The sequence below is a fragment of the Halomonas sp. B23F22_20 genome (genome assembly GCF_043496985.1).
In the GTDB taxonomy this organism is placed as follows: domain Bacteria; phylum Pseudomonadota; class Gammaproteobacteria; order Pseudomonadales; family Halomonadaceae; genus Halomonas.
Genome location: NZ_JBIEKH010000001.1, coordinates 1 through 56,391, shown reverse-complemented (window position 1 = coordinate 56,391; position 56,391 = coordinate 1). Strand labels below are relative to the sequence as shown.

Genomic DNA, 56,391 nt, shown 5'->3' with positions numbered 1-56,391 from the left:
AAAGGCGACGCCTTCCTCCCCGAGGCGCTGCACGTCCCGCTGCTGGCCGAAGTCGAAGCGATGGCCGCTCGCGACGCGCTGGCCGCCGCCGGCGTCGGACGCGGCAGCGAGCATCATCTGCGCCACGACATTCGCGGCGACGCCATCCGCTGGCTGGACCGCGAGAGCCTGGCCCAGCGCCGCTACCTGGAGGCCATGGGCGAGCTGCAACAGGCCCTCAACCAGGCCCTGTTCCTCGGCCTGTTCGAGTACGAGGCCCATTTCGCCCAGTACCCGCCGGGAGCCTTCTACCGCCGCCATCTCGACAGCTTCCGGGGCCGCGCCAACCGGGTGGTCTCTACCGTGGGCTACCTCAACGCCGACTGGCCCGCCGACGGTGGGGGCGAAATGGTGATCTTCGACGCCGACGTCCCCGAGCGCGAGCTGGTACGGGTACGGCCCGAGGCCGGCACCTTCGTGTGCTTCCTCTCCGACCGGGTGCCCCACGAGGTGCTGCCGACCCGTTACCCCCGCGCCAGCATCGCCGGCTGGTTCCGGCGCAACGCCTCGCTGGGCGGCCTGGTGGATCCGGCCCACTGATGGCGGATGAACGAACGACGCTCGAGGCCCGCGTGGCGGCGCTCGAGGCTGACAATGCCAAGCTCGAGGCACGCGCTGCGCGGCTTGCCGAGCAGCGCAATCACTATCGCTGGCTGACCGAGCACACCACCGATCTGATCTCACGGCACGCCCGGGACGGCACCTTCCTCTACGCCTCTCCGGCCGCCCGCGAGCTGATCGGATACGCCCCCGAATCGCTGATCGGCGTCTCGGCCTATGACCTCTTCCACCCCGACGACCTGGCCGATCTGCTCGCCAAGTCGCCTCGGGTCTACCATCGCGATGGCTTCTACAGGCTCTGCTACCGCTTCCGCGCCCGGGATGGCCACTACGTGTGGATAGAGACCACCAGCCGCACGCGTCGCGATCCCGTCAGCGGCGAGCTGCTGGACATCCTGTGCGTCTCCCGGGATGTGACCCTGCGTCGCCAGGCCGAGGCCCAGGCGCGCCGCCACCAGGAACAGATCGCCCACGCCAACCGCCTGGCGGCCACCGGCGAGCTGGCCTCCACCATCGCCCACGAGCTCAACCAGCCGCTGGCAACCATTGACACCTACGCCAGCGGCGCGCTGATGCGGCTCGAGGCCGCCCCGGACGCTCCCGCCCGCGACCTGGCACTGCCACTGACCCGGATTCACGAACAGGTCGGCGATCTCGCCGAACGGCTGCGCCTGATCCGCACCTTCGTGCGCCGCGGAGAGACCCGCTGCACCCCGTTGGCCTTCGCGACCGCCGTCGACGGCGCCGTCCGGCTGTGCGACTGGCAGTTCCGCCAGGCCGGCGTGCGCCTGACGCTCGACCTACCGGACGACCTGCCTCGGGTGCACGGCGATCCGCTGGCCCTGGAACAGGTGCTGGTCAACCTGCTGCGTAACGCCCTGGACGCCAGCCGAGAATGTCTCGGGGCCGAACGGGTGACGATCTCGGCTCGGCGGCAAGGCCAACGGGAGCTGATCTTCCGGGTGCACGACCAAGGCGCCGGGGTGAGCGTGGCGGCCCGCGAGCGATTGTTCACGCCCTTCCATACCACCCGTGAGGATGGCCTGGGCATGGGGCTCGCCATCGCCCGCTCGCTGATGGAAGCCATGGGCGGGGGGCTGGTTCTCGCGCGGACAGGCGACGATGGCACCCTGTTTCAGGGCACCCTGCGCCTCGCCGACCCCGACTGACTCGCCCGTCAGGACATCAGCACGAAGCCCCCTGGGGCATCCTCCAGCGGCGGGTGGCGTTCACTGCCTAGCGACGGCGGCGTCACGCGACCGGAAGAGTGCGCCACCAGCCAGGCTTGCCAGGCCGGCCACCAGGAGCCCTTCTCGGTTGGCGCCGTCCCGCGCCAGGTTTCCGGGTCGAGGTAGCGGTCGCTGCCGCGCCGGGTGCAGCACTGATAATAGCGTCCGGGATGGCCCGGCTCGCTGATGATGCCTGCGTTGTGGCCGCCGTTGGTCAGCACGAAGGTGATCTCGTCGGCATCGGCGAGCAGGTGAATCTTGTACACCGAGCGCCAGGGCGCCACGTGATCCTCATCGGTGGCCACGCTGAACAGCGGAACCCGGATATCGCTGATCGCCACCGGCCGCCCCTCCACGCTGTAACGGCCGTTGGCCAGATCGTTATCAAGGAACAGCCGGCGCAGATACTCGGAGTGCATCCGGTACGGCATACGCGTCAAATCGGCGTTCCAGGCCATCAGGGCATTCATCGGCTGGCGCTGGCCAAGCAGGTAACTGTTCACCACCCGCGACCAGATCAGATCGTTGGAGCGCAGGATCTGGAAGGCGCCGGCCATCTGGTAGCCGTCCAGATACCCGCGATCCCACATCATGCTCTCCAGGTAGGAGATCTGGCTCTCGCCAATGAACAGCATCAGCTCGCCGGCTTCGGTGAAGTCCACCTGGGTGGCAAGCGTGGTCAGGCTGGCCAGACGCGGGTCGGCATCGCGTGCCATGGCAGCCGCTACGATCAACATCAGGGTCCCGCCCAGACAATAGCCCACGCCGTGAACCCGGTCGCTGCCGGTGATCTCGACGATCGCGTCCAGCGCCGCCATCGGACCCAGCCGCCGATAGTCGTCCATGCCCAGCTCGCGGTCGTCGGAATCCGGGTTGCGCCAGGAGATCATGAACACCGTATGGCCCTGGCCAACCAGATACTCGACCAGCGAGGCATCGGCATGCAGGTCGAGGATGTAGTACTTCATGATCCAGGCCGGCACGATCAACACCGGCTCGGCGTAGACACGCTCGGTAGCCGGCGCGTACTGGATCAGCTCGATCAGCCGGTTGCGATAGACGACCTTGCCAGGCGTGGTGGCCAGCTCGTGGCCCACACGGTAGGCCTCGGCGCCCACCGGCGGGCGGCCGGCCATCGCCCGCTGTCCGTCCTCCAGCAGGTTACGCCACCCCTGAACCAGGTTCTGTCCGCCGGTAGCCAGGGTCAGCGAAGCGACTTCTGGATTGAGCCAGGGCAGGTTGGAGGGTGACCAGCGATCCAGCCACTGGCGCACCACAAAGTTCACGACTCGCTCACGCTCGATCGGCAAGCCGGTCACGTCGGTGGTGGCGATATGCCACCACTGCTGATTCAGGAGAAAAGCCTGGTAGTAGAGGCTGTACGGCCAAAGTCGCCAGGCAGGGGCACGAAAGCGTCGATCCTGCGGCATCGGCTCAATGCATGGCTCGACACTGGGGTCCAGCGCCAGCCGCTGCAGGTAATGCCCCAATCGCCAGGCCTTGCGCCCGGCCTTGTCGACGAGCTCGATCTGCTTGCCCGGCGACAGCGCCAGGTGCATCAGCCACTCTGCCTGGGTGCTGGCCAGCCCCGCCGGCGAGATACCGGCCGTCAGTTTCGCCAGGCTGGCGTGGAAGGCTCGATCCAGCTGCAAGGCAATCGAATCGAGGGCTTCCGTTCGCATCGCCTCATCCGATGGGGCGTCGTCCCGAGGCCCCATGCCCGTTCCCGACGTCATCGCGCACTTCCTCCCCATCGAGAGCCGCCGCCACGCCTTTCCAGACACGCCTTTCCAGATTAGCAGCTCCTTGGCCCGCGACATGACCGACGAGGCCGACGAGAGGTACACTGCTCCTGCGCCCGAGGCGCCCTTCATCGCCCGCCGCCGGAGCCCTGCGTGACCGAGTTCCCCTCATCTCCCTGCATCGCCGTCGTCGACGACAACGCGGCCCTGCGCGACTCCTTGACCTGGCTATTCGAGTCCGTGGGCCTGGCCCCCGTGGCCTACCCCGACGGCGAAAGCTTCCTCGCCGCCGCCCCCGAGCATCACGATGTCATCCTGCTCGATGTGCGCATGCCCGGGCTCTCGGGCCTTCAGGTGCAGCAGCGCCTGGTCGAGCGCGGTGACGTTACCTCATTGATCTTCATGACCGGCCACGGCGACGTCCCCATGGCCGTGAGCGCGCTGAAGGCCGGAGCCTTCGACTTCGTCGAGAAACCCTTCAACCAGCAGCAGCTCATCGACCTGGTGCAGCGTGCCGCGGCCACGTCCCGCCGGCGGCAGCGCGAGCGCGCATGCCTGTCGGCATTGCGCGAGCGCTTCGCGGGTCTGCGCCCCAAGGAGCAGGCGATCCTGATCCACGTCGCCGAGGGCCTGACCAGCCGCGAGATAGCCGCCCGGCTGGAGATCAGCGCCAAGACCGTGGAGATCTACCGGCTGCGGGCCATGAAGGCGCTGGGTGCCTCCAACCTGGCCGAGCTGGTGCGCCTGGTCACGGCGCTGGGGCTTGTGCCGCCACTGCCTGGGCCATGACCGCGAAGCATCAGGAGTCGGACAGATCCCTGAAAGGGATGGCTCCCATGGCGCGCCGCGAGACGCCGAGATCGATGGTGATCTCGACCCGCCGATTGCGCGCCCGCGCCTGGGCCGTCGGCTCCTCGACCAGCGGACGCGTGTCGGCGAACCCCCGCACCACCAGACGCTGCGGGTCCATGCGCGGGTTGTCCATCAGCACGTTGGCCACTGAGGCGGCGCGAGCCGCCGACAGGTCCCAGTTGCTGGCATAGCGACTGTCACCGATCGGCACGTCGTCGGTATGACCGTCCACCTCCAGCCGCCCGGGCACATCGACCAGCACCTCCGATATCTGTCCCAGCAGTTCGGCGAACGGGGCAAGCACACGGGCCTCCCCGGAGCGGAAGGTGCTCTGCTCCTGGATGCGCATCACGATGCGCTGCTCGTCGGCCTCAACGCGCACCTGGCCCTTCGCCACCGCGTCTTCCAACAGTACCGCGACTTCCCGCGAGACGGCCCTCATTCGCTGATCCTGCGTCGTCTCCAGGGTGCCCCGGAAGGTGTCATGCCGCGGGCGCTCCTCGCTGGTGCTCTGGCGCACCTGCTCCAGGGGCGTCGGCTGGGGACGCCCCGGCGCGAAACGATCGAAGGCCGGACTGGTCCCCATGGGTATCTGCTCCGCCGGCACCTCGCGCTGCACGCCGAAGGCCCTGGCCAGTTCCCCGGCCAGTCGCTCGAAGCGCTCGGCATCGATCTCGGCAAACGACAGCAGCAACACGAAGAAGCACATCAGCAGCGACATCAGGTCGGCGTAGGTCACCATCCAACTCGCCACCCCAGAGCGCTTCGGCTGCGTGATCTCATCCATGATCGGTCGCCTCCGCCGAAAGCTCGCCACCCTCCTCTCGGCCCCGCTGCTCCGGGGGCAGATAGAGGCTCAGCATCTGCTCGATGACGCGAGGATTCGTCTCCCGCTTGATAGCGATCAGCGCGTCGATCCACAGCGCCTGCATGCGCGCCTCCTGCGACGTGCGCAGCGAGAGCTTGGCGGCGATGGGATTGGCCACCATGGTGGCCAGCATGGCGCCATAGAGGGTCGTCAGCAGGGCGACCGCCATGGCCGGCCCGATCGAGCTCGGATCGCTCATGTTGGCGAGCATCTGCACCAGCCCCACCAGGGTACCGATCATGCCCATCGCCGGCGCCACTTCGGCCATCGCCGAGAAGAGATTGGCACCGAACTGGTTGCGCTCCAGGGTCAGCAGCCGCTCCTTCTGGAGCAGCTCGCGCAGCGTCTGGTCATCGAAGCCATCGGCCAGCATCTGTAACCCCTGCTGCAGGAAGGGGCTCGACGCCTGCTCCCCCTCCAACGCCAACAGCCCCTTCTGGCGCGCCGTCTTGGCGAGGGCGACCAGCTCGTCGATGCTGGCGGTCGTGTCCGGCAACTGAAACTTGAAGGCGCGGCTGGTGGCTCGGAGGGCCTGCTTGAGCTGTGCAAGGCTGAACTTGGCCATTACCACGCACAGGGTGCCGCCGAAGACGATCAGCAGGGATAACGGGTTGAAGAAGATCACCGGCGACGCGCCGAGGGCGACCGCCGTACCCACCAGAATGATGGCCCCGGCGAGGCCGATGAGAGTTGCCAAGTCCATGTCCGACTCCTTATCTCCTTGAAAGCGCCGAGTGGCTGGCAGGCAACATAGTCGGACGCATCGTTGGCTTCCACTCTCATCGTTATCCAACGAAACACACTGGACAGGGGGCATCCCCGGTGCCCTGCCCCCTCGACCTACCGGGCCGCGGCGACGACCCGGCCCGAGGCACGCGGCCGACTTGCCTCGCGGATATCCCCCAGCTCCTGCCACGGCGCCCGCCAGGGATTACACTCCTTGAGAGAGCCAGCGCAGCGAGGAGCGACGATCATGATCCAGGACGCGGACCGCAAGCATCTCGAGCATTGCCTGACCCTTGCCGAGGAGGCCCTAGTGGCCGGCGACGAGCCGTTCGGCTCGCTGCTGGTCTCAGCCGACGGCGAGGTGCTGTTCGAGGACCGTAACCGCATCGCCGGCGGCGATGCCACCCGCCACCCCGAATTCGCCATCGCCCGCTGGGCAGCGGAGCACCTGAGTCCGGCGCAACGAGCCGCGGCCACCGTCTACACCTCCGGGGAACACTGCCCGATGTGTGCCGCCGCCCACGGCTGGGTAGGGCTCGGTCGCATCGTCTACGCCAGCTCCAGTGCTCAACTGGGGGAATGGCTGAGCGAACTGGGCATTCCGCCACCGCCGGTAGCCACGCTACCGATTCAGCAGGTAGTCCCGGGCCTCACCGTGGAGGGCCCCGCATCGGGACTCGACGAGCGAGTGCACGCCCTGCACCGGCGCCTTCACCGCATCGGGCAACCATCGGTACCCGACTAGGGCCTCGTCGGCCCCCCGACCGCTCCGGCACCATGATGCCGATCCAGGGGGTTGCGCTCGGCCAGCCGAGCGAAACCCATCCGCCGCAGCACCTCCGCATGACTGCCGGTTCGGTGGGGCAGCGACTCGATGGAACGGGTGATCTCCTGCCGGAAGCCGTCGCGCGGGTGCCGTCGGTGAATCTCCGCGAGGGTCTTCGCGGGCAGCAAATGGCGATGGGCGCCGGCCACGTCCATGTGTGCCCCGTACTTGACCAGCAGGGCCTCCGGGGTATGACGACCGGCATCAAGCCACGGATTCAGGTGATAGCTGATCGCCTCGTAGAGACGGATCGCATCGGCATCGCGCCACTGCGCATCGAGCGCCAGCCGCCGTGCTTCCCGGGCCCCGGTGACCTGGAAGGCCGTGCTCGTGATGCAACCGGCGTGTCCATCCGTCAGGCCGACGTCGTGCATCAAGCAAGCCACATAGAGCGTCTCGGCATCCGCCTCGAGCCCCAGCATCTCCCCCACCAGCGCGCCCATCCACCAGGTGCGGTAGCAGTGCGCCAGCAGCGCAGGGCTATATTCCGCCGCCACTCGGTCCTCGACCCGTCGACAGAAGGCGCTGTGGGGCGGCCTCAGTCGCGCGAGTTCCACGCCTCGCCTGCGAATACGCGAGCGGTCGAGCCGCCAGGCCAGGCGACTCAATCGTTCATGCAGTTGGCTGCGCACCAGCTGGTAGACCAGATGCGCCTTGTCTCTGGCACTCAGTACGCCTTGCGTGGTCTCGCTCCACGAGAAGGATCCTGGGGTAGGGCCGAGCATGGGCACGCCGCTCCACTTGCTTGCAATTTGCAAGCAAGCTAGAGGAGTTACTTGCATATTGCAAGCCTCAGGCATGTGAGGATATGCTGGGTACCATGAGCGAATCTTCATCCACTCCGGCGGCCTGTCCCCTGGCCCGCACCCTGGAACTCGTCGGCGATCGCTGGAGCCTGGTGATCCTCCGCGAGATCATCAAGGGCAAGCATCGCTATGGCGACTTCAGCCACTGTGCCGAGCGAATCCCCACCAACATCCTGGCCAGCCGCCTGCGCCGGCTGGCGGAGCACGGCATCATCGTGCGCGTCCCCTCCCGAGCGGGATCGAAACGCCACGAGTATCACCTCACGCCCAGGGGTGCGGCGCTGCTGCCTGCCATGCAGGCCCTGGCGCGTTGGGGCGGCGCTCAGTTGGCTGAGTGCGATGCTCCACCGGCGCACTTCCTCGCGCTGACGGCAGAGGAGCTACCGACGCGCGATCCGGGCTAGACGCGCACGCGGTAGGTGAGATCCCTGGCCTCATCGCCGGTCATGCCGCGGAAGCCCCAGCAGTGCGGCGGCTGCTCCTTGAGGATGATCTCCACATCCACCGGCGCGATGCCGAGCCGGGCCTCGATGCGCGCGAACAGGGCCTTGATCAGGGCCCGCTGGGTCTCGGCCGCGCGCCCCGCCATCATGTTGATCTCGATCACGGTATAGGCGTCGCTGCGCCCGCCGGGGAAATAGAAGTCCTCGGCGTCCATGGGCATGAAGCGATGGGCCCGCTTGTCCTCGGGCATGCCGAGCACCGACATCATGCACTCGTGGATCACCGCCGAGAGGCGAGCCTTGATGGGGTCCAGTCGATGGCGAATGCCATAGATCACGATCATGTCATTTCCTTATGGGCAAGGGCCTTCTTCATTGGAGGCCCGGGTGGGTTCACCCGGCCGCGGCCAGGCGACATTCCATGCCGATCAGCGGCGGCGCGTACAACAGCGTGACGAAGCCGTGGCGGCGATAGAACCGCACGGCCGCGCTGTCGGCGAAGACCTTGAGCCGCAGTGCCTCGAGGCGACGCTCGCGGGCCCGGGCCTTGGCGGCCTCGAGCGCCCGGGCGCCGAGGCCGGCTCCACGCCGGCCGGCCACGACCTGCAGATCCTGGAGATAGCCGACGCCCTCGCCGAGATAAAGGCGCAGATAGCCCACGCAGGCGCCTTCACACCACAGCAAATGGTTCTCGCCGGCGGTCCAGTCAGCGTCGAAGGCATCCGGATTCCAGCCAAGGCCATGGCGTTCATAGTCCTCGCACATGTTGGCCCGCACCAGGGCGGCGGCCCAGTCACGGTCGGACTCCAGCGCCGGGCTCAGCGACAGCGCCACGCCTCAGCCCCGGACCGCCGCCGTCAGCGCTTGGCCGACGCGCAGCGTCAGGCCGACGCCCTCGAGCGGGATGGCATTCTGTCCGAAGAAAGCGCCCTTCCAGCCCGGCTGGGTGTCCATCTCGACCAGCGTCTTCAGCGGCTCCTTGGGTACCGGCGCCTCACCGGTAAGCGGATCCTGGGTGATGATCTTGCAGCGCTTGCAGGGCTTGCGCAGCCCGAGGAGGATGCCCGACTCGAAGGTCAGCGCATCCCAGTCGACTTCAGCGAAAGGCGCTTCTCCCTCGACGACCACGTTGGGCCGGAAACGCCCCATCGGCACGGGATCGAGCCCCTTGGCGGCAAGGCGTTCGTTCAACCGCTCGAGCGAGGCCTGATGCGTCACCAGCAGCGGATAACCGTCGGGGAAAGCGGTATGCGCCGTCTCGCCTCTCAGGTAATCGGCCTCCACCTCGCGGCGTCGCTCCTCGGGGAAACGCACCAGGCGCAGCCCGCCGTCATCGGCGCCGCCCAGCACGGAGGTCAGCCAGTCGGCCGCCTCGATGCCTTCATCCAGCGCCTCGCAGGTGTCCTTCCAGATGCTGACCTCGAGGCGCCCCTGGCCGTGACGCTCCAGCGGCACGGCCAGGGGCGCGGCCTCGGGATGCTCCAGCACCAGGCGATTGGTCTCGAGGCGCACCGTCACCCGAGCCATGGCGGGACGCTCGCGCTGGGTGACGAAGCGGCCACGGGCGTCCACGACCATCCAATGGCGATCGAAGGCCAGGCCTCGCTCGGTGAGCGTGGCCTGCTCGACAGTGATGCCGCGCAGTGACTTGACCGGATAGATGTTGAGCTGAGTGATGCGCATCCCTGCCTCCCTGGCATTGGTGGAAGGTTTTACTCTACCAAGCCGGCTACGCTTTTTCCCGGGTGTCCGCTGCCAGCGCGGCGACCACCGCAGCATCGGCGTGCAGGGCCGTGGTGTCGTAGAGCGGCACCGGGGTATCGGCCTGGCCAACCAGCAGCGCGATCTCGGTGCAGCCGAGGATCACCGCCTCGGCACCTCGTGCGTGCAGGTCCGCGATGATCTCGAGAAACGCCGCCTTCGAGGCCGGCTCGATGCACCCCTGGCACAGCTCGTCGAAGATCACACGATGCAACCGCTCGCGCTGTTCGGCCTCCGGCACCAGCACCTCGATGCCGAAGCGCTCGGTGAGCCGATCCTTGTAGAAAGCCTGTTCCATGGTGAAGCGCGTACCCAGCAGTCCCACGCGGCGAATGCCGTCCTGGCGCAGCCGCTCGGCGGTGGCATCGGCGATGTGCAGCAGCGGGATCTCGATGGCCGCTTCGACCTGAGGCGCCACCTTGTGCATGGTGTTGGTGGCGATCAGCAGCAAGTCCGCCCCCGCCGCCTGCACCCGTCGGGCCGCCTCGGCGAGCCGCTCGCCCGCCACGTCCCAGCGATCTTGCTGCTGCAGCGCCTCGATCTCGGCGAAGTCGACGCTGTAAAGCGCTACCTTCGCCGAATGAAAGCCGCCCAGCTCGCGCTTCACGCCCTCGTTGAGGGCCCGGTAATAGCTCTGGGTGGATTCCCAGCTCATGCCGCCGAGCACGCCAATGGTCTTCATGGTCACCTCCGTGTGGAACTGTTGGGACATTACCAGTATTCCGGTGCCTCGAGAGAGGCCGCGCACCTCGCCCTACCCGCCAGACGCTCGAGCACGCCGGATGCAAGCTCGTTGGCCATCCAGGCCTCGGGATGCTCCAGCGGATGGGGAGCCGTAATGGCATGATCCGCCCGGAAGCCGGCCCTGGCATAGTAACGGGGATCGCCCAGCACCAGCACGCAGTCGACCCCGGCAGCGGCCAGCCGCGCGAAGCCTTCGGTGATCAAGGCGCCGCCGGTCCCTCGCCGCTGCAGCCCGGGCGCCACCGCCAGAGGCGCGAGGATGCGCACGCTCGCCCCAGGGTGGCCTTCGATCGATACCGCGCTGAAGATGGCATGACCCACCGGCTTGCCCTGCCGTTCGGCGACCAGAGACAACAGTGGCCGAGCCGTATCGTCATGCAGCAGGGCCGTCACCAGTCGGCCGATCTCGGGCCCTTCCGACGAGCCGAAGGCCGCCTCGTGGAGGGAGAGCAGAGCGGGCTCGTCCTGCTCCGTCGATTCACGTATCGTCACGTTCGCCTCCCCGATGCGACTCCCGGGCGGTTTTCTTCAGCCTACGCCCCTGATCGCGGCCCGCAACAAGCAGGGCGATCAACGATTGACCCAGCGCTCGTCGCTCAGCCGGCCTGCACGGCAACCTTGAGCACCCCGTCGCGCTGGTGGGAGAAAAGGTCGTAGGCATCGACAATGTCATCGAGGGCGTAGCGGTGGGTGACCAGCGGACCAAGGTCCAGCCGGCCACTCTCGATGATGCCCATCAGCCGGCGCATGCGCTCCTTGCCGCCCGGACACAGCGAGGTGACGATGCGGTTGTCGCCGAGGCCGGCGCTGAACGCGTCCAGCGGCAGGGTCAGGTCCTCGGAATAGACGCCGAGACTCGACAGGGTACCGCCCGGCTTGATCACCCGCAGGGCGTTCTCGAAGGTGGCCTGCAGGCCCAGCGCCTCGATGGCCGCATCCACACCACGCCCACCGGTGAGGCGACGGATCTCGTCGACCACATCCACCTTGCGGTAGTCCAGCACCACGTCGGCGCCGAGCCGGCGGGCCATGGCCAGCCGCTCGTCGACGCCGTCCACGGCAATGATCAGCCCGGCGCCCCGCAGCCGCGCCCCGGCGGTGGCGCACAGCCCGATCGGGCCTTGGGCGAACACCGCCACGCTGTCGCCGATGCGGATGTTGGCCGACTCCGCTCCGGCGAAGCCGGTGGACATGATGTCCGGACACATCAGCACCTGCTCGTCGCTGAGCCCATCCGGCACCGGGCTGAGGTTGGCTTGGGCGTCGGGCACGCGCAGGTACTCAGCTTGGGCGCCGTCGATGGTATTGCCGAAGCGCCATCCGCCCATCGGCTTGTAGCCGTGCCCGTGGTGGCCACCGTCCTGGGCGCTGCAGCCGTCCTGGCAGGCGTAGGAGGTGAAGCTCGGGCAGATGGCGCCGGCGATCACCCGCTGGCCTTCGGCATAGCCCTTGACGTTGGCGCCGAGCTTCTCGATCACCCCCACCGGCTCGTGGCCCACGGTCAGGCCCCGCTCCACGGGATACTCGCCCTTGAGGATGTGCACGTCGGTGCCGCAGATGGTGGTGGTGGTCACCCGGATCAGGGCATCGTCGGGGCCGATGTCGGGAATCGGCTTGTCGTCGAGCTCGATGCGGCCGGGCTCGACGAAGATGGCGGCTTTCATCATGGCAGGCATGGCGGCTCTCCTCGCGGGAAAAATCTCATCACAGCACAGCCTGGCCCGGACGAGATTGCGCTGGATCAAGCCTCCTGCACATGCCCTCTCCCTCTCAGTCCGTGAAGGATGGAGAGACATGAACTTTCATGCCCTTTCCCGCCGTTGCCCAGGCGATTACCCTGCTCATGGTTACCCGCCCTTTAACCACTCGCCACCAGGACACCGCCATGAGCCCGGCCGACACCCTTCGCCTGATCCTGCTTTCCTCGCTGTGGGGGATGTCGTTCATCTTCATGCGTGTGGCGGTGCCCGAATTCGGCCCGGTGCCGCTGATCCTGGTGCGCATGGGCGTGGGCGCGCTGCTGATGGTGCCGCTGCTGCTCGGCGCCCGCTACCTGCGCCTGGTGCGGGACAACGCCGGCAAGCTGATGCTGCTGGGGCTGGTCAACCACGTGCTGCCGTTTTCGCTGCTGGCGCTGGCCTTCCTCGGGGTCTATGTGCTCTCGGCGGATCGTCTGGACTTCGCCCTCGGCGGCGACGGCTGGTTCATCCTCGCGGTGCTCGGTGCCACCTTCTGCTACGGCATCGCCACCAACTACTCCAAGACGTACCTGTCCCACCTGCCAGTGCGCGTGCTGGCCGCCGGCAGCTGCGCCATGTCCGGGCTGATCCTGCTGCTGCCGGGCCTGTGGCTGTGGCCCCAGGCCCCGATCAGCGGCCTGGGCTGGGCCAACGGCCTGGCGCTGGCGGTGTTCAGCACCACCCTGGCGTTTTTGCTCTACTTCGGGCTGATTGCCAGCGCCGGAGCCACCGCCACTTCCACGGTCACCTTCCTGGTGCCGGTCAGCGCCCTGCTATGGGGCTATCTGCTGCTCGACGAGACGCTGAGCCTGCAGGTCCTGGCCGGCATGGCGATTACCCTGGCCGGCACCGCCATCGCCACCGGCATGCTACGCCTGGGGTGGCCGGCACGCCTGGCCCGGCGACGCAACGAGCGCCTAGACTGAAGCCGATGTTGCCCCGATCCACGGGAGACCCATGGACACCGCCCGCCTGCGCTTCCACGGCGAGCTCGACGACTTCCTGCCCCGCGAGCGGCGCGGCCGCACGCTGACCTACCGGGTCGACCGCCGCGCCGCCATCAAGGACGTGATCGAGGCCCTCGGCGTGCCTCATCCGGAGGTCGACGCCATCCTCGTCAATGGCGCCCCGGTGGGCTTCGACCATCCTCTCGCCGCCGGAGAGACGGTGAACGTCTACCCCGCCAACGTCGCACCGCCGGGGGCCGCGTCGCATCACCTGAGACCGCCCCTGCCACAGCCGCCTCGCTTCGTACTCGACGTCCACCTGGGCCGACTGGCCCGCTACCTGCGCCTGCTGGGCCTCGACTGTCGCTACCGCCATCGCGCCGACGATGCCGAGCTCGCCGAATGGGCCGAGACCGAGGCACGCATCCTGCTGACCCGCGACCGCAACCTGCTCAAGCGCCGACGAGTTGGCCTGGGACGCTTCGTGCGCGCCGACGCCCCCTTCGAACAGCTGGTGGAGGTGGTGCAGGCCTTCGTGCGACGCGACGAGCTGGCGCCCTTCACTCGCTGTACGCGCTGCAACGGCCGACTCGAGGTCGTCGCCAAGGACACGGTGATCCATCGGCTGGAACCGCTGACGCGCCGCTATGTGGACGACTTCCTGCAGTGCGAGGCCTGCGGCCAGCTGTACTGGCACGGCAGCCACGTGTCGCAGATGCGCTCACTGGTGGCCAGGCTGCGCCACCGTCTCGATGAGGCAACATGAAAGACGACCGTGGCGTCGCCGCCACGGCCGTCGTTTTCAACGCCAGGATGAGCGCCGCTCAGAAGTTCGGCTTGCGCTTCTCGACGAAGGCGCTCATGCCTTCGCGCTGTTCCTCGCCGGCGAAGCACAGCGCGAACAGGCTGGTCTCCAGGGCCAACGCGCTGTCCAGGTCCTGGTCCATGCCGTCGTGGACCGCCTGCTTGGCGCCGCGCACCGCCTGCGGGCCGTTGCCGCCGAGCTGCTTGGCCAGCTCGGCGGCATAGTCCTCGAGCTCGGCCTGGGGCATCACCCGGTTGACCAGGCCGATGCGCAGCGCCTCCTTGGCATCGATCTTGCGTCCGGTGGTCACCAGGTCAAGGGCCATGGCCGGACCAACCCGGCGAGGCAGGCGCTGGGTGCCGCCGAACCCGGGAATCACCCCGAGCAACACCTCGGGCTGGCCGAACACGGCATTGTCGCTGGCCACCGCCCAGTCGCAGGCCAGCGCCAGCTCGCAGCCACCGCCCAGGCAGAAGCCGTTGACCAGCGCCACCACCGGCACCGGCAGGGCCTCCAGCCGCTTGAGGGTGGCGAGCGCTTGGCCGGCGAAATCGCGAGCCTGGGGCGCACTCTTGTCGCGCATCTCGGTGATATCGGCACCGGCCACGAAGGCCTTCTCGCCGGCCCCGGTGATCAGCACCGCGCGCAGGTCATTGCGGGCCTCGAGCTCGTCGAGCGTCGTCGCCAGGGCGGCGATGACCTCGCTGTTGAGGGCGTTGAGCGCCTTGGGACGGTTGACGGTCAGGCGCACGATGCCGGCGTTGTCCTGCACCTCGATCGGCTGCTCGCTCATGATGACTCCTCGTGATAACGAAAGGGACGATCCGCCCTCACCCTAGCGAACGCTTGGTTGGGCGGCAATCGCGGCTTTGGTAGAGGTCACGAATAGACGTGAAAACCGCGCCCGGACTTGCGCCCCAGATAGCCGGCCTCGACCATGCGCCTGAGCAGCGGGCAGGGCCGGTACTTGGGATCGCCGAAGCCCTCCTGGAGGACCTCCATGATCGCCAGGCAGACGTCCAGGCCGATCAGGTCGGCAAGCTGAAGAGGCCCCATGGGGTGGGCGGCGCCGAGCTGCATGGCCTGGTCCACCGCCTCCGGAGTGGCCGCGCCTTCCTGCACCAGGAAGGCCGCCTCGTTGATCATCGGCACCAGCAGACGATTGACGGCGAAGCCGGGAGAATCACCCACCCGCACCGCGGTCTTGCCCAGCGCTTCGGCCAGGGCCTCGATGCGCGCCACGGTGGCGTCGCTGGTCTGCTCGGCGCGAATCACCTCGACCAGCTTCAAGACCGGCACCGGGTTGAAGAAGTGCATGCCCACCACCCGCTCGGGCCGCGCGCTGACCGCGGCCAGCCGGGTCAGCGACAGCGAGGAGGTGTTGGAGGCCAGGATGGCGTCGTCGCTGAGCCGGCTGAGGTCGCGGAACAGCTGTTCCTTGAGCTCGGGCTGCTCGGGGGCGGCCTCGATGATCACCGCGCAGTCGGCCAGGGTCTCCAGGTCGACAGTAGTGAGCAGCCGCACCATGGCCTCTTCGCGGCCGGTCTCGCTCATCCGGTCCTTGTTCACGAGCTTGACCAGCCCCGCGTCGATGGCGCTGCGGGCCCGCTCCAGGGCGGCCTCGGCCACGTCATACAGGCGCACCCGAAACCCGCTGGTCGCCAGCACCTGGGCGATGCCCTGGCCCATGGTGCCGGCGCCCACGACGCCGATCGGTTGTTGACTCATCGCTGCCTCTCCTCCTCTCGAGTGGATGACGTGCCCGCGGGCACCCGGTGCAGCATGCACCGCCGGCGCCCGCCGGTCGAGCCCTCGGCGGGACGGCGTCAAGCGATCAGAGAGTCGCGGGATCCAGCGCAGCGAGGCTCGTCATACCGGCCTCGATCGACGCCAGCTGGGCACGGCCCAGCGGCAGCCAGTGACGCAGCCCGTGATCGGCGGCGGCCAGCTTGACGCGATAGAAATCGCCGTCCTCGCTGCCGGCCGCCAGGGCAGCCTCGGCGCGGAGCGCGGAGCGGCCCAGCTGCCAGGCGCACAGCACGTGACCGGTGAGCGCCAGGAAGGGGGTGGCATAGGCTTGGACGGCGTCCGCGCCGCGCTCGGAGTCCGCCCCCTGCGCCAGCACCAGGCTCATGGCGGTACGCAGGTCCTCGATGCCGGCGGCGAGGCTCTCGCCCAGCGGGCGCAGCGAGGCACTGGCGGCCAGGGCCTCGGCGGTACCCTCCATCTCGTCGACCAGCGCGGTCATGGCGGCACCGCCGTCCCGAGCCAGCTTGCGCCCCGCCAGGTCGAGGGCCTGGATGCCGTTGGTGCCCTCGTAGATGGGGGCGATGCGCGCATCGCGCAGCAGCTGGGCGGCGCCGGTCTCCTCGATGTAGCCCATGCCACCGTGGACCTGCACGCCCAGCGAGGCGATCTCCACCGCCTGATCGGTGGAGAAGGCCTTGACCACCGGGATCAGCAGCTCGACCCGGGCCTGGGCCGCTTGCCGTTCGGCATCGTCGGCCGCGTGGCGCGCAAGGTCCATCTGCGCCGCACAGCTCAGCGCCAGCGCCCGCAGCGCATCGGTACGGGCTCGCATGGAGAGCAGCATGCGCTTGACGTCCAGGTGCTCGGCAATCGCGCAGGGCGCGCCGCTCCGACGCCCCTGCACCCGCTCCAGGGCGTAGGCACGGGCCAACTGGCAGGCCCGTTCGGCCACCCCGATGCCCTGGATGCCAACCTTGTGGCGCGCCTCGTTCATCATGGTGAACATGTGATTGAGGCCACGCCCCTCCTCGCCGACCAGGTAGCCGATGGCGCCATCCCGCTCGCCGAAGCTCAGTGCGCAGGTGGGCGAGCCATGGATGCCGAGCTTGTGTTCGAGCCCGGAGCAGACCACGTCATTGCGCTCGCCCAGGGAACCGTCATCGTTGACCAGGAACTTGGGGACCAGGAACAGCGAGATGCCCCGGTTACCCTCGGGGGCGTCCGGGGTGCGCGCCAACACCAGGTGAAGGATATTCTCGGCGGCCTCGTGCTCCCCCCAGGTGATGAAGATCTTCTGCCCGCGAAGTCGATAGTGATCGGCCTCTTGGTCGGGGCAAGGCACCGCCAGGGTCCGCACCTGGGAGAGATCTGAGCCGGCCTGGGGCTCGGTGAGGTTCATGGTGCCTGTCCAGCGCCCCTCCACCAGCGGAGGAAGATAGCGCGCCTGCTGGGCATCGCTGCCGTGTCGTGCAAGCGCCTCGATGGCGCCGGCGGTGAGCATGGGGCACAGCCCGAGCGCCATGTTGGCGCCATGCAGCATCTCCTGGACGGCGCTGGCCACCACTTCCGGCAGGCCCTGACCGCCCTGGTGCTCGGCAACGCCGATGCCGTTCCAACCGCCTTCGGCATAGGCCCGATAGGCCTCGGCGAAGCCCTCCGGCACCTCGACCCCGCCATCCTCTCGACGATGACACCCCTGGCGGTCCCCGCTGGCATTGAGTGGCGCCCAGACCTCGCCGGCCAGCCGAGCGGCCTCATCGAGCACGGCCTCGACCAGCTCGGGCTCGAGCTCCTCGAAACCGGGCAGGGACAGCGAAGCGTGCTCGAGGAGCTCCTCGAGCACAAAGCGAACATCGCGAAGCGGCGGCATGAATGGCGTCATGGGATCACCCTGGGAAAAATGATACCGGCGATAGTAGATTCACTACTTTTCGCCGACCATTATCCGTAGGTCGGGTATACGTCCCGCTGATGACGATGCAGGAACGTCATCCTTGGCTCGGCCGAGCGACTTCCGTTCCCTCCTCCTCGACGTCGGCCGGAGTGGGACCATCGTAATAGACGATGTGCGGCTCGTCGGGCGGCGGCGGGCCGACCAGGGGCTCGGCCACTGCCACATCCGGCACCGCAGCGGAGAGGTCTTCGACGTGCTCGTGCTCCAGGGCGCCCTGCATCCACTCGTCGGTGACCGACAGTTCGGCACCGGCAGCGCTGAGCGGCGTGGAGGGCGAGAACGGCGCCACCGGCACCGGCGCCGGGCGAACGCTGCGCCGCCAGGAGAAGAACCCCACGAGGATCAGGCCCAGCGCCCCCAGCGACCAGAACAGTCCGGTATCGCCGAGCACCGTCATCACCGGCGAGATCACCGGCGGACTGAGGGTAGAGCCGATGGCGTTGATCAGCAGCAGACCCTGGCTCATGCGTACCAGGGCGCCGGCCGGGGCCCGGTCGGCAGCATGCCCCACCGATACCGGGTAGAGGGAGAAAACGCCGCCGCCGAGCAGGAACAACAGCCCGGCCAGCCCCCAGGGTGGCAGCGACAGGAAGAGGATGCCGGCCGAGATCAGGGCGCAGAAGCCGCCGATGCCGATCAGCACCATCTGTCGATCGTGGCGATCCGACCAGCGCCCCACCGGGTACTGCAACAGCATGGCACCGAGCACCATGACCGCCATCAACTGGCCGACCTGTACCACACCGAAGCCGTTCCGCTGCAGATACAGCGGCAGCAGGGTATAGACCGCGGCCACCGCCAGCCCCGAACCAAAGCTGCCCATTACCCCGGTGGGGGTCAGGGTGATCAGGCGCAGCGGCGACAGCGGTTCGGCCTTGTCCATCAACGGCGAGACCTTGGGAATCATCGCCATGGGCAAGACCGACAGCGACGCCAGCATGCCGATCGTCATGAACGGCGCGGTGGGCCCCATGGCATCGACGACGCCGAGCAGCAACTGGCCGAGAACCCCGGCGGCATACAGCGAGATCATGTACAGCGCCAGCAGGCGCCCGCGCACCGTGGCATCTCCGGCGGTCAGCAGCCAGCTTTCGATGACCAGGAACACCCCGACCGTGGCCCAGCCACCGATCAGGCGCAGCACGAACCACGCCGCGGGATCGAAGAACAGGCCCTGCAACAGCACGGTAGCCGCCACCAAGGAGGCAAAGCTGCCGTAGGCGCGGATATGGCCGATGGCCAGCAGCAGCCGATCGTTGAGCATGGCCCCCAGCGCCAGGCCGATGAAATAGGCCGAGGAGACCCAGCCGATCACCACCGGCGACTCGCCGGCAGCGTCCAGGCGCAGGGTGATCAGCGTCGCCAGGAAACCATTGCCGATACCGAGGATGAAAAGGCCCAGCAGGGGCGCCAGGGCCATGAGCAGTAGCTGCCGTGACATGAGCGAACGTCTCGAGCGAATGGCGTGTAGGGAACCCACGCCGCGCACGGCCGTGGCAGGTTCTGAAGACTGTTGAATTCAGCGTCGACCCGATCCGGAGAACGGTCAACGACAACAGGTTTTCGAGGGGCGAATATACCCCCCGGGCAGGATCGCGCCAATCCCCAATCGGCGCCTTTTCGCGTCTTTTCCCCTACGATAACCGCATGTTATCGAAACCTTCATGTTTCTGAACGCTGCAGCAATACGACGTCGTCGGCCGGAAATTCCACCCTCAGTTGCCAGCGTTCGGCGAACCAGTGGAATGTCCCTTCGCTGAAGAAGCACACGTGGGTCGGATCAAGGATATAGTGCCAACCGGCGAAGGCCTCGACCGAGCTCACCCGCTTGGTCATCAACCCCAGCCAACCGCCCGGCGCCAGCAACCCCACCAGGCGCTCCAATTCCTGGCCGGGAGCAAAAAGGTGCTCGACCACCTCCGTGGCGGTGACGAAATCGTAGCGATACGCCAGTACCGAGGCATCCGGCGCGTAGAACGGATCGAAGATCGCCATGGGATGCCCGGCCTCCTCGAACATTACCGACAGCGTCGGTCCCGGGCCGGCCCCGAAATCGAGCCCCCGGTCGCCCGGCGCCAGTTTGGCGAGCAGCGGGTCGAACAGTCGCGACAGGAAACGGCGGTAGCCGAGATCGTCGGGCGAATTCTGGTGCCGGTCATAGACCGCCTTCTCCTCTTCCGGCCCGAGGCGCTGGTGAGCCGGCACGAACACCAGCTCGCATTGCCGGCAGCGGCGATAGTCGCGCCGCGCATCGCGATGGAAGGGCAGGTGCTCGACGGATGCGCATAGCGGACAGGTCTGCATCATCGTATTCTCTGTGGCAGGACACACTTCTCAGGAGGCATGCATGCTGTCAGGTCTGGATCATCTGGTCATCACCGTGACCGATATTTCCCGCGCCGTGGATTTCTACACCCGGGTACTGGGGCTGGACGCCCGCTATCGCGACCGGGAGCGCGTGGACCTGATGCTCGGCGACATGGCCCTGCGCCTGCACTGGACCGCCACCGACATCCAGCCTCGAGCGGCCACTCCCACGCCTGGCAGCCTGGACCTGTGCCTGCGCAGCCAGCTCCCCCTCGACGAGGTCCAGCGTCATCTGGAGGCGCTCTCGGTGGAGGTCGAACTGGGCCCGGTGAGCCGCCAGGGCGCCACCGGTGAGCTCGAGTCGCTGTACCTGCGCGACCCAGACGGGAACCTGCTGGAAATCAGTCGTCCCCTGCGATGATGGCATCCCGGCATACGACCGGTATCATGGCCCCCACATTCACTCTCAAGGACGACCCATGAACGAGAACGCCCCCCTGGACCACGACCGCGAGGTCGCCGAGTCTCCCCGCGCCCCTGATACCACCATGGCCATGGTCATCTACGCCCTGTACCTGGCCAGCTTCGTGGTCGGTTTCACCTCCCTGGTCGGCGTGGTGATCGCCTATGTCTACCGTGGCAAGGGGCCGGCCTGGCTGGACGAGCACTATCGCTATCAGATTCGCACCTTCTGGATCGGCCTGCTCTACGGCACCGTGGCCGCCCTGCTGACGCTGATCGTGATCGGCTTCCCGCTGCTGATCGCCCTGGCGATATGGCTGATCATCCGCTGCGTCAAGGGCTTCAAGGGCCTACAGGAAAAGCGCGCCCCGGGTAACGTGGACACCTGGCTGATCTAACCGATGACGAAGAAGCAAGACAGCGACGGTCGTCTCCAGGCCCGGCTGATCGCCGGCCTGTGGCGAACGCTCGCCCACTGGCGGCCGGCCGGGCTGTGGCGACTGTCACGCCTGGTCGGCCCGCTGGTCCAGGTCGGCAGCCGGCGGGAGCGCCGGGTAACCCGCATCAACCTGGCCCAGGCCTATCCCGACCATTCTCCAGCCGAACGCCGCCGTCTGGCCCGCCGTAGTCTGGTCCACTCCAGTGCCACCATGCTGGAGCTGGGCCTGGCCTGGATGGGCAAGCCCGAGACGGTTGAGGCCAGCATTCTCGAGGTCCACGGCCGCGAGCTGCTCGATGAGGCCCGCGCCGAGGGGCGCGGCGTCATTGTCCTGGCCCCCCACTTCGGCAACTGGGAGGTGCTCAACTTCTGGCTATCCGGGAATTTCCCCTTCACCGCCATGTACGAGCCGCCCAAGCTCGCCGCCCTGGACCCGATCATCCGCCGGGGCCGCGAACGTCGCGGGGCCAGCCTGGTGCCCACCAACCCGCGCGGCGTGGCCGCTTTGCTCAAGGCCCTCAAGCGCGGCGAGACGGTGGGCATCCTGCCGGATCAGACCCCGAGCTGGGGCAGCGGCGTCTTCGCGCCCTTCTTCGGTCGACAAGCCTACACCGCCACCCTGCTGCCCAAGCTGGTGGCCCGCACCGAGGCCCGGGTCGTCACCGGCGTGGCACGACGCCTGCCCGGCCGCGGCTTCGCGCTGCACTTCCTGGCCGCCGACGAGCGCGTCTACTCCGCCGACGAGACCACCTCGGCGGCCGGAGTAAACGCCTGCGTGGAGGCCGCCATCGCCCTGGATCCACCCCAGTACCAGTGGGAATACAAGCGCTACCGCAAGACGCCCCAGCAAGCCGAGGGCAGCCCGGACTGGAAGCGCCACCGACTCTACTGATGATCGACGCCATGCAGGGAACCATCCCTGCCAAGCGCTGACCAACCCCGGACAAACGCTACCCTTTCATGGATAGCGATCCTGAGAAAACGATAACGATACGACGACATGACCCCCGAGGACCGGCTTGCGCAGGGAACGCCGGCGGGATCCCGAGGAGAGTCACTATATGACATCGCTGATCCGCTTCCTGGCATTCTCGCTGGGCGCGGCACTGGCCATGGAAGCCAACGCGGCGCCCGAGACCGAGGAAGCGCTGTTCAAGACGGTCACCGACCGGGCCGAGCGCCTGGCCGAGTCCCCCTACGAAGCTCCCGCCGGCGAATTGCCGTCTGCGCTGGCCGAGCTCGACTACGACGCCTATCGCCAGATCCGGTTCCGCCCCGAACGGGCCCTGTGGCAAGACACCGAGGGGCTGTTCCAGGTGCAGCTGTTCCACCCTGGCTTCCTCTACGACCATCCGGTCGAGCTCAACCTGGTGGAGCCGAGCGGCGAGGTACGCCACCTGCCCTTCGATCCGTCTCGCTTCCGCTACGAGGGCGATGCTGCCGGCCTGGCCGAGCTGGACCTCGATGACCTGGGCCATGCCGGTTTCCGGCTCCACTACCCACTGAACAGCGGCGACTATCACGACGAGTTCATGGTGTTCCTCGGCGCGTCCTACTTCCGGATGGTCGGCCGAGGACAGGGCTACGGGCTCTCGAGCCGCGGCCTGGCCATCGACACCGCCGAGCCCCGCGGCGAGGAATTCCCGGCCTTCCGGGAGTTCTGGCTGGTCGAACCCGGCCCCGACGACACTCGCATGACCGTCTACGCCCTGCTCGACAGCCCCTCCGTCACCGGCGCCTATCGCTTCGACATCGCCCCGGGGAGCCAGACCGTGGTCGATACCGAGGCGCGACTGTTCGCCCGCGAGGACATTGCCAAGCTGGGCATCGCCCCGCTGACCAGCATGTTCATGCATGGTGGCATCGCCGGCTACCCGGCGGACGACTACCGGCTGCGGGTCCACGACTCCAGCGGCCTGGCGCTTCACACCGGCAGCGGCGAGCGTGTCTGGCGCCCGCTGAGCAATCCCGAGAAGCTACACCTGTCGAGTTTTCAGGACGCCTCGCCGCAGGGCTTCGGGCTGGTTCAACGACCGCGCCATTTCGACGGTTACCTGGACGCCGAGGCCCGCTACGAGCAACGCCCCAGCGAGTGGGTCACGCCCCTGGATGATTGGGGCAAGGGACACGTCGAGCTGGTCGAGATCCCCTCCGACAGCGAGGCCAACGACAACATCACCGCCTACTGGATCCCCGAGCAGCCCCTGGCGGCAGGTGAATCGCGCACCTTCCGCTATCGCTTGCGCACCTTCGGCGCCACTCCGCCCGACCAGCGCCTGGCCCACGTGATCCGCACCCGGCAGGGATGGGGGGCGATTCCTGGGCAGAGCGACCCGCCTCCGGCCAGCCGGCGCCATTTCATCGTCGACTTCCAGGGCCCCAGCCTCCAGGGGCTCGATGTCGACCAGCCGGTAGAGGCGCGGCTGACCACCTCCAGCGGCGAGATCCTCGAGCCGCGCGTCCAGCGCCTGCCCGATGGCGACACCTGGCGCGCCGACTTCCGCCTTGCCCCGCAAGACGACGCCCCGGCCGACATGCGCCTGGCCCTGACGCTGCATGGCGAACCGCTGACCGAAACCTGGAACTATGTCTGGTACCCCGATGAGCGCCGCTGATTCCGTGGCCGGTATGGCCCATGTCCCCTGGCGTCGCACTCGCCGATGGGGCTTCGCCCTGCTGGTCGCCGCCACCACCGGGCTGGGCATGTGGACGATGTTCCGCATCCTCCACGTCGGTGGCCTGACGCCCCTGGAACTCGCCATCCTGGCGCTGTTCGGCGTCACCTTCGGCTGGATCGTCATCGCCTTCTGGAGCGGCGTGATCGGCTTCACGCTGACGCTCGCCGGCCGCGACCCGCTGAGCCTGGCTCGGGCATCGTCGCCACGACGCCCCGACGATGCCCACTCGCGTACCGCCCTGGTCATGCCGATCCACAACGAGGACGTCGAGCGGGTCGCCGCCGGCCTCGAGGCGACCTGCCGTGACCTGCCGCCGATCACCCCCGATCGCCACATCGAGGTCTTCGTGCTCAGCGACAGTACCGATGCCGCCATCGTGGCCCGCGAAAAAGCCGTCCTGGCGACCCTGCAGCAGCGGCTGGCCGATCACTGCCGGCTCCACTACCGGCATCGCGACAGCAACGCCGGGCGCAAGGCCGGCAATCTCGGCGATTTCTGTCGACGTTGGGGGCGCCACTACGACTTCATGCTGGTGCTGGATGCCGACAGCGTGATGAGCGGCAGTACCGTGCAGGAACTGATCACGGAGATGGAGGCCAACCCACGGCTCGGCCTGCTGCAGACGGTACCGATCCCGATCCGTCAGGACAGCCTGTTCGGCCGCGCCAACCAGTTCGCGGCGGCGGTCTACTCGCCGATGCTGGCGACCGGGCTGAGCTTCTGGCAGTCCGACGCCGCCAACTACTTCGGTCACAACGCTATCCTGCGCGTCGAGGCCTTCACCCGGCATGCGGGCCTGCCCGAGCTGCCCGGCCGCCCCCCGCTGGGCGGTGACATCCTCAGCCACGACTTCGTCGAGGCAGCCCTGCTGCGACGTGCCGGCTGGGAGGTGCGCATGCGTACCGACCTCGGCGGCAGCTTCGAGGAGATGCCGAGCCATCTGCTCGACTATGCCAAGCGCGACCGCCGCTGGGTCCAGGGCAACCTGCAGCACCTGCGCCTGCTGGGAGGGCGCGGCCTGCACATGCTCAGCCGCGTGCACTTCCTGTGCGGCGCCCTGGCCTACCTGTCGTCGCTGATCTGGCTGGCGATCCTGGTGGTCAGCACCATCGACGCCCTGATGCGCGCGCTGATCGAACCCAACTTCTTCACCTCCAATGCCCAGCTGTTCCCCGACTGGCCGATCGCCCCGCCCAACCTGATCATGCCGCTGCTCGGCGGTACCCTGGCGATGCTGCTGATGCCCAAGGTATTGGGCGTCTGCCTGGCCCTGCGACGCAACCCGGCCCAGCACGGCGGACGCGCCCGACTGGTGGCCAGCGCCGTGCTGGAGGCCCTGTTCGCGATGTTGATCGCGCCGCTGATGATGGTCTTTCACAGCCGCTTCGTGATCGAGGTGCTCGGCGGCCGCACCGTGGCCTGGGATCCCCAGTCCCGCGAGGGGCGCGCCCTGCCCTGGCGCGAGGCCCTGCGCCATACCTGGCCGGGCACCCTGGCCGGCGCCCTGTGGGCCGGCATTACCTGGTGGTACACACCGACCTTCTTCTGGTGGCTGACCCCGGTATGGCTCGGCCTGATGCTGGCCGCCCCGCTAGTGCGATGGAGCAGCAGCCTGTCCCTAGGCCGCGGGCTACGCCGACGCGGCCTGCTGCTGGTACCCAGCGAGACGGCACCGCCGCCGGTGCTGCGCGACGAGACTCCGCCGCCGGTGGTCGAGGACGGCCTCGAGCCCTCGCCAACACCGAACGAGCGGCCCTGCGACATGCCGACCCAATCCTTCACCCGGGACTGGGCCCGGCCGCCGGTCACCGAGAGGCGGCCCACCCTCGGGGAATGACCCGGGGGTGTTCGTCCGCGACCAACCTGCTAGACTGGCTCGACTCGCTTGACGGGGTGCCGGTGGAACCGGCTGAGATGGCGCAGGCTCACTGAGAAGGAACTCGCAAGAGTCCGAGAGCCCAAGCGCTGGTCCCGTGGAACCTGATCCGGGTGGGTGCGGCACGGCCGCACGTGAACCGGCGTAGGGAATCAGGCGGAGGGACCGGCACCTCCTCGATGTTCTCGCCGGCCCTGCCTCCCTATTCCCCTGTGCCCACCCTCCGGATCCCGATCGCAACGGAGGCAAGATGGGCTACCGCTTCAGAGATCTCACCGCCGCCTGCCAGGACGACTGGCGCGCCTATATCGAGCATGACTTCGTGCGCACCCTCGGCGCCGGTACACTCGAGGGCGACGCCTTCCGCCACTACCTGCAGCAGGACTACCTGTTCCTGATCCACTTCGCCCGTGCCTACGCCCTGGCCGCCTACAAGAGCCGCGACCTGACCGAATTGAACCAGGCCTTCGACGGCCTGAAGACCATTCTCGACGTCGAACTGGACCTGCACCGCGGCTTCTGCCGCGACTGGGGCATCACCGAAGACGACCTGGCAGCCCTGCCCGAAGCCCGTGCCACCCTGGCCTACACCCGCTACGTGCTCGATGCCGGCAGCCGCGGCGACCTGCTCGACCTGCGGGTGGCGCTCGCGCCCTGCCTGGTCGGCTATGGCGAGATCGCGAACTGGCTTCAGGCCCAGCCGTTCACCGTGCGCGGCGACGCCAACCCCTATGAGCCCTGGATCGCCATGTACCAGAGCGAGGAGTTCCAGGCCGCCATGCGCGCCGAGATCGCCTGGCTGGACGCGAGGCTTGCCGAGGTGACGCCGGCGCGCTTCGAGCAACTGGCACGGCTGTTCCGCGACGCGACCCGGCTGGAGATCGATTTCTGGCAGATGGGGCTGGATCGCGCGGACTGAGAGATACCTGCCGGCTGAATCAGGGGCGCCGGGGACGGGTCGTAGAGGGGGTCCTACGCCAGGGGTGAGGAGCACTGCTCCGAACGGGCTGGCCAAGGATGGCCAGCACCGGCCCTGCAAGCGGAGCAGGACGCGAGAGCGCAGCAGGGCGTCGGTAGCGTACAGGGAGGTATTCACAGCGCCCCCTCGTAGACCTGTCGCCGGATCAGCCCCGGGCCACATGCACCAGATAAAAGATGATGACACGGCCCGCCATCGCGGCGGGCACCACCACGCTTGACGGGGTGCCGTTGAAGACGGCTGAGATCATGCAGCACTCGAGCATGGGTCCCGTTGAACCTGAACTGGCTAGGACCAGCGTAGGGATCAAGCGACACGCCGCCGGGCTCGGTGCCTGCGGCCAATGTCCTCCCCAGCTGTCCTCCCTGATAACACTACCCAAGCAAAGGGAGACCGACCGATGGCAAAGACCGATCATTTCCTCGCCGAGAGCGCCCGCGTCGACGCCGCCGCCGTCCAGGCCCTGCCGGGCTCGCGCAAGATCTATGTCGAGGGCTCGCGCCCCGATATTCGCGTGCCCTTCCGCGAGATCAGCCTCTCGCCGACCCGCACCTCAGGCGTGGGCCCGGATGAGCAGAACCCGCCGCTGCTGGTCTATGACACCTCAGGCCCCTACACCGACCCCGAGGCCGACATCGACCTGCGCCGCGGCCTGCCGGAACTGCGCCGAGGCTGGATAGAGGCCCGCGACGACACCGAGTTCCTCGACGGCCCGACCTCCGAGTACGGCCGCCGCCGGGCCAACGATCCGATGCTCGCCCCGCTGCGTTTCGACCTGACGCGCACGCCGCGGCGCGCCAAGGAAGGCCGGAACGTCACCCAGCTGCACTATGCGCGCCAGGGCATCATCACCCCCGAGATGGAGTTCATCGCCATCCGCGAGAATCAACGCAGGCAAGCCCTCGGGACCGAGGAAGTCGAGCGCATCCTCGGCCACCAGCACCCGGGCGAGAGCTTCGGCGCCCGCCTGCCCGAAGAAATCACCCCGGAGTTCGTGCGCGACGAGGTCGCCGCCGGCCGTGCCATCATCCCCTGCAACATCAACCACCCGGAGTCCGAGCCGATGATCATCGGGCGCAACTTCCTGGTGAAGATCAACGGCAACCTGGGCAACTCGGCGGTGACCTCCTCCATCGAGGACGAGGTCGACAAGATGACCTGGGGCATCCGCTGGGGCTCGGACACCATCATGGATCTTTCCACCGGGGCCAACATCCACGAGACCCGCGAGTGGATCATCCGCAACGCCCCGGTGCCGATCGGCACCGTGCCCATCTATCAGGCGCTGGAGAAGGTCAACGGCGTGGCCGAGGACCTGACCTGGGAAGTGTTCCGCGACACCCTGATCGAACAGGCCGAGCAGGGCGTCGACTACTTCACCATCCATGCCGGCGTGTTGCTGCGCTACGTGCCGCTGACCGCCAGGCGCACCACCGGCATCGTCTCCCGCGGCGGCTCGATCATGGCCAAGTGGTGCCTCTACCACCACCGCGAGAGCTTCCTCTACGAGCACTTCGAGGAGATCTGCGAGATCTGCAAGCGCTACGACGTGGCCTTCTCGCTGGGCGACGGCCTGCGCCCGGGCTCGGTGGCCGACGCCAACGACGAGGCCCAGTTCGCCGAGCTCGAGACCCTCGGCGAGCTGACCCGCATCGCCTGGAAGCACGACGTCCAGGTGATGATCGAGGGCCCCGGCCACGTGCCCATGCACCTGATCAAGGAGAACATGGACAAGCAGCTTGCCGAGTGCGACGAGGCACCCTTCTACACTCTGGGGCCGCTGACCACCGACATCGCACCGGGCTACGACCACATTACCTCCGGCATCGGCGCGGCGATGATCGGCTGGTACGGCTGCGCCATGCTCTGCTACGTCACGCCCAAGGAGCACCTGGGCCTGCCCAACAAGGACGACGTCAAGACCGGCATCATCACCTACAAGATCGCCGCCCACGCCGCCGACCTCGCCAAGGGCCACCCGGCCGCCCAGCGTCGCGACAACGCCCTGTCCAAGGCACGCTTCGAGTTCCGCTGGGAGGACCAGTTCAACCTCGGGCTCGATCCGGACACCGCCCGCGAGTACCACGACGAGACCCTGCCCAAGGACTCCGCCAAGGTCGCCCATTTTTGCTCCATGTGCGGGCCCAAGTTCTGCTCGATGAAGATCAGCCAGGAGGTGCGCGACTACGCCGCGGAAAACGGCCTCGAGGGCGACCGCGCGGCGGTGGAACGCGGCATGGAAGAGCAGGCCGAGAAGTTCCGCGACCAGGGCGCCGAGCTGTACAAGGAGGTCTGACCTCACGCCTCTGACGCATAACGCCGCGCCGGCAATCAGCCGACGCGGCGTTTTTTCGTCGAGACGCCTTCAGCTTCAGGTTGTCGAGGCGGCACCGACCGCCGGTTCCTCCTGCGAGTCTCGACCGCCGGGCGCGAAGCCGAGTAGCCGCAGGGCATTGAGCGTGACCAGCACGGTCGCCCCGGTATCGGCCAGGATCGCCAGCCACAGCCCGGTGATCCCCAGCACGGTGGTGACCAGGAACAGCGCCTTCAGGCCCAGGGCGATGGCGATGTTCTGGCGGATATTGGCCATGGTCGCCCGAGCCAGTCGGATCATCGCCGCCACGTCGCCCACCCGATTGCGCAGCAGGGCCCCGTCGGCGGTCTCCAGCGCCACGTCGGTGCCCGAGCCCATGGCCACGCCGACATGCGCGCTGGCGAGTGCCGGGGCATCGTTGATGCCGTCGCCGATCATCATCACTCGCTCGCCCCCGGCGAGTTCGCGAATCGCCTCGACCTTGCCTTCCGGCATCAGCTCGGCACGACGCTCGATCCCGATGGCCCCGGCGATGGCCGCCGCCGTGCGATCGTTGTCGCCGGTGAGCATCACCGCGCGCACGCCGAGCGCCGACAGCGCGGCCACGCCGTTGGCGGTGTCGCCCCGAGGCTCGTCGCGCATGGCGATCGCCCCCAGCACAACGCCCTCCTCGACCGCCACGATCACCGTCTTGCCCTCGGCTTCCAGCGCCTCGACGCTCGCGGCCAGCGACTCGGGCATCGACCAGCGTTGGGCCACGTGACGCGGCGCGCCGAGGAAGGCGTTCCGTCCGTCACGCCGGGCCTCGACGCCCAGCCCGGGAAGGGCCCGGGCCTCGCCGACCGGCGAAGGCGCGACGCCGATCGACCGCGCATGCTCGAGCACCGCCAGCGCCAGGGGGTGGCTCGCCCCCTGCTCGAGGCTCGCCGCCAGGCCGATCACGGCCTCGGCATCATGCACCTCGCCGGCGGCCACCACGTCGGTCACCCGAGGCCGGCCCTCGGTCAGGGTGCCGGTCTTGTCGAAGCCGACCACCTCGGTGCGGGCGGCGGCCTCGATCACCGCACCGCCCTTGAGCAGCAGCCCGCGCCGCGCCCCGGTGGACAGCGACGAGGCGATCGACGCCGGCACCGAGATCACCAGCGCGCAGGGGCAGCCGATCAGCAGCAGCGCCAGCGCCCGATAGGTCCACTCGCCCCAGGCGCCACCCAACGCCAGCGGCGGTACCACCGCGACCAGTACCGCCAACCCCACCACCGCCGGCATGTAGACGCGGCTGAAGCGATCAATGAAGCGCTCGGTGGGCGCGCGTGCCTCCTGGGCCTCCTCCACCAGCCGGATGATACGGGCGATGGTGTTGTCCTCCGGCGGCCGGGTCACGCGCAGCCGCAGCACCGCCTCGTGATTGATCGAGCCGGCGAAGACCTCATCTCCCTCGCCCTTGGCGCGGGGCACCGATTCGCCGGTCACCGGCGACTCGTCGATCGCCGAGCGACCCTCGAGGATGAGGCCATCGGCAGGAATCCGATCCCCGGGGCGCACCACCGCCACCTGACCGACCGCGAGCCTTGCGGCGTCCACCGCGCGGGTTTCTCCGGGGGCGACCTCGAGCAGCGCTTCCCGCGGCACCAGATCGGCCAGCGCACGAATGCCTGAACGAGCCCGGTCGGCCGCCACCCCTTCGAGGATCTCGCCGATCGAGAACAACAGCACCACCATGGCCGCCTCCCCGGCGGCGCCGATGATCAGCGCGCCCCCGGCGGCAAGCGTCATCAGCATCTCGATGGTGAACGGCATGCCGACCCGCGCCGCGGTGACCGCCCGCCTGGCGATCGGCCCCAGGCCGATCAGGCAGGCCGCAAGGAAGGCCCAGTGGGCCACCGCCTCGCCGACGGTCACGCGCAGCAGCATGGCGACAGCCAAGGCCACGCTAGTCGCCAGCACCAGTCGCCCCTTGGCGGTGGCATACCAGCGGCGTCGGGGCGTGTCACCGGCGCTCGTCTCCTCGGCGTCGTCCAGCGAGGCCTCATAACCCAACCGGCGCACCGTGGCGGTGATCGTCTCGGGTGCGGTTCGGGCCTCGTCCAACGACAGGGTGAGCGTCTCGTTCATTACCGACACGCGGATATTCTCTACGCCGGGGAGCCGTTCCAATGCGCCGCGGATGGTCGACGCGCAGCTCGGGCAATCCATGCCGGCCACGGACCAGGTCCGGGGCCCGCCAGTCCCCGCTGGCGTATCGGGCACTTCCACATCGCCCTCGCCGGCGGCCTTTGCCCGGCTGGCCGAGCAGCAGTCGTCGGTCGCGTCGGCGGTGGGTTCGTCCGGCGAGGAGCTACGCGCGATGCCGTAGCCCAGGCGCTCGACCAGCGCCTCAACGGTCTCGGGGGCGGTCTTGTCCACCTCCAGCTCCAGCGCCAGCGCCCCCTGCATGACCGATACCCGCACGTCGGCCACGCCCGATAGGCGCTCCAGGGCACCGCGAATCTTGCCGGCGCAGCTCGGGCAGTCCATGCCTTCGACACGCCAATGGTGGCGACGACTCTGTTTTCCCGCGGCGTCACACGCCATATCAGCCTCCTGGGCAGTTTCGGAATCTCGATGTTGGTCGCAGCGTAATCCCTTTAGTAGCTATAGACTCAAGCAAAGACATCGATCTTGCCCGCGACTCCTCGCATGATGCTCGCGGTATCTGGCGCGACGATGCCGTCGACGGCCGCGATATGGCACGCGGCCTGCATGTACTGGTAACCCCCCATCGCGAGGCGATCGCCCATGCCGACTCCTTCCCTCTCGACGCCGCTGGCCGCCGACGCCTTCCGCGAGCGGGCTCACCGTCACCTGCAGCACCTCTACGGCCCACGGGCCGACGAGGTGCTGCGCCGACTGCTCACCCTGCTGGAGCATCAGGCCCCCACGACGCCCTCGAATGGGGAAACGCCCGCCGCCCGGCCGCTTTGGAGCGAGCGCGACCAGTGGCTGATCGCCTACGGCGACAGCCTGCTCGACGGCGACCGAGCGCCGCTCCAGGTGCTCGACGACTTCTTCGTCGACAGGCTTGCCAAGACCTTCAGCGGCCTGCACCTGCTGCCCTTCTTTCCCTGGAGCAGCGACGACGGCTTCTCGGTCGTTCACTATCGCGAGGTCGACCCTCAACTGGGCGACTGGCCCCAGGTACGCCGATTGGCCGAGCGCCTCGACCTGACGGTCGACCTGGTGCTCAACCACGTTTCCCGGGAGTCGCTGTGGTTCGCCGACTACCTCGGCGGCAACCTGCCGGGGCGCGACTACTTCATCGAGATGGATCCCGACAGCGATCTCTCGGCGGTGGTACGCCCTCGCAGTTCGCCGCTGCTGGTCAAGGTGCCCACCCGTCGCGGGCCCCGCCGTCTCTGGGCGACCTTCTCCGAAGACCAGATCGATCTGAACTTCGCCAACCCCGACGTGCTGCTGGAGTTCGTCGGCATCCTGCTGTTCTACCTGTGCCAAGGCGCGCGCGTGGTGCGTCTCGATGCCATCGCCTACCTGTGGAAGGAGGTCGGTACTTCCTGCATCCACCTCCCCCAGACCCACGAGGTAGTCCGGCTCTTGCGCGCCATCGTCGATCACGTCGCCCCGGGCACCCTGATACTCACCGAGACCAACGTTCCGCACCGCGAGAACATCAGCTACTTTGGTATTGAAAATCAGGGTCTTAAAGATCAGGATCTTGAAGATCAGAGTCTCGAACATCAGGATCGCCACCAGCAGCAAGCCCCTGACACGCCGCCCGACGAAGCCCATCTGGTCTATCAGTTCCCGCTGCCGCCGCTGCTGCTGCACACCTTCACCAGCGGCGAGGCAGCCACCCTGGCGGCCTGGCTGAAAAGCCTGCCCGCGCTGCCGCCGGGCTGCAGCTTCCTCAACTTCACCGCTAGCCACGACGGCATCGGCGTGCGCCCGCTGGAGGGCTGGCTGCCCCATCACGAGGTCGAGGCACTGCTCGAGTTGATGCATCGCTTCGGCGGTTTCGTCAGCATGCGCACCCGGGACGACGGCGAGGACTCGCCCTACGAGATCAACATCACCTGGTTCGACGCCATGAAGGGCACGCGTCGGGGAGCCGACCCCTGGCAGGTACCGCGGTTCCTGTGCAGCCAGCAGCTGATGCTCGGCCTGCAAGGCATCCCCGCCCTCTACCTGCATGCGCTGACCGGCACCCTCAACGACCTAGAAGGCATGGAACGCAGCGGCCGGCTACGCTCGATCAACCGCCACCGCTGGGACCGCGGCGCCCTGGAGCGGCTGCTCGACAGCCCCCATACCTCGACCCATCAGGCCTTCACGGCCCTGACGCGGCTGCTCGAGGTGCGACGCGACGAGCCCTGCTTTCACCCCGACGTGCCCCAACGGGTGATCGAGACGCCCGCCACGCTGCTGGTCGTGGAACGCGGTCCACTCGCCGACGGGCGCCGGCTGCTGGCGATCCACAACGTCACCGACCGCCCACAGCCGCTGGGCCTGGAAGCGCTGAACGAGGGCGACTGGCGGGATCGATTGGGCGGCGAAACATGGCGGGCGGAGGACACCCTGCCGCCCTACGGGGCTCTTTGGTTGATAAACAGCGGCTGGTGAATCGGCCGCAAGCCGCAAGCTGGAAGCTGGAAGCTGGAAGCTGGAAGCTGGAAGGCAGCATGCCCCCGCCATCATCGGGTCGAGGTTTTTCTTCCAGCTTCCCGCTTACGGCCGCGAAGCGGACGATCTTCCCGCTCCGGGCGAAGCCCGGCTCTTCCAGCTCCGAGCCCCCCGGGCTCAGCCCGGGGCATTGTCGGCCTCGACCACCTCGGCCATGCGCGGCAGCAGGTCGGGGATCGCCGCCCTGACCCGGTTCCAGCTGGGAATGAAGGGGCGTTCACCGGGGTTGTCGAGGAACACGCTGCCGGCCTCGAGCAGGTTGGTGGCGAACAGCTCCACGGCCCGTTCCTCGCTGTGGCGATCCAGGCTCAGGCCATTCATCCGCGCGTCGTGATCGTAGGCCTCGATCAGGTCCAGCGCCATGCGATAGTAGGTGGCCTTGAGGGTGCGAAACCCTTCGGCACTGAAGGTCACGCCCTGGGTCGCCAGCTTGCGATAGAGCGCCTTGGCGATATCCAGGCTCATGCGGTTGAGCCCGCCGGAGGCGTCCTCTTCTGAGACTGGCTGATGCTTGTGATCGTAGGCATCGGCGAGATCCACCTGGCATAGCCGCCGGGTGGAGTAGTGGCGATGCACCTCCGAGAGCACGCCGATCTCCAGTCCCCAATCGGCGGGGATGCGGATGCCGTCGAGCACCTCGCTGCGCATGGCGAACTCACCGGACAGCGGGTAGCGGAAGCAGTCCAGGTAATCGAGGTAGGGCAGCGGCCCGAACATCTGCTTGAGCGCGCGCAGCAGCGGCGTGACCATCAACCGCGAGACCCGACCGTTGAGTCGCCCATCAGCGATTCGCGGGTAGTACCCCTTGCAGAACTCGTAGTTGAAGTAGGGATGCGCGACCGGGTAGAAGAGCCGCGCCAGCATGCCGCGATCATAGGTCAGGATGTCACAGTCGTGCAGCGCCACCACTTCGCTGCGCCCGGAAGCCTGCACGTAGCCGGCGCAGTACCAGACATTGCGCCCCTTGCCCGGCTGCTGGGGCGCCAGCCCCTGCTCCTCGAGCTCGGCGTCCAGGGCGCGTAGCCCCGGGCCATCGTTCCACAGGATGCGATGACGCTGGGGCAGCCGCGCGAAGAACGCGCGGGCCTTGTCGAACTGGGCCCGGTCGGCCCGATCGAGGCCGATGACCACCTCCGAGAGATAGGGCACTCGGGCCAGCTCGTCGACGATATGCGCCAGCGCCGGCCCCTCCAGTTCGGAGAACAGCGACGGCAGGATCAGGCTCATCGGGCGCTGCTTCGAGAATCCGACCAGGTCGGCCTCGAGCGCTTCGAGGGGCCGGCGAGTGAGGTTGTGGAAGTCGGTGATGATGCCGTTCTGATGGAAATCGCTCATGCCGTGGCCCTCCCCGCCTCGGCCACGCTCAGCGCCGGCCGCGGCCGGCGCTCGCCTCGCCCCCACCAGTGATCGACCCCTTCCGCCCAGCCGGCGGGTCCGACGGCGCGACTGCGGTACAGCTTGGGCTGACGGGGCGCTACCTCCAGGCCATGGCAGCCGCGGATCACCACCGCCTGGTCCACCGCCTCGAGCATGGCGATATCGTTGGGCCCGTCGCCTAGTGCCAGCGTCTGCGGCTGCACCCCGCGCAACGCGGTATAGCGCTCGGTCAACCAGGTCACCGCCTGTCCCTTGTCCGACTCGCCGGTGACGTGCCAGAAACGCCCGCCGCGTACCAGGTGCAGGCCATCCCCGGCGAGTCCCTGGCGAAAGGCGTCCAACTTCGCCTCGCAGTCTTCCCAGATCAGCGGCTCGCTGCCCTCACGCATTCGGGCCAGGCGCGCCTCGCCCTCGGCAAGGCCGGTGAAGGCCACCAGGTCATCGAGCCCCATTTCGCCCATCGGCGTGAAATGCACGCCCAGTCGTGCACGCCACACCGCGAGTCGCTGACGAATGAAGCCGATATCGACGCCCAGGGTGCGAATCACCAGTCCATCGGGGCCCGGCGTGCGCTCCAGTCGGGCATGGCACCAGGCAGCGGGCAGCCCCACCACCGCACCGTTCTCGGCCACGAAGGGGCTCTCGGTGAGGTTCAGGTCCTGGCGCAGTGCCAGCAGTTCGCTGCGGGTCTTGCTGGTCACCGGAATCACCGGGACGCCCTCCCGACGTAACCCGGACAGCGACTCGGCGGCCGGCGACCAGTCATAGCTGAGATGGTCGAGCAGCGAGCCGTCCAGATCGGTGAACAGCAGCCGCGGACCGGCGGTCTCGGCGTGTGGCGAAGAGCGGGACATGGCAACACCTCGTGTTTCTCGTGGTCACGAGGCACGTTGCAGATAACATGCCAATTTCCCCGCGAGCGGCGCCGTCAGGCCGCCGGGTGACGGCGGCGTCGACCCCGCGACGGGCGGCCTGCACCACGACGGGGCAAGCGCATTACTGCGGTGCAGCCCGACGCCCCAACGCGCGACGCCCCCGCCGGAGGGCGAGGGCGTCGAGGGAGGTGCTGCCGGAGCGGGCTCAGAAGTGATAGGTGGCGCCCAGGCTGACGGCATTGAAGTCGTAGTTCGATTCGTCGAGATAGCGCATGTAGTCGGCGTCCACCGAGAGGTTCGGCATCAGCGCATAGCTGGCGCCCCCGCCATAGGAGACGTCGCTCTCGGTGTCCTCGCTGTCGAACTCGACCTCGGTCGCCCCGAGCAGGCCGTACAGCGTGAAGTCCGGGGAGATCGGCAGCATGCCCTTGGCGTAGCCGCCGGCCAGGTAGTCCATCTCTACCGGGCCGTCGGAGCCACCGGTTCCCAGGTGCCCTTCCAGGGCCAGGTAGTCGTTGAAGGCCACGCCGGCCCGCAGCCGCAGGCCGGTGCTGTCGAAGTTGCCGCCGCCATCCGGGTCCAGCTCCCAGAACAGCGCATCTCCGCCAAGGTAGAAGCTCTGTTGATAGCGACTCTGGGCCTGGGCGGCGGTGGCCGCGATCAGGCATGACACGGCGACGGGAATCACAAAGGTCTTCATGATGATACTCCTGTTGGGAAACAATGTTTCCCCTGCGCATCGCCTAGTCTGGTACACCCCCCATCCCTTTGCCACGGCCAGCCTCTTGACCGGCGTCATGATATCGCCGACCGCTGCAAGCCAGCGCCACGCCGACGATGCTAGATTCGGCACGAGACATCATGCACACGGCAGGGAACGTCAATCAGATGCTCGATCCGATCCTGGTCATCAACTGCGGCTCCTCATCGCTCAAGTACGCCCTGGTGCCCGCCGAGCCAGATGCCCCGCGCCTGTCGGGGCTCGTCGAACGGCTAGGCGGCGTCGATGCCCGGCTGGTCGGTACCGATACCCGGGGGGAAGCCTTCGCCGAGGCACTGCCTGGCGCCGATCATCGGCAGGCCCTGGCCACCGTGCTGACACGACTCGAGGGGGCTGCGCCGCTCGCGGTAGGGCATCGCGTGGTCCATGGCGGCGAGCGCTTCGTCGCCGCTACCCGGATCGACGATGGCGTGCTCCGCGCCCTGGACGCCCTGCGCGAACTCGCCCCGCTGCATCTGCCCGCCAACCTCGCAGGCATTGCGGCGACCCGCCGCCACTATCCCGACCTGCCCCAGGTCGCGGTCTTCGACACCGCCTTTCACCGCACCCTGCCGCCGCGCGCCTATCGCTACGCCCTCCCCGAGTCGCTCTATCGCCGACACGGCATTCGCCGCTACGGCTTCCATGGCAGCAACCACGCCCATGTCAGCCGGCGCCTGGTGAGGCTCAGCGGCACAGGCGACGGCGGCTGGCTGATCGCCCACCTGGGCAACGGCTGCTCGGCCTGCGCCGTGTGGCAGGGCGAAAGCGTCGATACCAGCATGGGGCTCACGCCCCTGGAGGGCCTGGTGATGGGCACCCGCAGCGGCGACGTCGACCCCGGGCTGCATTCGCATCTGGCCCGCCGCCTGGGCTGGTCATTGGCGCGCATCGACCGCCTGCTCTATCACGAGAGCGGCCTGCTGGGCCTCTCGGGACTGTCCCACGACATGCGACGCCTGGAGCAGGCCGCCGCCGAGCATCACGAGGGCGCCCGCCTGGCCATCGAGGTGTTCTGCTACCGAGTGGCCAAGGCCCTGGCCGCGCTGTCCTGTGCCCTGCCCCGCCTCGACGGCATCGCCTTCACCGGCGGCATCGGCGAGCATGCCGCCGCTGTGCGCGCCGCGGTCATCGCCCAGCTGCCTCATTTCGGCGTGTGCCTGGATGCCGCGGCCAACGCCGGCACCATCAACGGACGCGAGGGCCGCATCGATGCCGGGCGCGGCCCCGAACTGTGGGTGATTCCCGCCGACGAGGAGGCGCAGATCGCCGCCGAGACCCGGCGACTGCTGGAGACCCGTCAACCATGAGCGATATCCGTACCCTCCTGCTGGTGCCCACCGACGCCGGCGTAGGCCTGACCTCCGCCAGCCTGGGGCTCGTCCGGGCACTGGACAGCCTCGGCGTACGCACCGCCTTCCTCAAGCCTTTCCGCCAGGACAGCCCGAGCGACGACGCACTGCCCGGCGACCAAGGGCTGGACCGCTCCTCGGCGCTGCTCGCTACCCTTCAAGGCCTGTCGCCCCCCGAGCCGCTGTCGCGATCGGAGCTCGAGCGCCTGCTGCGAGAGAACCGGCTCGATGATCTGATGGAACAGGCGGTCGCACGCCATGCCGCCCTGGCGTCCCCCGGGGCGGGGGCTGCCCCGGCGCTGATCCTGGTCGAAGGGCTGGCCCCTGGGCCCAAGCTCGGCTACGCACCGCGGCTCAACGCCGAGCTGGCTCGCGCCCTGGACGCCGAGATCCTGCTGGTCGCCGATGGCCAACCGACAGAGGCACAGGCGCTTGCGGAGAGGCTCGACCTGCACGCCCAGGCCATCGAGGATGAAGGAGAGCCCCGCCTGCTGGGCTGTTTGCTGATGCGGCTGCCGGAATCGGCTTTCAGCCCCGGTGAGAAGACGACCATCGAGACGCCTCCCGACGAGGCTCGAGAGCGGCTCGCTGCCTGGCGCCGACGCCTGGCCGACTTCGCCCCCGGGCTGCCGACGCTGGTCGGCGCCGTGCCTTTCCATCCGGCACTCAGTGCCCCACGCACCCTGGATGTCGCACGCGAACTGGGCGCTCGCACCCTACACCTCGGCAAGGCCGCCGAACGACGCGTCCTGGGCAGCTCCCTCTGTGCACGCCGCGCCGCCCATGCACTTACCGCTTTCGGCCCGGGCGAGCTGATCATCGCCCCGGGCGATCGAGACGACATTCTGCTGGCCACGGCGCTGGCGGCCATGAACGGCATCCCGCTGGCGGGACTGCTGCTGACCCACGGCAACGTCCCCGCAGGCCCGATCTTCGACGCCTGCCGACCAGCGCTGGACGGCGGGTTGCCCCTGCTGATAGTGGACGACGACAGCCATGCCGCGGCCTGCCGGCTGGATCGGATGAGCCTCGACATCGCCGTCGACGACACGCCTAGAGCCGAACGCATGGCTCACTTCGTGGCCGCTCACCTGGACCTGGACTGGCTCCGCGATACCCTGAGCCGCGGCGTACCTCGTCACCTCTCGCCGGCGGCCTTCCGCCACCGCTTGATCACCCTTGCCCAGCAGGCACGCTGCCGCATCTTGCTGCCCGAAGGCGACGAGCCTCGCGTGCTGGAAGCAGCCATCCGCTGCCAGCAACGAGGCATCGCCGACTGCATCCTGCTCGGCCGCCGCGAGGCCATCACCGAAGTGGCTCGTCGCCAAGGCCTGACGCTGCCCGACTCACTGAGCATCCTCGATCCCGATAGCGTACGTCTCCGCCTGGTCAAGCCGATGGTGGCACGTCGGCGCGGCCGGCTCGATGCGCCGACTGCCGAAGCTCAGCTTCACGACAACGTGGTGCTGGGAACCATGCTGCTCGCCGAGGGCCGAGTGGACGGCCTTGTGGCAGGGGCCACCCACACCACGGCCAACACCCTGCGCCCCGCTTTCCAGCTGATCGGTACCGCTCCCGGGTATCGACGCGTCTCCTCGGTCTTCTTCATGCTGCTGCCCGAGCAGGTGGTGGTCTACGGCGACTGCGCCGTCAACACCACCCCGGACGCCGCCACGCTGGCCGATATCGCCCTGCAGAGCGCCCGCTCCGCCGCCGCGTTCGGCATCGAGCCACGCGTGGCCATGCTCAGCTACTCCACCGGGGAGTCAGGGCACGGCACCGATGTCGAGCGAGTGCGCGAGGCCACCCGGCTGGCCCGGCAGCGCGATCCACAGCTGATCATCGACGGCCCGCTGCAGTACGACGCCGCGGCCATCGAAAGCGTCGCCCGCCAGAAAGCACCGGGCTCACCGGTGGCCGGCCGTGCCACGGTGTTCGTGTTCCCCGACCTCGACACCGGCAACACCACCTACAAGGCCGTCCAGCGCAGCGCCCACGTGCTCAGCATCGGCCCCATGCTGCAAGGACTCGCCAAGCCTGTGAACGATCTTTCCCGGGGCGCCGAAGTCGACGACATCGTCTACACCATCGCCCTGACCGCCATTCAGGCGGCCCAGGGCACTTGAATCGCGACAGCGGCGTGCGATTGTCAGAGTCAGGGGACTTGAGGCGAGGCGTCTAGACTTCACCCCCGATACGACCGGTCAGGGGAGACGAGGCCTCGGCTCGGCCACGTCGCGGCATACGGCCGGCCAGGTAGGCCCTCCGACCGCCCTCGATGGCCGCCTTCATGGCCCGGGCCATGGCCACCGGGTCACGGGCGTGGGCAATGGCCGAGTTCATCAGCACGGCGTCGCAGCCCAGCTCCATGGCGAAAGCCGCCTCGGAAGCCGTGCCGATCCCGGCATCGATCAGCACCGGCACCGAGGCCCGCTCGATGATCAACCGGATGTTGTGGGGATTCTGGATCCCGCAACCCGAACCGATCAGCGAGCCCAGCGGCATGATGGCGCAGCAACCCAGGGCCTCGAGTTCACGGGCCACGATAGGATCGTCGCTGGTGTAAGCCATGACGTCGAAACCGTCGGCGATCAAAGCCTCAGCGGCCTTGAGCGTCTCGACCACGTTGGGATACAGCGTAGTCTCATCCCCCAGTACCTCGAGCTTGACCAGACGGTGACCATCCAGCAGCTCCCGCGCCAGGCGACAGGTACGTACGGCGGCCCCGGCGTCGTAGCAGCCAGCGGTATTGGGCAACAGGGTATAGCGCGACGGCGGCACCACCTCCAGCAGTGACGGCTCGTCGTTGCCCTGCCCCAGGTCGGTGCGGCGCACCGCGAAAGTCACCACCTGCGTGCCGCTGGCATCGAGTGCCGCCGCCGTCTGTTCGGCATCGCGATACTTGCCGGTGCCGACCAGCAGGCGCGAGGTGAACTCGTGACCTGCGATGCGTAGCGGCTGATCATGCTCGACCATCCGGAATCTCCTCATTGAACATGGGTCAGACGTCTCCGCTTCCTTCCGGGACCAGTCGTGCCGCGCCGTCGAGACGAAGGCCAATCCTCACAGGCTCGCCAGGCCGAAGTGTATAAAGGCCAGCACCAGCAGAAGCAGGAAGGCGGTCTCGGCTACCATCAGGATCACCGGCTTCCAGCCCACCACGGCCAGCTTCTGGAAGGAGGTCTTGATGCCCAGGGCAGCAATCGCCGTGACCAGGCACCAGCGGGACATGGCGGTAAAACCTTCGGTAACCATCGGCGGTATCCAGCCGAGGCTGTTGACGATCACCAGAGCGACGAAGGCGACCAGGAAGCCCGGCAGCAGCGGCACCTTGCCGCCGCCCTCTTCACGGCGATCGCGACGGAACAGGAACATGAAGACCATCACCGCCGGCACCAGCATAGCCACTCGCAGTAGCTTGACGAAGGTCGACACGTCGCCGGTGCCCTCTGAGATCATGTAGCCGGCCCCGACCACCTGTGCCACATCATGAATGGTGCCGCCGAGGAAGATCCCGGCGTCGATGTCGTTCAATCCCAGCACGCCGACGATCAGCGGATAGGTCACCATGGCCATGGTGGACAACGTGGTAACGCCAACCACGGTCATGATGGTATTGCGCTCGTGATTGGCGTGGCGCGGCATCACCGCCGACAGCGCCAGCGCCGCCGAGGCCCCGCAGATCGCCACCGAACCGCCCGTGAGCAGCCCCATGTCCCGATCGAGCCCGAGCAGTCGCGCCAGCAAGGCCCCCATGGCGATGGTCAGCATGACTCCGCAGACCACGGTCAATACCGGCCCGATGCCAAGCTCGGCCACCTGCTCGATGGTAATGCGTACCCCCAGCAGGGCGACCCCTAGTCTCAGTACCCGCTTCGCGGCAAATTCCACTCCGGCCAGACAACGCCCCTCCTCGGAGAGGAAATGCAGGGTCATGCCGAACAACAGTGCATAGAGCAGCGTCGGTCCGCCGTAATGATCGGCGATAAAAGTCGTCGCAAGGGCGATGGTAATGCAGATCATCAAGCCCGGCATGATGCGCTGAAATAGCGCCAGGAGGCCGGGCAATGAGCGCTTATCGTGCTCCGCCGTCGACAGGTCAGTAGTACCGTCAGTATTTCGATGCGTCATCTCGCCACCTTGTAAACCTTGGGACGAACGTCACCTCCTGCGACGCCTCTCGCCCCGGCATTGTTGGAATAGAAATCCCATCAGGGAAACCGGTGACGTCATTCCTGGACGCCAGGGCGAGAAAGCGCCCATTGCCGGTGATACGGATACATGGTGCATAGGCAAGGAACGGGAGGTTAGGACCAGTTAACGCCCCGCCTTGAGGCCAACCGGACCGGATAAGACAGTCCAAACGAAGAGCGTTCCTCGTGTCCGGCGGCCATATTTACCGCCAGGACATGGCGCCGTTGGAGATATCCGAGAAGCGCTTCAGGAGGCGTCGATTCGAGCCGGCACCACCATCACAGGCACCCTCGCCCGCTTGATCACGCCCTTGGTAACCTTGCCCGCGTAGGTGGCGGTAAAAGTGCGCTTGTTGGCGGCAAGCACGATCATGTCGCTGCCCGTGCGCTTGGCGAAGTGCGCGATCACCGACGCCGGATAGCCCTCCAACACGCTGCGCGACAGCTGCCGATCGCCATAGGCATCACGCAGCTCGGGGTGTTGTTGCCAGAAGGTCTCGATGCAGCGATCGAGATCTGCGCTGGCCTGGTCGAGCCGCTGCTGCATCAGCCCGCCCAGCACCTCGCGATCACGGATGTTGACCTTCAGGGTGTTGACCACGTCGTTGGAGAGTGACTTGACCGCATGAAGAACATGCAGCTCGGCACCGGTGGCCAGCGACAGCCCTACGGCCCTGTCGAGGACCGGATCGCAATCGCCACGCAGCCCCAGACAGCAAAGGATTCGGCGGATACCATGCATGATGCCTCCTCGCCGGACGGGGGCACGTCAGCCCCTGCACGGCCTTAATGGATGTTGGCCGGCTAGTAACCCAATACCCGGGGCAGCCAGAGCGAGACTTGCGGAAAGTAGGCGATGATGAACAGCGCCACGATGGAGGCGGCGGCAAAAGGAAGCGCCTTTAGGGAGATCTCCTCGATGGATGAACCGCCGATCCCCGAGGCGACGAACAGATTCTCGCCCAGCGGCGGCGTCTGAAAGCCGATAGCCAGGGCACAGACCACCACGATCCCTACGTGCACCGGATCCATGCCGAGCATGTACATGATCGGCAAGAGTACCGGCGTGAGGATCATGATCGCCGCCAATGTCTCCATGAACATGCCCACGAACAGCAGGAAGAAGATGATCATGGCCCAGATGGCGTAGATGTTGTCGGTGACGCCCAGCATGACCTCGGCGATATAGGCCGGCACCTGCTGTTCCACCAGCAAGCGCCCGAAGACGGTCGCCGTGAACAGGATCAGCAGCACTCGGCCGGTAATCCAGGTGGTCGTCTCGAGCGTTCTCAGCGCCGGTTTCCACTGCAGTTCCCGATGCAGGAAGATACCGACAAGCAGCGTATAGAAGATGGCCACAATGGCCGATTCGGTGGGCGTGAAGAGGCCGCTGTAGATACCGCCCAGGATGATGATAGGTGCCAGCATCGACCAGATACCCCGACGCAGGGTCCGCCGAATCTGGTCGAAGGACCAGTGATCGGTCAATCCACGGTAGCCGCGATGTCGTGAGATCAGGAAGTTGATCAGCAGCAGGCAGCCAGCGATCACCACACCAGGCATGATACCGGCGATGAACAGCTTGGGGATCGACAGCGTCTGGAAGGCACCGTACTCGGCCACCGCCTCTGGGGGCGGCTGCAGGCCCATGCCGGAAATGCCGAAGATCACCATGGGTATCGACGGCGGAATGACCACGCCAAGCCCCCCCGAAGAGGCCGTGATGGCCGAGCCATAGCCCTTGTCGTAACCACGATTGGCCATGGCCGGGATCATCAGCATGCCCACTGCTGCCGTCGTGGCTGGCCCGGATCCCGAGATCGCGCCGAAGAACATGCAAGCGAACACCGTCGCTGCGGCCAAGCCGCCGGTTATGGGGCCAGCAAAGGCTTCGGCGATATCCACCAGGCGCTTGGAGATGCCTGCGGCTTCCATCAGCGCACCGGCCAGGATGAACGCCGGCAAGGCCATCAGCGGGAAAGAGCCCACCGACGTGAAGGCGATCTGCACGAACGCCATAGGATTCTCACCCAGGCTCAGGTAGGTAGCCAGCGCGGCCACACCCAGCGAGACGGTAATGGGTGCCCCGACCACCAGCAGCAGGAAAAAGGAACCAAAAAGCACATAGACAATCGTGGGATCCATGGTCATTGCTCCCGCGGTTGAGGGCCATTGCCCGACGCGTCATTGGCGCTTTTCATTTGCTCGAACTCTTGGGAGTCGGGGTCGACGAGGTCGACCTTCCTGACGAACTTCAGATAGTTGTTCTGGAGGATACGTAGCGTCATGGCGACGAAGGCGATGGGCAAAATTAGATAGAAGTACTTCATCGGAACTCCCAGGGTCTGGGACTTCCAGAAGACATTCATCTTATTGAAGACGAAGTCATAACTCAGGTAGATAAAGACGGCGTTGAAGCCGATCCAGATGATGTCGGTAAGCACGGCACAGAAGTTCTCCACCCAGCGCGGCAGAAACTTGAACTGGAAGGTTACCCGGTTATGCGCCGACATCTTGGTGGCATAGACCGCCCCCAGGTAGGCGAACCACACGAAGGCGTAGGTCGCCAGCTCATCGCCCCAAGGAAGCGAGTAGCTGAACAGGTTCCTGAGCACGATCTGGGCGAACAGCAAAATGACGAAAGACACCAGGAGCAACTGACAAATGATGCTCTCCAGGTTGTCGAGGAACTTGAAGATGGCTCGAAGCATGGGATGATTCCCCCCTGATGATCAGGCTGCCGATGACGGCTCCCCACCCGTCTTCCGGGAAGCAGGGCGGGGAGCACTGCATGCCGTGATGGCGGGGAGGCTACTCGGCAGGCACCGGCTCGCGGCCGAGGGCGGCCAGCACCTCGTCGAGCTTTTCCTTGCCACCGATGCTGTCGTAGAAATCGGGCCAGATGCCGGTGGCCAGATCGATCCACTCTTGCTCGTCATTGGCCGGCTGAACGATCTCCATGCCATGCTCTTCGGTCAGTCGGTGCTTGATGTCGGCCTCGGTCGTGATCAGGTAGTCGTAGCTGTGTTCGGTCGCTTCCTGGCCGGCCTCCAGTACCAGTTCCTGTGTCTCGGGGCTGAGGCTCTGGAACTTGCCTTCGCTGATGATCAGCGGCTCCATGGAGAACACGTAGCAGCTGTCGGTGACGTAGTCCTGCACCTCGTAGAACTTCATGGCATCGATGGTGATGTAGGGGTTGTCCTGGCCATCGACGACGCCCTGCTGCAGGGCAGTGAAAGTCTCTGACCACGCCAGCGGGCTGGGGTTGACGCCCCAGGCCTGGTAGGCAGAGATCATGATCTCGTTCTTGGGCACCCGAATGTTGAGTCCGTCCAGATCAGCGGGCGAGGCCACCGGACGGGCCGAGTTGGTCAGGCGACGACAGCCGGAATAGGCCCACCCCAGGATACGTACCCCGGCATCGCGGATGGTGTTCTGTGTAAGCTCCTTACCGACCTCGCCCTGGGTGAGGGTCCGGGCGTCCTCGGGACTCTGGATGACATAGGGCAGGGTCATCACCCCGACGGTCGGCGAGAAGGGAGTGATGTTATTGATGGCCAGAACCGACAGGTCGAGCAGTCCCATGCTGGCATTGTTGACCGTGTCCTGCTCACTCCCGAGTTGACCATTGGGAAACAGCTTCACGGTCACTTCGCCGTCGGTCTTTTCCTCGATGAGCTCGGCGAAAGTGGTGCCCAGCTCGTACTGGGTGCCGCCGGCGGCATCGCCGAGTGCCATCTTCCACTCGTCGGCCATGGCGTTGCCACTTAGGGCCAGGCCTGCGGCGGATACTGCCATGGGAATGATCAGATTCTGGATACGCATAGTGATCTCCAAGCCTTGTTATTGTCGTGAAGGGACAGGACGGCTGCGTGTCCTGGCGATCGGCAGGGCCCAGCGATGGTTCCACCGACCTGCTGGCACCACCCCACTTCGCCACAGCCTGATTAACACGTTCTACGCACTCGCCCAGCGGGCCACTAGAACCAGAAGGGCCCAATCGATTGGACCAGACATAACGCTCTGGCGACGAAAGGAAAAATGCCTAGGTATCGGTCCAGCTACCGGACTCGTCGCGGCCTGGGACTATGTCATAATCGTTGGCCATCGACAGCTACCCTCTTTCTTCAAGCGGCGAGACAACAACTCCATGAGCCAGCTACTCTTCCATCTCGATCCCGACCTGCCGGAAAGCCTCCAGCGTCAACTGAGAGAGCAGATCGCGCGTGTCATCCTTGATGGCCACCTGCCCCTGGACAAGGCGCTGCCATCGAGCCGCAAGCTAGCCAAGGAACTCAATGTCGCCCGCAACACCGTGATGCTGGCCTACGAGCAGTTGCTCGACGACGGCTACCTGATCGCCAAGAAGCGCAGCGGTTACTTCGTCAACCCCGAGATCCTCGAAGGCCGTGCCGAGAAGCCGGTGCGTCTCAACGACATCGATGCCGAACGCCTGCCCTGGGAAGAGCTGCTGACCATGCATCCCTCTCGACAGACCACCATCAGCAAGCCCAGCGACTGGCATCGCTACGACTATCCCTTCCTTTACGGCCAGATCGATCCCGAACTCTTCCCCACCCAGCACTGGCGAGAATGCAGCCGCGACTCCATGAGCGTCCCGGCGATCCGCAGCTGGGCGGTGGACCACCTCAACGATGACGATCCGCTGCTGATCGAACAGATCCACAAGCGCCTGCTGCCTCGCCGCGGCGTGTGGGCCGATCCTGAAGAGATCCTGGTCACGGTCGGCGCCCAGCAGGCGCTGTGGATCACCTGCATGCTGCTGCTCAAGCAAGGGCGACGCTTCGGCATGGAGAATCCCGGCTATGTCGACATGTACAACATCGCCAGCATCTTCACCGACGACATCCGCCTGCTGCCGGTGGACGACCAGGGCATGCGCCTGGAAGCCGACATCGCCGACTGCAAGTTGGTCTACGCCACCCCGAGCCACCAGGCGCCGACCACGGTCACCATGCCGCTGGAACGACGCCGCCAGCTGCTGGACATGGCCGAGATCGACAACTTCCTGATCGTCGAAGACGACTACGAGAGCGAGACCAACTACCTGGAGAATCCTACCCCGGCGCTGAAGAGTCTGGATCGCCACAACAGGGTGATCTACGTGGGCAGCCTCTCCAAGACCCTGGCACCCGGCCTGCGGCTAGGCTACATGGTCGGGCCGCCGGCGCTGATACGCGAGGCCCGGGCGCTGCGTCGGCTGATGCTGCGCCACCCGCCGACTAACAACCAGCGCGCGGTGGCGCTGTTCCTCGATCGTGGCTACCACGACGCGCTGCTGCGCCAGATCCACCAGACCTTTCACCGCCGCTGGCAGCGCATGGGCGAGGCCCTGGCCCGCCACATGCCGCAGTCCTCGGTGCCCTCCACCTACGGCGGCTCCTGTTACTGGGTTCAGGGCCCCGAAGGGCTCGACTCCCGCGAGCTCCAGCGCCTGGCCGCCGCACAGGGTATCCTCATCGAGAGCGGCGATATCCACTTCTTCGACGCCCCACGGCGCGAGTACTTCCGATTGGGTTTCTCGGCGATACCGGAGTCACGCATCGATGCCGGCATCGAGCAGTTGGCGGCTCTGATTCCCCAAGCCGTGACGCGATGACGGCCCGGCAGTGCATCGCGCAGCGATGCCGCAACGCCGACCTCCAGCCAGCCCTTTACAAGACGGCCGCCATGCCTTCCCCATCCCCCAGGCTTGCCAGGGTCGCCACCAGTTCCTCGAAGCGTGGCCCCGCCCGGCCGATGCATACCAGTTGGCAGCGCCCGTTGCGAGCGGGCGCCGGCCAGTAGCTAAGACGCCGTCCACTGAACTGCAACAACTGGCGCTGCTGGCGACCAAGACAAAAGACAAAGCCCTTGGCGCGCAGCAGCACATCGCCGTAGCCGGTCAGGATATCGCCGAGGCGATCCGGGTCCACGGCATGCGGCATTGCGAGGCTGGCCGATCGCCAGCCTCGCTGCGAAGCGACATCGTGGTACAGATGCCCGGCTGCCGCGACCGGTGATGCGATCAAGCACTCCTTGGTCGGCGGCCCAGCCTGCCCACCTCCCATATCGTGGATGCTCGCCGCCGCGTTCAGCCGCCTGAGCTCGCCCAGACAAGCTTGCGGATCGTGGACTGCGGAGAGCCGATTGACCAAAATCCGCGTCGCGGCCTGGATCTGGGCACGCCACGTGTCACCGATCAGCGGATCGCGGCAGTTCAGATCGATCCGCCCACCATCCACCAGGCACACCACCTCCTCTAGCGTCAGGCGGTGGGAGACCCGAGCGAGGTCGGCGATGCGCGCGGGATCGGCGACGCCGCTGGTTTCGATGAACACGGCCCGAGGCGCTTCCCGGAGGCGCATGGCCTTGGCCAACCGCTCGGCCAGGGTGCCGCCCAGGGTGCAACAGATGCAGCCGTTGGTGAGCTGGATCATCTGCTCGTCTCGATAGTCGATCAGCTCGGCATCGATGTTGATGTCACCGAAGTCGTTGATCACGATCAGGGAGTTCTCGGGAATCCCCCCACGAATCAGCGCGTTGAGATAGGTCGTCTTGCCGGCCCCGAGAAAGCCTCCGATCACCGTCATCGGTGCTCTGTGCATCTCACTCGGCCTCATGCACCCGCCCTCCCAGTACCGTTGCCGTCACTCGGATCTCCTTCAGAGCGTCCGGAACAGAGGCCAAAGGATCGCGATCGAGCGCGACCATGTCGGCAAACTTGCCGATCTCGAGGCTACCCACCAGATGGTCCAGACGCAGCGTGTAGGCCGCGCCAAGGGTAATCATCTCCAGGACCTCGGCCACCGAGAGCCGCTCCTGTTCGCCGAGCGTCTGCCCCGTGGCCGTCTGGCGCATCACCGCGCACCAGGCGGTGAACAACGGCCCCAGCGGCGTAACCGGCGCATCGCTGTGAATGGCGGTAGGGATGCCCAGCCGTCGGGCGCTGGCCAGCGGCTCCAGCCGCTGGCAGCGCTCATGCCCCAGGGTGCGCCGGAGATGGATGTCGCCCCAGTAGTAGAGGTGGTTGGCGAACATGTTGAGGCAAAGCCCCTGCGCCGAGGCCCGGCGCAGCTGAGCGTGGTCGATCACCTGGCAGTGCTGCAGGGTATGGCGATGATCGCACCTGGGCCAGAACGTCAGCGCGCCCTCCAGCGCCTCCAGCATCAGTTCTACGGCCTCGTCGCCGTTGGTATGGATATGCAGCTGGAGGCCCGCCTGATGATAGGCCTCGACCATCTCGCGCAGCGTCTCCGGCGGCGCGTTCCAGATGCCATTGGCGTGGCCGTCATGGTAGTGGGGCCACTTGAGGCGCGCGGTATAGCCCTGGATGGAGCCGTCGGTCATCAGCTTGACGGGACCGAAGTGCAGCTTGTCGTTGCCCTGCTCGAGGCAGCCCTGTAGGCGCTCGATGCCCTCCTCCACCGACCAGGCCAGTGCCGCCATGGCCGGCACCAGGCGAACCGGATAGTCGTCTTCGCGGGTCACGGCCTTGAGGGCCGCGATACCTTCGTCGGTCAATGGATTGTATAGGTCGGTGATGGTGGTCACCCCGGCGTTGCGCGCGACACGCCCATATCGCCACAGCGTCTCCGGTGCCCCGACCGTCTCGAACAGATTCATGCCCAGAGTCTCGAAGACGACATGCATGGCGGCCATCTCCTGGAGTTCGCCGGTCAGGCTTCCATCGTCGCCCACCATGATGCCCTCGACATCGACGTGGCGCTGGAGACCCGCCAGCTCCAGCATCGCTGAATTGACGGTCATGACATGCAGGCTGGCATGCAGGATGACCAGCGGCCGGTCGCTGACCGCCTCGTCCAGCCGAAGGCGATCGAGCCTCGCCCCCTCGAAGTAGACCGGATCGAAGCCCCAAGCGATCAATGGCTGGTGCGGCGGCAGTAGCCCAGCCTGCTCTCGAAGCAGCGCCTGAACCGCCGCGAGGCTCTGAGCGCCCGCCCAACGTCGACCGTCGGGATCGCGACGCGGAAAATAGCCCAGGTAGGGGTACTCCCACATGGAGCCTTCCAGGGCGTGACTGTGCCCCTCTACGAATCCCGGCATTAAGCAACGGTCAGCGAAGCGCTCGTCCCACTGCGTGTCGGAAAACGCCTGCATCGCCGCCAGGTCCCCAACCGCCAGGATACGCCCATCGCGCACGGCAATATGCGTCGCCTCGGGCTGGGAAGGGTTCATGGTCAGGATGCGCCGGGCGGCGAAAACGGTAATGGTCATGGGGCAACCTCCTCGCGAGACTTACCGGCACCCGCCGTTGCCGGACGCCGCCGCAGCATCAGCGGCACCATCGCCAGAAACGCCAGTGCCGTGCCGCCGAACACGCCAAGATAGCCCCAGCCTCCCAGGGAAGGCACCATCGGGGCGAAAACGAACAGGATGTGAAAGTTGGTGACGATGATCGCCAGATTGAAAAAGGCCAGTTCCTTGGGGACCGTGGTGCTGAAATCGGCATCCATCATGCGCAGCAGAAGCAGGCCGGTACCGGTCGAACCGCAGCAGCAGCCGAACGAGGTCAAGGCACGCTCGTGACCCAACTGGCCGCTCAGGCGCCCGAGCCCAAGGCAGCCGATCAAAGTCGCCAGGGTAACGGCCAGGGTGACCAGCAGGATCGGGGTCAACAGCGCATACAAGACGGCGAACTGAATGCTCATCAGCGTGCCTACTACCATGAAATCCACCGACGAGCCGGTGATCCGCTTGAGGCTTTCATCGTCGACGTAGGACGATAGTCCCGCCTTGTCGATGACCAGCCGCATCAATACGCAGACCCCGAGACCGTGCAGGAAGAACAGGTTGTGGCTGAACAGCACGCCCAGATTGATGCCCCAAGGCTGAGCATCGGCGATCAATCCCTGCATGAACAGCAACCAGCAGTGGGTGACGACATAGGCCACCGCCAGCAGGCCCAGATGATAGGCCAGCGAGTCGAGGCTCGCCGGGTGCGACACCATCCTGCCCATCTCAGGACGCTCGCGTTCAGCGAAGAAGCCGGCCCGGAAGTTGTCATCGAGCTTGGAGGCCTGATTGGCATTGAACCCCCTAGCGATGAAGCGCCGTGCCAGCGGCACCCCGACGGCGAAGGCGACCAAGAATCCCAGCGAGGCGAAGATCAGCCCCACCTGGGCGGCATGCTCGATGCCGTAGCTGTCTTCCCAAAGCCCGCCGTAGGTCAGCGCCTGCCCGGGCCCCTGGGTAAAGCCATGGGTTACCAGAGCCCCCAGCCAGGCGCTGACACCGGCACCGGTCAAAGCATCGTAGCCGCGAATCACTAGATAGCCGATCACCCCTTGGAGGCCAAGGCTTATCGTCCAGATCAGGGTCAACCAGATGCCGCCGCGCACGATGCTGCCACTCCCGAGCGCGGGCTGCCTGCCACGTCCGGTCAGGCACAGCGACATGAAGCTCAGAGTAAAGAAATGGAAGGTCAAGGCCGTGAAGTCGGCGGGGGTGTAGCCCGGGATCCAGCCTAATGACAACAAGGTAAAGCCCAGCAGGCCACCGATGATGCTCGACGGCACCAGCATGTTGCGAAACAGCGGCACGCGATTGCGCAGCACACCGCCGAGCACCAGCATGCCGGCCAGCAGCGCGAATGCGATCACGCCATGGAAGGTATCTTGCATATCGCCCCTCTCCTTATGCTTGTTATGTGACGCGAGGCCGGGTAGCAGGAAACAGCGCGCTCCGCCCTCGACATGCTCAAGCTAGGCAAGCCAATGTGGCTTGTATAATATCAATTATCGAACAATTGATACTTCCAGGGCATCGTTATGCGGATCGACATGCGTCACCTTCACGCCTACCTGGCCGTCGCCGAGATGCTGCATTTTCGCCAGGCCGCCGAACGCCTCAACCTGGCGCAACCGGCACTGAGTCGCACGATCCGGCAGCTGGAAGACGCCATTGGCGAGCAGCTTCTGGAACGCGACAATCGCAACGTCACACTCACCGAACCGGGGCGGGTGTTTCTGGAGGAGTGCCGGCTCCTCATCGGCCAGCTGGATACCGCGGTACTCAAGACACAGCGGGCGGGACTCGGCGAGGTGGGCCGTCTGCGCATCGGCTACACGGATTTCGCCATCACCGGGCATCTGCCCGAACTCCTCGAGGAGTTCAAGGCACGTCAGCCCGACATCCGCTTCGACCTCTCCTTCGGTTCTACCCAGGAGCAGCTCGAACAGCTACATGACGAGCGCATCGATTTCGCCTTCGTCACAGGGCCCAATGTGGCGGCTGACCTCGCCACCACGACCATCCAGCGCGATGGCTTCATCGCCCTGGTCAGCGATGAGCATCGGCTGGCGGCCAGGACGGCCATCGACCTGCAGGAGCTGGCCGACGAGCCTTTCATCGTCGGCTCGATCGAGCGCTGGAAGCATTTTCGGCGACACCTGGATGCGCTGTGCATGTCAGCCGGCTTCCTGCCACGGGTGGCGCAGGAAACCTTCAACAGCGAAGGCATCTTCGGCTTCGTCGCCGCCAACTTCGGGGTCACCATTCATCTGGAATGCGCCAGGAATTACATCCGCAAGGGCGTGACCCCGCTGGCAATCCGCAACGCCCCCCAGTACCTGGAAACGCAAGCCGCCTGGTGTATCTCACCCATGACGCCCGTGAAAAGACGTTTCGCCGAATTCATCGCCGCAAACGCTGTCTAGCGAGGCTCGATGCCCTGCCCTTGGCCGACGCTCAGGCGGCCAAGGGCAGGATCACAGCACCTCGTCCTTGAGGTAATACCAGCGATACAGGAAACGCTGGCCGACGCGACGAAAGGGGGCGAAGGCAGGCGACTCAATCGTTTCGCGCACGCTGGGGAACGGCAGTCGGGAGGTGAAGATCGGTAGCTCCAGCGACCTACCGTGGCCGGCGATCCACTGCGCCAGGCGTCGGCCGGCCTGGGCGGAGTACATCACGCCGTTGCCGCCGTAACCCAGGGCGTAGTAGACCGACTCCCCGCGATCGGGCTGGTGGATGCGCGGCATCATGTCGTGGCTGACATCGACCCATCCCCACCAGGAGTAGTCGACCTGAATGCCCTCCAGCGCCGGGAACTTGCGATGCATATCGCCAATCAGCAACGCCTCGTACTTCTTCTGCGGCGCGTCACGGCCGGTGATCGCGCTGCGGCTGCCGATCTGCAAGCGGTTGTCCGGCAGCAGGCGATAGTAGTGGCGCAGAATCCGTGTATCGGTGATCACCTGGCGCGTGCGCAGGCTGCAGGCCTCGAGCTCCTCGCCGGTCAGCGGACGGGTGACGATCGAGTTCGACAGGATCGGAAGCAGGCGATTCTTGAGCTCTCGATGCAGGCTCTGGGAGGTATAGCCACCGGTGGCAATCCCTACTGCCCGGGCCTTGACCGTGCCTCCCGGGGTGGTCAGGTAATGCACGCCGCCACGGCTCTCGAAGCGCTGCACCGGGCTTGCCGGATGCACCTTGACGCCCAACGCGCGAGCCTTCTTCAGGTAGCCGAATGCCAGCTTACCGGCGTGAATGCCGATGCCCTCGGGCTCGTGCATTGCCCCAGCCGCCTCCTGATCGCCGATCCATTCGCGCTTGACGGTGTCAGCGTCGAGGATTCGAGCATCATAGTCGAAGGTTTCCCTCAGCAGCCTGGCTTCCTTCTCCAGGCCCGGCATCACCTTGTCGCGGTGCGCCACATAGAGGTGTCCTCCGGGCTGTGGGTCGCAATCAATGTCCTCGATCAGTCCCTTGAAAGTGTCCATGGCATCCAGGCACTCGCGATGCAGCTTGAGCGCCGTGTCGAGGCCATAGCGCTGGATCCACTGGGAGCGCTTGAGGCGCCCCGAGGCACACTGGGCCTGCCCGCCGTTGCGGGTCGAGCAGCCCCAGCTGCTGCGGTTGGCCTCCAGCACCGTGGCCTTGATGCCGTATTCCTGGGCCAGGAAGATGGCGGCGGTCAGGCCGGTGAAGCCGGAACCGATGATGACGACATCGGCATCCGTATCCTGCGTGATCGGGCCGTCGTCCGCCGGGGGCTCACCGGCCGTGCCGATCCAATAGGTAGGCGCATAGTCGCGTCCCGCCCCCGGCGTGGCACTCTTGAGCGGATCATAGGCCGGATCGTACGGCTGGGCAGGCGGGGTCGCCTGTCCCATCGCCTTGCCGGCGTTGGGCATTATCGTCTCCATGATCGGACTCCTCGCAGTCGGATGCCGTGGTTCGGTCCTCGCCAGATCAGGCGTTGACGGGCGGACGGTTCTTACGGAAGGCGTTCTTCACCGCGATCTTGCCGTCGCGGAAGGTGAACGCGTCGATCATGCGGGCCTCGCTGCGCACGCCATCGGTGGTGGTGCCCTTGTAGGTGGACTCGGTGAAGCCCTTGTCGCCGATCACGTGATGCTCGGCGTCGACCCAGCAGGCATCAGGCGCGGTCTTCCAGGCGTTCTGCAGCCCCTCGCGCACTTCCGCCTGGCCCACGAAGCTCTTGCCCTGCAGGTCCGGACCGGCGATGGCATGGAAGACGCAGTCCTCGGTCATCATGGCCATGACGGCATCAATGTCATGGCGGTTCAGGGCGTCGCTGAAGGCCTGGAGGAAGGCAGTATCGGGTTGGCTCATCTCGGTCTCCTGAGCGTTGTCGTTGTGAAGTGAAGAGAGACAGTGGACGGGGCCAGTGGCTCTCGGCCCCATCGCTAACGAGCCTACTGATCCCTCTGGCGCGGCATTAGCGCCAGTTGCCGGCGGGATATTGGGCCAGCCTCGCGGCCCGGCTCAGCCACTCGCGGCCAGCACCTCCGCAGCGGCGAGGCGCGCAGCCGGCTGAAACGGCGTCGGGTCGAGGATCGGCGCGCGCCCCAGCAGCTGGTCGACCAGCAGCCGCGTCGCGGCCGGGGCCAACACCAGGCCATTGCGATAGTGGCCGGCGTTGACGAACAGGCCCGCCACGCCGGGGACCTGGCCGATGAAGGGCAGGCCATCGGGCGCTCCCGGTCGCAGCCCCGACCAGTGACGCTCGACCTCACACTCGGCCAGCGCCGGCAGCATGGACACTGCAGTGGCCTGCAACGACTCGCGGGCCTCGGGGGTGGGCGTCTTGTCGAAGCCGGCCTCTTCCAGGGTCGAACCCACCAGCACGCGCCCATCAACGCGGGGGATCAGATAGCGCCCGCCACTCAGCACCACCCGCTCCAGCCACTGCCGGCTACCGGTTAAGGTCGGTGTCTTGAAGACCATCATCTGCCCCTTGACCGGCCTGACCGCCAAGGCGATGCCCAGAGGTGCCAGGAGCTGGGCCGTCCAGGCCCCGCCGCACAGAATCACCCGGCCGGCCGTGAAGCGTCCGGCGGCAGTATCGGCGCCCTGGATGCGACCGCGCTCCGCCACCAGCCGCTCGACCGGGCAGTGCTCGTGCAGGGCGATGCCCGGAAGAGCCTGCAGCATGGCGCGCAGCGCCTGGCCCAGCCGAGGGTTGCGTAGGCTGCCCAGGGTCGGCATCCACAATCCCCCCTCAAGACCTTCGGCCAACCGTGGTTCCCGGGCATAGACGGCATAGGCATCAATTCGGCTCAGGGGCTTGTCGACGCGTCCTGCCCAGGCCATGGCCTGGGGCGCGTCCTCCAGGTCGAGGTAGAGCAGCCCCTGGCGGTGAAATTCCGGGTCGATGCCGGTCGCCTCGGCCAGGAACCCCGCCAGGTGGGGATAGCGGCCCTCCGACCAGCTCGCCAGCTGCGAGATGGGGGCCGAATGCCGCCAGGGATAGAGCGGCGAGACGATGCCGCCCCCGGCCCAGGAGGCCTCGCCGCCGCAGGTCCCACGTTCCACGAGGGTCACCTCATGACCGGCCTCGGCCAGTTGCCAGGCGGTCATCATGCCGATGACGCCGCCACCGATGATCAGAAAGTCCTTCATGGTCGTCTCCTCGACACCGTCGTTGTAGAAATCCATGTCGCAGGCATGAAAAAGCCCCGGCCGGGGCGTGTCGTCGCCGGTGAGGCCGGGGCTTGAGTGGGCGTCAGCTCAGCGAGGGAGCGGCGCCGACCGAGTTACACGTAGTCCTGGTACTTCTCCAGCAGCCGCACCGGCTTCTTCAGGGCATCGCGGCGGAACGGATCGCCCAGCTCGCGGGTGCACATGATCTCAAGGATGCAGGTCTTGCCTTCGTTCATCTGCAGGTCCACCGCCTTCTTCAGCGCCGGCCCCACGTCCTCGAGGCGATCCACGGTGATGCCCTCGGCCCCCATCGCCCGACCGATCTCGGCAAAGCTCTGGTTGTCCAGCTCGCCGGCCACGAAGCGGCGGTTGTAGAACTCCACCTGGTTCTTCTTCTCCGCGC

General features: G+C 66.9%; 52 protein-coding genes and 1 riboswitch (1 of these 53 only partly in view). Of the genes, 19 read left to right on the top strand and 33 right to left on the bottom strand.

The features are described 5' to 3' along the window. Together ACGTN6_RS00260 and ACGTN6_RS00255 are read left to right on the top strand one after the other, a co-directional pair. Positions 1–579: the 3' portion of a 2OG-Fe(II) oxygenase gene (locus tag ACGTN6_RS00260; protein WP_394589238.1), read on the top strand. 72 nt of this gene lie to the left of the window's left edge; 579 of the gene's 651 nt are visible here — the last part of the coding sequence; the start codon falls outside the window, past its left edge; its stop codon occupies positions 577–579. Continuing rightward, complete coding sequence (locus ACGTN6_RS00255; RefSeq protein WP_394589236.1) at positions 579–1,769, top strand: sensor histidine kinase; 1,191 nt, start codon at positions 579–581, stop codon at positions 1,767–1,769. Before ACGTN6_RS00260 ends, ACGTN6_RS00255 begins: the two co-directional genes overlap by 1 nt. 8 nt (positions 1,770–1,777) lie before the next feature. Here ACGTN6_RS00255 and ACGTN6_RS00250 read toward each other — a convergent pair whose 3' ends face one another. Then, positions 1,778–3,511 carry a PHA/PHB synthase family protein gene (locus ACGTN6_RS00250; RefSeq protein ID WP_394589234.1) on the bottom strand — a complete coding sequence of 578 codons (1,734 nt, stop codon included), beginning with the start codon at positions 3,509–3,511 and terminating at the stop codon, positions 1,778–1,780. 213 nt (positions 3,512–3,724) lie between these two features. Between ACGTN6_RS00250 and ACGTN6_RS00245 the strand changes: the two genes are divergently transcribed. Further along, on the top strand, positions 3,725–4,360 hold the full coding sequence (locus ACGTN6_RS00245) for a response regulator transcription factor (protein ID WP_394589232.1): 636 nt from the start codon (positions 3,725–3,727) through the stop codon (positions 4,358–4,360). 10 nt (positions 4,361–4,370) lie between these two features. On the opposite strand, the gene ACGTN6_RS00240 is transcribed toward ACGTN6_RS00245, so the two are convergent. Both ACGTN6_RS00240 and ACGTN6_RS00235 read right to left on the bottom strand, forming a co-directional pair. Then, the gene (locus ACGTN6_RS00240) at positions 4,371–5,210 is read right to left on the bottom strand and encodes a flagellar motor protein MotB (protein WP_394589230.1); all 840 of its coding nucleotides are present in this window, start codon (positions 5,208–5,210) and stop codon (positions 4,371–4,373) included. Continuing rightward, positions 5,203–5,994: a MotA/TolQ/ExbB proton channel family protein gene (locus ACGTN6_RS00235; protein WP_394589228.1), complete on the bottom strand. Its 792-nt coding sequence runs from the start codon at positions 5,992–5,994 to the stop codon at positions 5,203–5,205. Before ACGTN6_RS00235 ends, ACGTN6_RS00240 begins: the two co-directional genes overlap by 8 nt. Before the next feature lie 270 nt (positions 5,995–6,264). Between ACGTN6_RS00235 and ACGTN6_RS00230 the strand changes: the two genes are divergently transcribed. Beyond that, entirely contained in the window at positions 6,265–6,762 is a 498-nt protein-coding gene (locus ACGTN6_RS00230) for a nucleoside deaminase (RefSeq protein ID WP_394589226.1), read from the top strand. Here the strand turns inward: ACGTN6_RS00230 and ACGTN6_RS00225 are convergent. After that, on the bottom strand, positions 6,759–7,568 hold the full coding sequence (locus ACGTN6_RS00225) for an HD domain-containing protein (RefSeq protein WP_394589224.1): 810 nt from the start codon (positions 7,566–7,568) through the stop codon (positions 6,759–6,761). The two genes, ACGTN6_RS00230 and ACGTN6_RS00225, sit on opposite strands and share 4 nt — an antisense overlap. 95 nt (positions 7,569–7,663) lie before the next feature. Here ACGTN6_RS00225 and ACGTN6_RS00220 point away from each other — a divergent pair, with 95 nt between their 5' ends. Beyond that, positions 7,664–8,053, top strand: coding sequence for a winged helix-turn-helix transcriptional regulator (locus ACGTN6_RS00220; protein ID WP_394589222.1), 390 nt, complete (start codon positions 7,664–7,666; stop codon positions 8,051–8,053). On the opposite strand, the gene ACGTN6_RS00215 is transcribed toward ACGTN6_RS00220, so the two are convergent. The 6 genes from ACGTN6_RS00215 to ACGTN6_RS00190 form a co-directional block, all read right to left on the bottom strand. Beyond that, positions 8,050–8,436 carry a tautomerase family protein gene (locus ACGTN6_RS00215; protein WP_394589221.1) on the bottom strand — a complete coding sequence of 129 codons (387 nt, stop codon included), beginning with the start codon at positions 8,434–8,436 and terminating at the stop codon, positions 8,050–8,052. The two genes, ACGTN6_RS00220 and ACGTN6_RS00215, sit on opposite strands and share 4 nt — an antisense overlap. 49 nt (positions 8,437–8,485) lie before the next feature. Then, the gene (locus ACGTN6_RS00210; protein WP_394589220.1) at positions 8,486–8,926 is read right to left on the bottom strand and encodes a GNAT family N-acetyltransferase; all 441 of its coding nucleotides are present in this window, start codon (positions 8,924–8,926) and stop codon (positions 8,486–8,488) included. Between the two features lie 3 nt (positions 8,927–8,929). Then, positions 8,930–9,775 carry an MOSC domain-containing protein gene (locus tag ACGTN6_RS00205; RefSeq protein WP_394589219.1) on the bottom strand — a complete coding sequence of 282 codons (846 nt, stop codon included), beginning with the start codon at positions 9,773–9,775 and terminating at the stop codon, positions 8,930–8,932. Positions 9,776–9,821: 46 nt separating this feature from the next. Next, positions 9,822–10,535, bottom strand: coding sequence for an aspartate/glutamate racemase family protein (locus ACGTN6_RS00200; protein ID WP_394589217.1), 714 nt, complete (start codon positions 10,533–10,535; stop codon positions 9,822–9,824). Between the two features lie 29 nt (positions 10,536–10,564). After that, positions 10,565–11,089, bottom strand: coding sequence for a GNAT family N-acetyltransferase (locus ACGTN6_RS00195; protein ID WP_394589215.1), 525 nt, complete (start codon positions 11,087–11,089; stop codon positions 10,565–10,567). A gap of 104 nt (positions 11,090–11,193) precedes the next feature. Next, positions 11,194–12,273 (bottom strand): NAD(P)-dependent alcohol dehydrogenase, encoded by a 1,080-nt coding sequence (locus ACGTN6_RS00190; RefSeq protein ID WP_394589214.1) that lies wholly within the window; start codon positions 12,271–12,273, stop codon positions 11,194–11,196. Between the two features lie 209 nt (positions 12,274–12,482). On the opposite strand from ACGTN6_RS00190, the gene ACGTN6_RS00185 reads away from it, so the two are divergent. Next, positions 12,483–13,262, top strand: a complete 780-nt coding sequence (locus ACGTN6_RS00185; RefSeq protein WP_394589423.1) for a DMT family transporter — start codon at positions 12,483–12,485, stop codon at positions 13,260–13,262. Positions 13,263–13,293: 31 nt separating this feature from the next. Then, on the top strand, positions 13,294–14,049 hold the full coding sequence (locus ACGTN6_RS00180; protein WP_394589213.1) for a Mut7-C RNAse domain-containing protein: 756 nt from the start codon (positions 13,294–13,296) through the stop codon (positions 14,047–14,049). 58 nt (positions 14,050–14,107) lie between these two features. Here ACGTN6_RS00180 and ACGTN6_RS00175 read toward each other — a convergent pair whose 3' ends face one another. From ACGTN6_RS00175 to ACGTN6_RS00155, 5 genes are all read right to left on the bottom strand, one after another. Then, complete coding sequence (locus ACGTN6_RS00175) at positions 14,108–14,881, bottom strand: enoyl-CoA hydratase-related protein (protein WP_394589212.1); 774 nt, start codon at positions 14,879–14,881, stop codon at positions 14,108–14,110. 86 nt (positions 14,882–14,967) lie between these two features. Further along, positions 14,968–15,816 carry a 3-hydroxybutyryl-CoA dehydrogenase gene (locus ACGTN6_RS00170; protein ID WP_394589211.1) on the bottom strand — a complete coding sequence of 283 codons (849 nt, stop codon included), beginning with the start codon at positions 15,814–15,816 and terminating at the stop codon, positions 14,968–14,970. A gap of 106 nt (positions 15,817–15,922) precedes the next feature. Further along, positions 15,923–17,719: an acyl-CoA dehydrogenase gene (locus tag ACGTN6_RS00165; RefSeq protein ID WP_394589209.1), complete on the bottom strand. Its 1,797-nt coding sequence runs from the start codon at positions 17,717–17,719 to the stop codon at positions 15,923–15,925. A gap of 106 nt (positions 17,720–17,825) precedes the next feature. Then, entirely contained in the window at positions 17,826–19,232 is a 1,407-nt protein-coding gene (locus ACGTN6_RS00160; protein WP_394589208.1) for an MFS transporter, read from the bottom strand. 221 nt (positions 19,233–19,453) lie between these two features. Further along, the gene (locus tag ACGTN6_RS00155; RefSeq protein ID WP_394589206.1) at positions 19,454–20,098 is read right to left on the bottom strand and encodes a class I SAM-dependent methyltransferase; all 645 of its coding nucleotides are present in this window, start codon (positions 20,096–20,098) and stop codon (positions 19,454–19,456) included. A 40-nt stretch (positions 20,099–20,138) separates the two neighbouring features. Here ACGTN6_RS00155 and ACGTN6_RS00150 point away from each other — a divergent pair, with 40 nt between their 5' ends. From ACGTN6_RS00150 to thiC, 7 genes are all read left to right on the top strand, one after another. Beyond that, positions 20,139–20,519 (top strand): VOC family protein, encoded by a 381-nt coding sequence (locus ACGTN6_RS00150; RefSeq protein WP_394589205.1) that lies wholly within the window; start codon positions 20,139–20,141, stop codon positions 20,517–20,519. A gap of 58 nt (positions 20,520–20,577) precedes the next feature. Continuing rightward, entirely contained in the window at positions 20,578–20,958 is a 381-nt protein-coding gene (locus ACGTN6_RS00145; protein ID WP_394589203.1) for a DUF4870 family protein, read from the top strand. Between the two features lie 3 nt (positions 20,959–20,961). Then, positions 20,962–21,891, top strand: a complete 930-nt coding sequence (locus tag ACGTN6_RS00140; protein ID WP_394589202.1) for a lysophospholipid acyltransferase family protein — start codon at positions 20,962–20,964, stop codon at positions 21,889–21,891. A 169-nt stretch (positions 21,892–22,060) separates the two neighbouring features. Beyond that, the gene (locus ACGTN6_RS00135) at positions 22,061–23,614 is read left to right on the top strand and encodes an OpgD/OpgG family glucan biosynthesis protein (RefSeq protein WP_394589201.1); all 1,554 of its coding nucleotides are present in this window, start codon (positions 22,061–22,063) and stop codon (positions 23,612–23,614) included. Then, the gene (gene mdoH / locus ACGTN6_RS00130; RefSeq protein WP_394589199.1) at positions 23,601–25,514 is read left to right on the top strand and encodes a glucans biosynthesis glucosyltransferase MdoH; all 1,914 of its coding nucleotides are present in this window, start codon (positions 23,601–23,603) and stop codon (positions 25,512–25,514) included. The genes ACGTN6_RS00135 and mdoH overlap by 14 nt, the downstream gene beginning before the upstream one ends. A 289-nt stretch (positions 25,515–25,803) precedes the next feature. Continuing rightward, positions 25,804–26,472 carry a thiaminase II gene (gene tenA, locus ACGTN6_RS00125; RefSeq protein ID WP_394589197.1) on the top strand — a complete coding sequence of 223 codons (669 nt, stop codon included), beginning with the start codon at positions 25,804–25,806 and terminating at the stop codon, positions 26,470–26,472. Between the two features lie 270 nt (positions 26,473–26,742). Then, a riboswitch (TPP riboswitch) is annotated at positions 26,743–26,855 on the top strand. A 77-nt stretch (positions 26,856–26,932) separates the two neighbouring features. After that, positions 26,933–28,828, top strand: a complete 1,896-nt coding sequence (thiC, locus tag ACGTN6_RS00120) for a phosphomethylpyrimidine synthase ThiC (protein ID WP_394589196.1) — start codon at positions 26,933–26,935, stop codon at positions 28,826–28,828. Positions 28,829–28,903: 75 nt separating this feature from the next. Here the strand turns inward: thiC and ACGTN6_RS00115 are convergent, their stop codons facing one another. Next, positions 28,904–31,417 carry a heavy metal translocating P-type ATPase gene (locus ACGTN6_RS00115; protein WP_394589195.1) on the bottom strand — a complete coding sequence of 838 codons (2,514 nt, stop codon included), beginning with the start codon at positions 31,415–31,417 and terminating at the stop codon, positions 28,904–28,906. 68 nt (positions 31,418–31,485) lie between these two features. Beyond that, positions 31,486–31,623: a hypothetical protein gene (locus tag ACGTN6_RS00110; protein ID WP_394589194.1), complete on the bottom strand. Its 138-nt coding sequence runs from the start codon at positions 31,621–31,623 to the stop codon at positions 31,486–31,488. Here ACGTN6_RS00110 and ACGTN6_RS00105 point away from each other — a divergent pair. Beyond that, a complete protein-coding gene (locus ACGTN6_RS00105; RefSeq protein WP_394589193.1) occupies positions 31,622–33,460 on the top strand; it encodes an alpha-amylase family glycosyl hydrolase in 1,839 nt (612 codons plus the stop codon). The genes ACGTN6_RS00110 and ACGTN6_RS00105 overlap by 2 nt on opposite strands. A 177-nt stretch (positions 33,461–33,637) precedes the next feature. Here the strand turns inward: ACGTN6_RS00105 and ACGTN6_RS00100 are convergent, their stop codons facing one another. The 3 genes from ACGTN6_RS00100 to ACGTN6_RS00090 all read right to left on the bottom strand — a co-directional run bounded on the left by ACGTN6_RS00100 (position 33,638) and on the right by ACGTN6_RS00090 (position 36,472). Beyond that, a complete protein-coding gene (locus ACGTN6_RS00100; RefSeq protein WP_394589191.1) occupies positions 33,638–34,855 on the bottom strand; it encodes a glycosyltransferase family protein in 1,218 nt (405 codons plus the stop codon). Beyond that, the gene (locus ACGTN6_RS00095) at positions 34,852–35,751 is read right to left on the bottom strand and encodes an HAD-IIB family hydrolase (RefSeq protein WP_394589190.1); all 900 of its coding nucleotides are present in this window, start codon (positions 35,749–35,751) and stop codon (positions 34,852–34,854) included. Before ACGTN6_RS00095 ends, ACGTN6_RS00100 begins: the two co-directional genes overlap by 4 nt. 226 nt (positions 35,752–35,977) lie before the next feature. After that, entirely contained in the window at positions 35,978–36,472 is a 495-nt protein-coding gene (locus ACGTN6_RS00090) for a porin family protein (RefSeq protein WP_394589188.1), read from the bottom strand. A 161-nt stretch (positions 36,473–36,633) separates the two neighbouring features. On the opposite strand from ACGTN6_RS00090, the gene ACGTN6_RS00085 reads away from it, so the two are divergent. Continuing rightward, positions 36,634–37,842: an acetate/propionate family kinase gene (locus ACGTN6_RS00085; protein ID WP_394589187.1), complete on the top strand. Its 1,209-nt coding sequence runs from the start codon at positions 36,634–36,636 to the stop codon at positions 37,840–37,842. Then, positions 37,839–40,010, top strand: coding sequence for a phosphate acetyltransferase (pta, locus tag ACGTN6_RS00080; RefSeq protein WP_394589185.1), 2,172 nt, complete (start codon positions 37,839–37,841; stop codon positions 40,008–40,010). The genes ACGTN6_RS00085 and pta overlap by 4 nt, the downstream gene beginning before the upstream one ends. Positions 40,011–40,062: 52 nt before the next feature. Here the strand turns inward: pta and ACGTN6_RS00075 are convergent, their stop codons facing one another. The 6 genes from ACGTN6_RS00075 to ACGTN6_RS00050 all read right to left on the bottom strand — a co-directional run bounded on the left by ACGTN6_RS00075 (position 40,063) and on the right by ACGTN6_RS00050 (position 45,902). Beyond that, entirely contained in the window at positions 40,063–40,860 is a 798-nt protein-coding gene (locus ACGTN6_RS00075) for a thiazole synthase (RefSeq protein WP_394589183.1), read from the bottom strand. 87 nt (positions 40,861–40,947) lie between these two features. After that, on the bottom strand, positions 40,948–41,952 hold the full coding sequence (locus ACGTN6_RS00070) for a YeiH family protein (RefSeq protein ID WP_394589182.1): 1,005 nt from the start codon (positions 41,950–41,952) through the stop codon (positions 40,948–40,950). A gap of 372 nt (positions 41,953–42,324) precedes the next feature. Continuing rightward, on the bottom strand, positions 42,325–42,819 hold the full coding sequence (locus ACGTN6_RS00065) for a universal stress protein (protein ID WP_394589181.1): 495 nt from the start codon (positions 42,817–42,819) through the stop codon (positions 42,325–42,327). A 62-nt stretch (positions 42,820–42,881) separates the two neighbouring features. After that, positions 42,882–44,222, bottom strand: a complete 1,341-nt coding sequence (locus tag ACGTN6_RS00060; protein WP_394589180.1) for a TRAP transporter large permease — start codon at positions 44,220–44,222, stop codon at positions 42,882–42,884. Positions 44,223–44,224: 2 nt separating this feature from the next. Continuing rightward, on the bottom strand, positions 44,225–44,788 hold the full coding sequence (locus ACGTN6_RS00055; protein WP_394589178.1) for a TRAP transporter small permease: 564 nt from the start codon (positions 44,786–44,788) through the stop codon (positions 44,225–44,227). A gap of 100 nt (positions 44,789–44,888) precedes the next feature. Then, on the bottom strand, positions 44,889–45,902 hold the full coding sequence (locus tag ACGTN6_RS00050) for a TRAP transporter substrate-binding protein (RefSeq protein WP_394589177.1): 1,014 nt from the start codon (positions 45,900–45,902) through the stop codon (positions 44,889–44,891). A gap of 325 nt (positions 45,903–46,227) precedes the next feature. On the opposite strand from ACGTN6_RS00050, the gene pdxR reads away from it, so the two are divergent. Continuing rightward, positions 46,228–47,697: a MocR-like pyridoxine biosynthesis transcription factor PdxR gene (gene pdxR / locus ACGTN6_RS00045; protein ID WP_394589175.1), complete on the top strand. Its 1,470-nt coding sequence runs from the start codon at positions 46,228–46,230 to the stop codon at positions 47,695–47,697. A 55-nt stretch (positions 47,698–47,752) separates the two neighbouring features. Here pdxR and ACGTN6_RS00040 read toward each other — a convergent pair whose 3' ends face one another. Genes ACGTN6_RS00040 through ACGTN6_RS00030 form a run of 3 tightly spaced genes read right to left on the bottom strand, consistent with a single transcriptional unit; the run spans position 47,753 to position 51,721 of the window. After that, on the bottom strand, positions 47,753–48,670 hold the full coding sequence (locus ACGTN6_RS00040; protein WP_394589174.1) for a CobW family GTP-binding protein: 918 nt from the start codon (positions 48,668–48,670) through the stop codon (positions 47,753–47,755). A 16-nt stretch (positions 48,671–48,686) separates the two neighbouring features. After that, a complete protein-coding gene (locus ACGTN6_RS00035) occupies positions 48,687–50,315 on the bottom strand; it encodes an amidohydrolase (RefSeq protein ID WP_394589173.1) in 1,629 nt (542 codons plus the stop codon). After that, positions 50,312–51,721 carry a sodium/glutamate symporter gene (locus ACGTN6_RS00030; RefSeq protein ID WP_394589172.1) on the bottom strand — a complete coding sequence of 470 codons (1,410 nt, stop codon included), beginning with the start codon at positions 51,719–51,721 and terminating at the stop codon, positions 50,312–50,314. Before ACGTN6_RS00030 ends, ACGTN6_RS00035 begins: the two co-directional genes overlap by 4 nt. Before the next feature lie 159 nt (positions 51,722–51,880). Between ACGTN6_RS00030 and ACGTN6_RS00025 the strand changes: the two genes are divergently transcribed. After that, a complete protein-coding gene (locus ACGTN6_RS00025) occupies positions 51,881–52,756 on the top strand; it encodes a LysR family transcriptional regulator (protein WP_394589170.1) in 876 nt (291 codons plus the stop codon). A gap of 51 nt (positions 52,757–52,807) precedes the next feature. Here ACGTN6_RS00025 and ACGTN6_RS00020 read toward each other — a convergent pair whose 3' ends face one another. The 4 genes from ACGTN6_RS00020 to ACGTN6_RS00005 all read right to left on the bottom strand — a co-directional run. Beyond that, the gene (locus ACGTN6_RS00020) at positions 52,808–54,247 is read right to left on the bottom strand and encodes an NAD(P)/FAD-dependent oxidoreductase (RefSeq protein ID WP_394589168.1); all 1,440 of its coding nucleotides are present in this window, start codon (positions 54,245–54,247) and stop codon (positions 52,808–52,810) included. A 46-nt stretch (positions 54,248–54,293) separates the two neighbouring features. Next, positions 54,294–54,677, bottom strand: a complete 384-nt coding sequence (locus tag ACGTN6_RS00015) for a nuclear transport factor 2 family protein (RefSeq protein WP_394589167.1) — start codon at positions 54,675–54,677, stop codon at positions 54,294–54,296. A gap of 153 nt (positions 54,678–54,830) precedes the next feature. Next, positions 54,831–55,967, bottom strand: coding sequence for a glycine oxidase ThiO (gene thiO / locus ACGTN6_RS00010; protein WP_394589165.1), 1,137 nt, complete (start codon positions 55,965–55,967; stop codon positions 54,831–54,833). 134 nt (positions 55,968–56,101) lie between these two features. Then, the coding region (locus ACGTN6_RS00005) for a thiamine pyrophosphate-dependent enzyme (protein ID WP_394589162.1) at positions 56,102–56,391 on the bottom strand (290 nt) is incomplete at its 5' end.

Bases quoted from the DNA above. Each gene is read 5' to 3' on its own strand.
- ACGTN6_RS00255 (WP_394589236.1), top strand. From the start codon at position 579: ATGGCGGATGAACGAACGACGCTCGAGGCCCGCGTGGCGGCGCTCGAG.
- ACGTN6_RS00250 (WP_394589234.1), bottom strand. From the start codon at position 3,511: ATGCGAACGGAAGCCCTCGATTCGATTGCCTTGCAGCTGGATCGAGCC.
- ACGTN6_RS00240 (WP_394589230.1), bottom strand. From the start codon at position 5,210: ATGGATGAGATCACGCAGCCGAAGCGCTCTGGGGTGGCGAGTTGGATG.
- ACGTN6_RS00235 (WP_394589228.1), bottom strand. From the start codon at position 5,994: ATGGACTTGGCAACTCTCATCGGCCTCGCCGGGGCCATCATTCTGGTG.
- ACGTN6_RS00230 (WP_394589226.1), top strand. From the start codon at position 6,265: ATGATCCAGGACGCGGACCGCAAGCATCTCGAGCATTGCCTGACCCTT.
- ACGTN6_RS00225 (WP_394589224.1), bottom strand. From the start codon at position 7,568: ATGCTCGGCCCTACCCCAGGATCCTTCTCGTGGAGCGAGACCACGCAA.
- ACGTN6_RS00220 (WP_394589222.1), top strand. From the start codon at position 7,664: ATGAGCGAATCTTCATCCACTCCGGCGGCCTGTCCCCTGGCCCGCACC.
- ACGTN6_RS00215 (WP_394589221.1), bottom strand. From the start codon at position 8,436: ATGATCGTGATCTATGGCATTCGCCATCGACTGGACCCCATCAAGGCT.
- ACGTN6_RS00205 (WP_394589219.1), bottom strand. From the start codon at position 9,775: ATGCGCATCACTCAGCTCAACATCTATCCGGTCAAGTCACTGCGCGGC.
- ACGTN6_RS00200 (WP_394589217.1), bottom strand. From the start codon at position 10,535: ATGAAGACCATTGGCGTGCTCGGCGGCATGAGCTGGGAATCCACCCAG.
- ACGTN6_RS00190 (WP_394589214.1), bottom strand. From the start codon at position 12,273: ATGCCTGCCATGATGAAAGCCGCCATCTTCGTCGAGCCCGGCCGCATC.
- ACGTN6_RS00185 (WP_394589423.1), top strand. From the start codon at position 12,483: ATGAGCCCGGCCGACACCCTTCGCCTGATCCTGCTTTCCTCGCTGTGG.
- ACGTN6_RS00180 (WP_394589213.1), top strand. From the start codon at position 13,294: ATGGACACCGCCCGCCTGCGCTTCCACGGCGAGCTCGACGACTTCCTG.
- ACGTN6_RS00175 (WP_394589212.1), bottom strand. From the start codon at position 14,881: ATGAGCGAGCAGCCGATCGAGGTGCAGGACAACGCCGGCATCGTGCGC.
- ACGTN6_RS00170 (WP_394589211.1), bottom strand. From the start codon at position 15,816: ATGAGTCAACAACCGATCGGCGTCGTGGGCGCCGGCACCATGGGCCAG.
- ACGTN6_RS00165 (WP_394589209.1), bottom strand. From the start codon at position 17,719: ATGACGCCATTCATGCCGCCGCTTCGCGATGTTCGCTTTGTGCTCGAG.
- ACGTN6_RS00160 (WP_394589208.1), bottom strand. From the start codon at position 19,232: ATGTCACGGCAGCTACTGCTCATGGCCCTGGCGCCCCTGCTGGGCCTT.
- ACGTN6_RS00155 (WP_394589206.1), bottom strand. From the start codon at position 20,098: ATGATGCAGACCTGTCCGCTATGCGCATCCGTCGAGCACCTGCCCTTC.
- ACGTN6_RS00150 (WP_394589205.1), top strand. From the start codon at position 20,139: ATGCTGTCAGGTCTGGATCATCTGGTCATCACCGTGACCGATATTTCC.
- ACGTN6_RS00145 (WP_394589203.1), top strand. From the start codon at position 20,578: ATGAACGAGAACGCCCCCCTGGACCACGACCGCGAGGTCGCCGAGTCT.
- ACGTN6_RS00140 (WP_394589202.1), top strand. From the start codon at position 20,962: ATGACGAAGAAGCAAGACAGCGACGGTCGTCTCCAGGCCCGGCTGATC.
- ACGTN6_RS00135 (WP_394589201.1), top strand. From the start codon at position 22,061: ATGACATCGCTGATCCGCTTCCTGGCATTCTCGCTGGGCGCGGCACTG.
- mdoH (WP_394589199.1), top strand. From the start codon at position 23,601: ATGAGCGCCGCTGATTCCGTGGCCGGTATGGCCCATGTCCCCTGGCGT.
- tenA (WP_394589197.1), top strand. From the start codon at position 25,804: ATGGGCTACCGCTTCAGAGATCTCACCGCCGCCTGCCAGGACGACTGG.
- thiC (WP_394589196.1), top strand. From the start codon at position 26,933: ATGGCAAAGACCGATCATTTCCTCGCCGAGAGCGCCCGCGTCGACGCC.
- ACGTN6_RS00115 (WP_394589195.1), bottom strand. From the start codon at position 31,417: ATGGCGTGTGACGCCGCGGGAAAACAGAGTCGTCGCCACCATTGGCGT.
- ACGTN6_RS00105 (WP_394589193.1), top strand. From the start codon at position 31,622: ATGCCGACTCCTTCCCTCTCGACGCCGCTGGCCGCCGACGCCTTCCGC.
- ACGTN6_RS00110 (WP_394589194.1), bottom strand. From the start codon at position 31,623: ATGGGCGATCGCCTCGCGATGGGGGGTTACCAGTACATGCAGGCCGCG.
- ACGTN6_RS00100 (WP_394589191.1), bottom strand. From the start codon at position 34,855: ATGAGCGATTTCCATCAGAACGGCATCATCACCGACTTCCACAACCTC.
- ACGTN6_RS00095 (WP_394589190.1), bottom strand. From the start codon at position 35,751: ATGTCCCGCTCTTCGCCACACGCCGAGACCGCCGGTCCGCGGCTGCTG.
- ACGTN6_RS00090 (WP_394589188.1), bottom strand. From the start codon at position 36,472: ATGAAGACCTTTGTGATTCCCGTCGCCGTGTCATGCCTGATCGCGGCC.
- ACGTN6_RS00085 (WP_394589187.1), top strand. From the start codon at position 36,634: ATGCACACGGCAGGGAACGTCAATCAGATGCTCGATCCGATCCTGGTC.
- pta (WP_394589185.1), top strand. From the start codon at position 37,839: ATGAGCGATATCCGTACCCTCCTGCTGGTGCCCACCGACGCCGGCGTA.
- ACGTN6_RS00075 (WP_394589183.1), bottom strand. From the start codon at position 40,860: ATGGTCGAGCATGATCAGCCGCTACGCATCGCAGGTCACGAGTTCACC.
- ACGTN6_RS00065 (WP_394589181.1), bottom strand. From the start codon at position 42,819: ATGCATGGTATCCGCCGAATCCTTTGCTGTCTGGGGCTGCGTGGCGAT.
- ACGTN6_RS00060 (WP_394589180.1), bottom strand. From the start codon at position 44,222: ATGGATCCCACGATTGTCTATGTGCTTTTTGGTTCCTTTTTCCTGCTG.
- ACGTN6_RS00055 (WP_394589178.1), bottom strand. From the start codon at position 44,788: ATGCTTCGAGCCATCTTCAAGTTCCTCGACAACCTGGAGAGCATCATT.
- ACGTN6_RS00050 (WP_394589177.1), bottom strand. From the start codon at position 45,902: ATGCGTATCCAGAATCTGATCATTCCCATGGCAGTATCCGCCGCAGGC.
- pdxR (WP_394589175.1), top strand. From the start codon at position 46,228: ATGAGCCAGCTACTCTTCCATCTCGATCCCGACCTGCCGGAAAGCCTC.
- ACGTN6_RS00040 (WP_394589174.1), bottom strand. From the start codon at position 48,670: ATGACGGTGATCGGAGGCTTTCTCGGGGCCGGCAAGACGACCTATCTC.
- ACGTN6_RS00035 (WP_394589173.1), bottom strand. From the start codon at position 50,315: ATGACCATTACCGTTTTCGCCGCCCGGCGCATCCTGACCATGAACCCT.
- ACGTN6_RS00030 (WP_394589172.1), bottom strand. From the start codon at position 51,721: ATGCAAGATACCTTCCATGGCGTGATCGCATTCGCGCTGCTGGCCGGC.
- ACGTN6_RS00025 (WP_394589170.1), top strand. From the start codon at position 51,881: ATGCGTCACCTTCACGCCTACCTGGCCGTCGCCGAGATGCTGCATTTT.
- ACGTN6_RS00020 (WP_394589168.1), bottom strand. From the start codon at position 54,247: ATGGAGACGATAATGCCCAACGCCGGCAAGGCGATGGGACAGGCGACC.
- ACGTN6_RS00015 (WP_394589167.1), bottom strand. From the start codon at position 54,677: ATGAGCCAACCCGATACTGCCTTCCTCCAGGCCTTCAGCGACGCCCTG.
- thiO (WP_394589165.1), bottom strand. From the start codon at position 55,967: ATGAAGGACTTTCTGATCATCGGTGGCGGCGTCATCGGCATGATGACC.